Origin of the sequence: Allokutzneria multivorans, from assembly GCF_039537405.1 — a bacterium.
Lineage (GTDB): Bacteria > Actinomycetota > Actinomycetes > Mycobacteriales > Pseudonocardiaceae > Allokutzneria > Allokutzneria multivorans.
The window spans coordinates 1-56,573 of sequence record NZ_BAABAL010000007.1 but is presented as its reverse complement, the minus strand read 5'-3'; the positions used below and the strand labels follow the sequence as shown (position 1 = coordinate 56,573).

General features: G+C 69.4%; 52 protein-coding genes (1 of these 52 running past the window's edge). 22 read left to right on the top strand and 30 right to left on the bottom strand.

Annotation, left to right across the window (positions count from 1 at the left end; genetic code table 11):
* A protein-coding gene (locus tag ABD798_RS12715) for a MaoC/PaaZ C-terminal domain-containing protein (RefSeq protein WP_344874136.1) crosses the window boundary here: on the bottom strand, positions 1-256 show its beginning. The gene continues 653 nt to the left of window position 1, outside the view; the window shows 256 of its 909 coding nt (coding positions 1-256); it begins with the start codon at positions 254-256; the stop codon falls past the left edge of the window.
* Positions 257-457: 201 nt separating this feature from the next.
* Positions 458-871 carry a VOC family protein gene (locus ABD798_RS12710; protein WP_344874134.1) on the bottom strand — a complete coding sequence of 138 codons (414 nt, stop codon included), beginning with the start codon at positions 869-871 and terminating at the stop codon, positions 458-460.
* Positions 872-937: 66 nt separating this feature from the next.
* On the opposite strand from ABD798_RS12710, the gene ABD798_RS12705 reads away from it, so the two are divergent.
* Entirely contained in the window at positions 938-2,653 is a 1,716-nt protein-coding gene (locus ABD798_RS12705) for an MFS transporter (RefSeq protein ID WP_344874132.1), read from the top strand.
* Here the strand turns inward: ABD798_RS12705 and ABD798_RS12700 are convergent.
* Positions 2,638-3,276, bottom strand: coding sequence for an HSP18 transcriptional regulator (locus ABD798_RS12700; RefSeq protein WP_344874130.1), 639 nt, complete (start codon positions 3,274-3,276; stop codon positions 2,638-2,640). The two genes, ABD798_RS12705 and ABD798_RS12700, sit on opposite strands and share 16 nt — an antisense overlap.
* Before the next feature lie 105 nt (positions 3,277-3,381).
* Between ABD798_RS12700 and ABD798_RS12695 the strand changes: the two genes are divergently transcribed.
* On the top strand, positions 3,382-3,813 hold the full coding sequence (locus tag ABD798_RS12695; RefSeq protein WP_344874128.1) for an Hsp20/alpha crystallin family protein: 432 nt from the start codon (positions 3,382-3,384) through the stop codon (positions 3,811-3,813).
* A 302-nt stretch (positions 3,814-4,115) separates the two neighbouring features.
* Positions 4,116-6,470 (top strand): ATP-binding protein, encoded by a 2,355-nt coding sequence (locus tag ABD798_RS12690; protein WP_344874126.1) that lies wholly within the window; start codon positions 4,116-4,118, stop codon positions 6,468-6,470.
* Between the two features lie 140 nt (positions 6,471-6,610).
* Here the strand turns inward: ABD798_RS12690 and ABD798_RS12685 are convergent, their stop codons facing one another.
* From ABD798_RS12685 to ABD798_RS12660, 6 genes are all read right to left on the bottom strand, one after another.
* A complete protein-coding gene (locus tag ABD798_RS12685; RefSeq protein WP_344874124.1) occupies positions 6,611-8,050 on the bottom strand; it encodes an FAD-binding protein in 1,440 nt (479 codons plus the stop codon).
* A gap of 623 nt (positions 8,051-8,673) precedes the next feature.
* Entirely contained in the window at positions 8,674-9,681 is a 1,008-nt protein-coding gene (locus tag ABD798_RS12680) for a sugar phosphate isomerase/epimerase family protein (protein ID WP_344874122.1), read from the bottom strand.
* Complete coding sequence (locus ABD798_RS12675) at positions 9,681-10,844, bottom strand: Gfo/Idh/MocA family protein (protein WP_344874120.1); 1,164 nt, start codon at positions 10,842-10,844, stop codon at positions 9,681-9,683. Before ABD798_RS12675 ends, ABD798_RS12680 begins: the two co-directional genes overlap by 1 nt.
* Positions 10,844-11,878 carry a substrate-binding domain-containing protein gene (locus tag ABD798_RS12670; RefSeq protein ID WP_344874118.1) on the bottom strand — a complete coding sequence of 345 codons (1,035 nt, stop codon included), beginning with the start codon at positions 11,876-11,878 and terminating at the stop codon, positions 10,844-10,846. The genes ABD798_RS12675 and ABD798_RS12670 overlap by 1 nt, the downstream gene beginning before the upstream one ends.
* Complete coding sequence (locus ABD798_RS12665) at positions 11,868-12,836, bottom strand: ABC transporter permease (protein WP_344874116.1); 969 nt, start codon at positions 12,834-12,836, stop codon at positions 11,868-11,870. Before ABD798_RS12665 ends, ABD798_RS12670 begins: the two co-directional genes overlap by 11 nt.
* On the bottom strand, positions 12,833-14,365 hold the full coding sequence (locus ABD798_RS12660; protein WP_344874114.1) for a sugar ABC transporter ATP-binding protein: 1,533 nt from the start codon (positions 14,363-14,365) through the stop codon (positions 12,833-12,835). Before ABD798_RS12660 ends, ABD798_RS12665 begins: the two co-directional genes overlap by 4 nt.
* Positions 14,366-14,473: 108 nt before the next feature.
* Between ABD798_RS12660 and ABD798_RS12655 the strand changes: the two genes are divergently transcribed.
* On the top strand, positions 14,474-15,628 hold the full coding sequence (locus ABD798_RS12655; protein WP_344874112.1) for an ROK family protein: 1,155 nt from the start codon (positions 14,474-14,476) through the stop codon (positions 15,626-15,628).
* A 240-nt stretch (positions 15,629-15,868) separates the two neighbouring features.
* A complete protein-coding gene (locus ABD798_RS12650; protein WP_344874110.1) occupies positions 15,869-16,279 on the top strand; it encodes an Imm1 family immunity protein in 411 nt (136 codons plus the stop codon).
* Positions 16,280-16,357: 78 nt separating this feature from the next.
* Here ABD798_RS12650 and ABD798_RS12645 read toward each other — a convergent pair whose 3' ends face one another.
* The 3 genes from ABD798_RS12645 to ABD798_RS12635 are packed head-to-tail and all read right to left on the bottom strand — an operon-like array spanning position 16,358 to position 17,981.
* Complete coding sequence (locus ABD798_RS12645; protein ID WP_344874108.1) at positions 16,358-16,711, bottom strand: NUDIX hydrolase; 354 nt, start codon at positions 16,709-16,711, stop codon at positions 16,358-16,360.
* Positions 16,708-17,529 (bottom strand): hypothetical protein, encoded by an 822-nt coding sequence (locus ABD798_RS12640; RefSeq protein WP_344874106.1) that lies wholly within the window; start codon positions 17,527-17,529, stop codon positions 16,708-16,710. The genes ABD798_RS12645 and ABD798_RS12640 overlap by 4 nt, the downstream gene beginning before the upstream one ends.
* Before the next feature lie 11 nt (positions 17,530-17,540).
* The gene (locus tag ABD798_RS12635; protein ID WP_344874104.1) at positions 17,541-17,981 is read right to left on the bottom strand and encodes a glycine-rich domain-containing protein; all 441 of its coding nucleotides are present in this window, start codon (positions 17,979-17,981) and stop codon (positions 17,541-17,543) included.
* A gap of 157 nt (positions 17,982-18,138) precedes the next feature.
* Here ABD798_RS12635 and ABD798_RS12630 point away from each other — a divergent pair, with 157 nt between their 5' ends.
* Both ABD798_RS12630 and ABD798_RS12625 read left to right on the top strand, forming a co-directional pair.
* A complete protein-coding gene (locus tag ABD798_RS12630) occupies positions 18,139-19,374 on the top strand; it encodes an NsdA family TPR-like regulatory protein (protein WP_344874102.1) in 1,236 nt (411 codons plus the stop codon).
* Complete coding sequence (locus ABD798_RS12625; protein ID WP_344874100.1) at positions 19,371-19,742, top strand: hypothetical protein; 372 nt, start codon at positions 19,371-19,373, stop codon at positions 19,740-19,742. Before ABD798_RS12630 ends, ABD798_RS12625 begins: the two co-directional genes overlap by 4 nt.
* On the opposite strand, the gene ABD798_RS12620 is transcribed toward ABD798_RS12625, so the two are convergent.
* Together ABD798_RS12620 and ABD798_RS12615 are read right to left on the bottom strand one after the other, a co-directional pair.
* On the bottom strand, positions 19,724-21,175 hold the full coding sequence (locus ABD798_RS12620) for a family 43 glycosylhydrolase (RefSeq protein ID WP_344874098.1): 1,452 nt from the start codon (positions 21,173-21,175) through the stop codon (positions 19,724-19,726). The genes ABD798_RS12625 and ABD798_RS12620 overlap by 19 nt on opposite strands.
* Before the next feature lie 125 nt (positions 21,176-21,300).
* Entirely contained in the window at positions 21,301-21,831 is a 531-nt protein-coding gene (locus tag ABD798_RS12615; protein ID WP_344874096.1) for a CGNR zinc finger domain-containing protein, read from the bottom strand.
* An 85-nt stretch (positions 21,832-21,916) separates the two neighbouring features.
* Between ABD798_RS12615 and ABD798_RS12610 the strand changes: the two genes are divergently transcribed.
* Positions 21,917-22,729, top strand: a complete 813-nt coding sequence (locus tag ABD798_RS12610) for an alpha/beta fold hydrolase (protein WP_344874093.1) — start codon at positions 21,917-21,919, stop codon at positions 22,727-22,729.
* Here the strand turns inward: ABD798_RS12610 and ABD798_RS12605 are convergent.
* The gene (locus ABD798_RS12605; protein WP_344874091.1) at positions 22,713-24,056 is read right to left on the bottom strand and encodes a serine hydrolase domain-containing protein; all 1,344 of its coding nucleotides are present in this window, start codon (positions 24,054-24,056) and stop codon (positions 22,713-22,715) included. The two genes, ABD798_RS12610 and ABD798_RS12605, sit on opposite strands and share 17 nt — an antisense overlap.
* Positions 24,057-24,137: 81 nt before the next feature.
* On the opposite strand from ABD798_RS12605, the gene ABD798_RS12600 reads away from it, so the two are divergent.
* Positions 24,138-24,806 (top strand): TetR/AcrR family transcriptional regulator, encoded by a 669-nt coding sequence (locus ABD798_RS12600; RefSeq protein WP_344874089.1) that lies wholly within the window; start codon positions 24,138-24,140, stop codon positions 24,804-24,806.
* A 236-nt stretch (positions 24,807-25,042) separates the two neighbouring features.
* Complete coding sequence (locus tag ABD798_RS12595) at positions 25,043-25,882, top strand: glycoside hydrolase family 19 protein (protein WP_344874396.1); 840 nt, start codon at positions 25,043-25,045, stop codon at positions 25,880-25,882.
* 13 nt (positions 25,883-25,895) lie between these two features.
* Here ABD798_RS12595 and ABD798_RS12590 read toward each other — a convergent pair whose 3' ends face one another.
* Positions 25,896-26,504: a TetR/AcrR family transcriptional regulator gene (locus ABD798_RS12590; protein ID WP_344874087.1), complete on the bottom strand. Its 609-nt coding sequence runs from the start codon at positions 26,502-26,504 to the stop codon at positions 25,896-25,898.
* A gap of 106 nt (positions 26,505-26,610) precedes the next feature.
* On the opposite strand from ABD798_RS12590, the gene ABD798_RS12585 reads away from it, so the two are divergent.
* Entirely contained in the window at positions 26,611-27,345 is a 735-nt protein-coding gene (locus ABD798_RS12585) for an SDR family NAD(P)-dependent oxidoreductase (protein ID WP_344874085.1), read from the top strand.
* Here the strand turns inward: ABD798_RS12585 and ABD798_RS12580 are convergent.
* From ABD798_RS12580 to ABD798_RS12565, 4 genes are read right to left on the bottom strand one after another with little or no spacing between them, the layout of a single operon-like run.
* Positions 27,317-27,715 carry a hypothetical protein gene (locus ABD798_RS12580; protein ID WP_344874083.1) on the bottom strand — a complete coding sequence of 133 codons (399 nt, stop codon included), beginning with the start codon at positions 27,713-27,715 and terminating at the stop codon, positions 27,317-27,319. The two genes, ABD798_RS12585 and ABD798_RS12580, sit on opposite strands and share 29 nt — an antisense overlap.
* Entirely contained in the window at positions 27,712-28,428 is a 717-nt protein-coding gene (locus tag ABD798_RS12575; RefSeq protein WP_344874081.1) for an SDR family oxidoreductase, read from the bottom strand. The genes ABD798_RS12580 and ABD798_RS12575 overlap by 4 nt, the downstream gene beginning before the upstream one ends.
* Before the next feature lie 21 nt (positions 28,429-28,449).
* On the bottom strand, positions 28,450-29,340 hold the full coding sequence (locus ABD798_RS12570; RefSeq protein ID WP_344874079.1) for an RNA polymerase sigma-70 factor: 891 nt from the start codon (positions 29,338-29,340) through the stop codon (positions 28,450-28,452).
* 21 nt (positions 29,341-29,361) lie between these two features.
* Complete coding sequence (locus ABD798_RS12565; RefSeq protein WP_344874077.1) at positions 29,362-30,183, bottom strand: helix-turn-helix transcriptional regulator; 822 nt, start codon at positions 30,181-30,183, stop codon at positions 29,362-29,364.
* Positions 30,184-30,277: 94 nt separating this feature from the next.
* On the opposite strand from ABD798_RS12565, the gene ABD798_RS12560 reads away from it, so the two are divergent.
* The 3 genes from ABD798_RS12560 (at position 30,278) to ABD798_RS12550 (ending at position 39,047) form a co-directional block, all read left to right on the top strand.
* Positions 30,278-31,966 carry an AMP-binding protein gene (locus ABD798_RS12560; RefSeq protein WP_344874075.1) on the top strand — a complete coding sequence of 563 codons (1,689 nt, stop codon included), beginning with the start codon at positions 30,278-30,280 and terminating at the stop codon, positions 31,964-31,966.
* A 116-nt stretch (positions 31,967-32,082) separates the two neighbouring features.
* Positions 32,083-35,586, top strand: coding sequence for an ATP-binding protein (locus tag ABD798_RS12555; protein WP_344874394.1), 3,504 nt, complete (start codon positions 32,083-32,085; stop codon positions 35,584-35,586).
* 50 nt (positions 35,587-35,636) lie between these two features.
* Positions 35,637-39,047 (top strand): DNA topoisomerase (ATP-hydrolyzing), encoded by a 3,411-nt coding sequence (locus ABD798_RS12550; protein ID WP_344874073.1) that lies wholly within the window; start codon positions 35,637-35,639, stop codon positions 39,045-39,047.
* A 280-nt stretch (positions 39,048-39,327) separates the two neighbouring features.
* On the opposite strand, the gene ABD798_RS12545 is transcribed toward ABD798_RS12550, so the two are convergent.
* Entirely contained in the window at positions 39,328-40,248 is a 921-nt protein-coding gene (locus ABD798_RS12545) for a TIGR03620 family F420-dependent LLM class oxidoreductase (protein ID WP_344874071.1), read from the bottom strand.
* 97 nt (positions 40,249-40,345) lie between these two features.
* On the opposite strand from ABD798_RS12545, the gene ABD798_RS12540 reads away from it, so the two are divergent.
* On the top strand, positions 40,346-40,885 hold the full coding sequence (locus tag ABD798_RS12540; protein WP_344874069.1) for a TetR/AcrR family transcriptional regulator: 540 nt from the start codon (positions 40,346-40,348) through the stop codon (positions 40,883-40,885).
* A gap of 78 nt (positions 40,886-40,963) precedes the next feature.
* Complete coding sequence (locus ABD798_RS12535) at positions 40,964-41,704, top strand: VOC family protein (protein ID WP_344874067.1); 741 nt, start codon at positions 40,964-40,966, stop codon at positions 41,702-41,704.
* On the opposite strand, the gene ABD798_RS12530 is transcribed toward ABD798_RS12535, so the two are convergent.
* Entirely contained in the window at positions 41,664-42,872 is a 1,209-nt protein-coding gene (locus ABD798_RS12530; protein WP_425549210.1) for an RNA polymerase sigma factor, read from the bottom strand. The two genes, ABD798_RS12535 and ABD798_RS12530, sit on opposite strands and share 41 nt — an antisense overlap.
* 47 nt (positions 42,873-42,919) lie before the next feature.
* The gene (locus ABD798_RS12525) at positions 42,920-43,075 is read right to left on the bottom strand and encodes a DUF6131 family protein (RefSeq protein ID WP_086818513.1); all 156 of its coding nucleotides are present in this window, start codon (positions 43,073-43,075) and stop codon (positions 42,920-42,922) included.
* Between the two features lie 434 nt (positions 43,076-43,509).
* On the opposite strand from ABD798_RS12525, the gene ABD798_RS12520 reads away from it, so the two are divergent.
* Together ABD798_RS12520 and ABD798_RS12515 are read left to right on the top strand one after the other, a co-directional pair.
* Positions 43,510-44,388, top strand: coding sequence for a DUF5937 family protein (locus tag ABD798_RS12520; RefSeq protein ID WP_344874062.1), 879 nt, complete (start codon positions 43,510-43,512; stop codon positions 44,386-44,388).
* A 100-nt stretch (positions 44,389-44,488) separates the two neighbouring features.
* On the top strand, positions 44,489-45,457 hold the full coding sequence (locus ABD798_RS12515; protein WP_344874060.1) for a hypothetical protein: 969 nt from the start codon (positions 44,489-44,491) through the stop codon (positions 45,455-45,457).
* Here the strand turns inward: ABD798_RS12515 and ABD798_RS12510 are convergent.
* The 6 genes from ABD798_RS12510 to ABD798_RS12485 all read right to left on the bottom strand — a co-directional run bounded on the left by ABD798_RS12510 (position 45,450) and on the right by ABD798_RS12485 (position 49,813).
* Positions 45,450-46,256, bottom strand: coding sequence for an NAD(P)H-binding protein (locus tag ABD798_RS12510; RefSeq protein ID WP_344874058.1), 807 nt, complete (start codon positions 46,254-46,256; stop codon positions 45,450-45,452). The two genes, ABD798_RS12515 and ABD798_RS12510, sit on opposite strands and share 8 nt — an antisense overlap.
* Positions 46,257-46,306: 50 nt before the next feature.
* Positions 46,307-47,059: a class I SAM-dependent methyltransferase gene (locus ABD798_RS12505; RefSeq protein WP_344874056.1), complete on the bottom strand. Its 753-nt coding sequence runs from the start codon at positions 47,057-47,059 to the stop codon at positions 46,307-46,309.
* A 27-nt stretch (positions 47,060-47,086) separates the two neighbouring features.
* The gene (locus tag ABD798_RS12500) at positions 47,087-48,337 is read right to left on the bottom strand and encodes an FAD-binding oxidoreductase (protein WP_344874054.1); all 1,251 of its coding nucleotides are present in this window, start codon (positions 48,335-48,337) and stop codon (positions 47,087-47,089) included.
* 71 nt (positions 48,338-48,408) lie between these two features.
* Positions 48,409-48,792, bottom strand: coding sequence for a hypothetical protein (locus ABD798_RS12495; protein ID WP_344874052.1), 384 nt, complete (start codon positions 48,790-48,792; stop codon positions 48,409-48,411).
* A 60-nt stretch (positions 48,793-48,852) separates the two neighbouring features.
* Positions 48,853-49,239 (bottom strand): hypothetical protein, encoded by a 387-nt coding sequence (locus tag ABD798_RS12490; protein WP_344874050.1) that lies wholly within the window; start codon positions 49,237-49,239, stop codon positions 48,853-48,855.
* A gap of 223 nt (positions 49,240-49,462) precedes the next feature.
* Positions 49,463-49,813, bottom strand: coding sequence for a peptidase inhibitor family I36 protein (locus tag ABD798_RS12485; RefSeq protein ID WP_344874048.1), 351 nt, complete (start codon positions 49,811-49,813; stop codon positions 49,463-49,465).
* Positions 49,814-50,153: 340 nt separating this feature from the next.
* Between ABD798_RS12485 and ABD798_RS12480 the strand changes: the two genes are divergently transcribed.
* The 4 genes from ABD798_RS12480 to ABD798_RS12465 all read left to right on the top strand — a co-directional run bounded on the left by ABD798_RS12480 (position 50,154) and on the right by ABD798_RS12465 (position 52,517).
* The gene (locus ABD798_RS12480) at positions 50,154-50,411 is read left to right on the top strand and encodes a hypothetical protein (RefSeq protein ID WP_344874046.1); all 258 of its coding nucleotides are present in this window, start codon (positions 50,154-50,156) and stop codon (positions 50,409-50,411) included.
* A 310-nt stretch (positions 50,412-50,721) separates the two neighbouring features.
* A complete protein-coding gene (locus tag ABD798_RS12475; RefSeq protein WP_344874044.1) occupies positions 50,722-51,096 on the top strand; it encodes a hypothetical protein in 375 nt (124 codons plus the stop codon).
* 145 nt (positions 51,097-51,241) lie between these two features.
* Positions 51,242-51,610, top strand: a complete 369-nt coding sequence (locus ABD798_RS12470; protein WP_344874042.1) for a hypothetical protein — start codon at positions 51,242-51,244, stop codon at positions 51,608-51,610.
* Positions 51,611-51,644: 34 nt separating this feature from the next.
* On the top strand, positions 51,645-52,517 hold the full coding sequence (locus tag ABD798_RS12465; RefSeq protein WP_344874040.1) for a LysR family transcriptional regulator: 873 nt from the start codon (positions 51,645-51,647) through the stop codon (positions 52,515-52,517).
* Between the two features lie 88 nt (positions 52,518-52,605).
* Here ABD798_RS12465 and ABD798_RS12460 read toward each other — a convergent pair whose 3' ends face one another.
* On the bottom strand, positions 52,606-56,397 hold the full coding sequence (locus tag ABD798_RS12460) for a discoidin domain-containing protein (RefSeq protein ID WP_344874038.1): 3,792 nt from the start codon (positions 56,395-56,397) through the stop codon (positions 52,606-52,608).
* Positions 56,398-56,573: the final 176 nt, after the last annotated feature.

The following is a 56,573-nucleotide window of genomic DNA, read 5'->3' as shown; positions in this document are numbered from 1 at the left end:
GCTCCACACCGGGAAACCGAATCTCCGGCGGCTCCGCGTGGTAGTGCTGAGCAGCCGCTACTCCGAGCGCGGCGGGCACCGTCATCCCGAAGGTCGGCAGCACGTGCGGCGCGTCCAGCAGATAGCGCAACTCCGCCGGATCGGTGTGCTCGGCGCCCGCCCCGAGCGCGAGGTGGTAGCGCACCACATCGTCCTCGCTCCACGCGAACTCGTTGTCAGGCAGAGCGAAACCGATCGCCAACTCCGGGTCCAACACCCCCCAACCCTAACCCCGGGCGGGACGTGGTGGCCAAGATCGTCGAGGCAACCGCCGTCGCGTGACCGGTCCCCGTTCCTCGGATCAGCAGTACCGAGTTCGAAGACCGCTGGGTTTGCGGCGGTTAACGATGATCAACAGGCGGGTTTGCTGGTCTTGAAGACACCCCAACCCCCGGCGGCACCGTGACCGGGATGCGCCTCAGACGGCGGGGGTCACGAAGACGCAGAAGGGGTGTCCTGCGGGGTCGGCGTAGACGCGCAGCGGTTCCTCGGGGTCCTCGCTGCGGTCGAGGAGCAAGTGTCCGCCCAGGCGCAGGACGCGAGAGTGCTGGTCGTCCAGATCGGCGACGGTCTCCACGGTCATGTCGAGGTGAAACTGTTGTGGCACAGGCGAATTGTCCGGCCAGCTCGCCGAAGGCAGCACGTCGACCTGTTGGAACGCGAGCTGCACACCGCCGGGGTTCCGCAACACGAGCCAGTCCGCGTCGCCGTCCTCGTCGCCCGGCCGGTAGGCCAGCCCGAGCAGCCGGCGGTAGAACTCCGCGAGCGTTCTGATGTCGGTGCCGTCGAGCACCACCTGCCGGATGACGGGCACCTTCTCCCGATCGGTCATGCAGAGGGTGTGCCCACGATCGACGCGGGGTAGTCCACGACGCGTACCGGAGGACGGGAGCGGACCGTGGCCGAGGAGAGCGTGAAGACCGATGTCCCGGCGCGGATGGACCGCCTGCCGTGGGCGAAGTGGCACTGGACCGTGGTGCTCGGCCTGGGCACGGTGTGGATTCTCGACGGCTTGGAAGTCACCATCGTGGGCGCACTGGGCGAACGGCTGACCGACCCGGAGAGCGGCCTGCGCCTGACGGAGACCGAAGTCGGGCTCGCGGCGTCCTTCTACGTGCTCGGCGCCGTCCTGGGTTCGCTGTTCTTCGGCTACCTCACGGATCGACTGGGCCGGAAGAAGCTGTTCCTGCTGACCCTCGCCCTGTACCTGGTCGCGACGGTGCTCACCGCGTTCTCCTTCAGCGCCTGGTGGTTCTTCCTCATGCGCTTCCTCACCGGAGCCGGGGTCGGCGGCGAGTACGCGGCGATCAACTCCGCGATCGACGAACTGGTCCCCGCGCGCGTCAGGGGCCGCGTGGACCTCATCGTCAACGGTTCGTACTGGCTCGGCGCGGCGGTGGGAGCCGCGCTGACCCTGGTGCTGCTCGACCCGAGCCTGTTCGCGGTGGACCTCGGCTGGCGGATCGCCTTCGCACTCGGCGCGGTGCTCGGCGTGGGCATCCTGCTGGTGCGCCGCAACGTTCCGGAGAGCCCGCGCTGGCTGTTCACCCACGGTCGCGCCGACGAGGCCGACAAGCTCGTCGGGGAGATCGAGCGCCAGGTGGAGCAGCAGACCGGCACGAAGCTGGAGCCGGTGTCCGAGCGCATCGAGGTGAAGCAGCGCGGCACGGTCGGCTTCGGCACGGTGGCCAAGGTCCTCGTGAAGACCTACCCGAAGCGCACGCTGCTCGGGCTCGGCCTCTTCATCGGGCAGGCCTTCCTCTACAACGCCGTCTACTTCACCCAGGCCCTGGTGCTCGGGCGCTTCTTCGGCATCTCCGGCGCGACGGTCGGCGGCTACCTGATCCCGCTCGCCGTCGGCAGCCTGATCGGCCCGCTGGTGCTCGGCAAGCTCTTCGACACCGTCGGCCGCCGCACGATGATCTCTCTCTGCTACTTGGGTTCCGGTGCGCTGCTCGTCGGAACCGGCCTGCTCTTCCAGCAGGGCCTGCTCACCGAGACGACGCTGACGCTCGCGTGGACGGCGGTGTTCTTCCTCGCCTCGGCGGGCGCCAGCGCGGCCTACCTGACCGTCTCGGAGATCTTCCCGTTGGAGATCCGGGCGATGTCGATCGCGTTGTTCTACTCGGTCGGCACCGGGCTCGGCGGCATCATCGGGCCCGTCCTGTTCGGCGCGCTCGTCGAGACCGGTGAACTCTCCGCCGTCGCGATCGGCTACTACATCGGCGCGGGTGTGATGATCTTCGGCGGCGTCGTGGAGATCGTGCTCGGCGTGGAGGCGGCGGGTCGCTCGCTGGAGGACATCGCCAGCCCGCTGTCGGCGAGCCCGAGCGGAGCGGGGGACAAGCCGCGCGTGTCCAGCCGTGCTGCCACACGTTCCGGGTACGCGCCGCTGCCGGGCACCTCCGACTACCCCTCCTCGGGCCCCGACGACGAGCGCGAGGCGGAGGCGATCCTCACCGCGCTCCAGCACGAGTCGCTGACCAGGGCCGAGCTGCGGGCACGACTCGGAGCCGCCCAGTGGGGGCCGGGACGCTTCACCGCGGCGTTGCGCCGGACGATCGCGGAAGGGGACGTCGTCGAGGTCGGGCGGGGTCGCTACCGCGCTCGCTGAGCGTCGCGGAGTTCGCTCGTGCGCTCGGTGATCTCGTCGATCTCCTCGGCCAGTGCGGGGTGCGCGCCGTGCAGGTGCACCGACGCGGCGGCGAGCGGCCCCAGAAGCGCTGCGCTGTCATCGGAGCCCAGCGCTTCGCGCACGTCGTCGACGCTGGCCCTCGCCGCCCCGGTGAGTCCGCTCAGCCCGGTGATCCGGCCGCTCAAACCGCGCAACCGGCCCGCGTTCTCGTTGGCCCACTCGTTCACCGCGCGCTCGCCCGCCCGCCGGTCGCGCTCGGCGCGCACGCGTGCTTCACCGGTGTTCTCGGGGTGGTCGAGGCCCTCGGTGCGCAGTCGCAGGTAGCGGCGCTCGGCAGCCTGCCTGCTGGCGACGCCGAGCGCCGGGGCGAGGCGCACCCAACTCGTCCCGCCCTCGCGCGCGGCGGTGATCAATCGGGGTTCCCACGCCGCCAGCTCCTCGCGCAGCCCGCGCAGCAGGGTCAGGGCGGCCAGCACCTCCTCCGGCGTCGCCGCGCCGTCCCCGGTGACGGAGCGGACCAGCTCCAGGGCTTGGGCTACCGGATCGGGCGCCCCAGTCGCCCGGGCGGAGAGGGCCTTTCTCGCCGCGCTGTCGTCGTCCATCGCCATGTCATCCTTTCGTTGACGCTCGGACTTGTCATCGTTTCGACGACATGTTAGAACAGTGGTGCGCGTTGACACCAGACGAGAACAACAGGAGGTGGAGCGATGTTGATGCGCACCGACGCGTTCCGGGAGTTCGACCGGCTCGCCCAGCAGGTGATCACGGGAACGTGGTCGCGCCCGGCCACCATGCCGATGGACGCCTACCGCGAGGGCGAGGAGTTCGTGGTCGCCTTCGACCTGCCCGGGGTCAGCCCCGAGGCGATCGAGCTGAGCGTGGAGCGCAACGTGCTGACGGTCAAGGCGGAGCGTCGTCCCGCGACGGGCGGGGACAAGGTCGAGATGCAGGTGGCGGAGCGCCCGCTCGGCGTCTTCTCCCGCCAGCTCTTCCTCGGCGACGCCCTGGACGCCGACCGCATCGACGCCAGCTACGACGCGGGTGTGCTGACCCTGCGCATCCCCGTCGCGGAGAAGGCGAAGCCGCGCCGCATCGAGGTCGCCACCGGCGCCCGCGCGCCCCGGCAGATCAACGCCTGACCCCTCGCGTCCCTCCCCCGGCAGTGGTCCCGGCGGGCAGGCCCCCAGCCTGCCGGGACCGCTCTCCCGCGCACCGCGGAGGACTGGCGCGGGCGTCTAGAATTCGTCTGTGACCGCCCTGTGGGTCACCCGTCTGCGTGATCCGCCGCGCCACGCCCCGCCGGATGGCCCGGAGGGACCGGCAACCGCCGGACATGCTCTAGTTTGCTCGCGGGCGCGCACCGGCCCGAACACCACAGCCGTCACGACAGCGAGGAAGCGATGACCTGCTGGGCCATGGACGCCCCGGACGTGGTCGGCACGTGAGCCGCCTGCGCCAGCGCGGGGTACCGGCCGCGGTCAACAGCTTCGTGGGTCGCGCGGAGATCCTGTCCGAGGTCCGGGAGAAGCTCGCGGGCAGCGCCCGCCTGGTCACCATCGCCGGGACGGCCGGGGTCGGCAAGACGCGGCTGGCCGAGGAGGTCGCCCGCACCGAGGTCGACTCCGGCGCCTACCCCGACGGCGTGCACCTGCTGCGGCTGGGCGACCTCGCCGACCCGGACCTGCTCGCCCAGACCGTCGCCAGCGAGCTGGGTCTGCGCGACCAGTCCACGCGCTCCTCGCTGGACCTGCTGATCGAGCACCTGCAGACCCGGGACATGTTGCTGGTGCTGGACAACTGCGAGCACCTGGCCGACTCCGCCGCCGAACTGGTCGGCACCCTGCTGCTGTCCTCGCCGAAGCTGCGCGTGCTGGCCACCAGCAGGCAGTGGCTGGACCTGGCCGCCGAGCACGTGATCGCGCTCAAACCGCTGCCCTTCCCGGACATGCAGCTGGAGCACCCGGTGGACTCCCTCGCCGACTACGACGCGGTGCGGCTGCTCATCGACCGCGCCGACGCCGACGGGGTGGCCATCGACCGCGACACCATCGTCGACGCGGCCAAGCTCTGCCAGCGGCTGGACGGCATCCCGCTGGCCATCGAACTGGCCGCGCGCCTGCTCATCGCCCAGTCGCTGCCGGAGGTGCTCAACCGGCTGGAGGAGCTGACCCCGCGCGCGGCGGGCGGCACCCGGCTGGCCCGCAACCGGCGGCGCACCCTGGAGGACGCGCTCAGCCTGAGCTACAGCCTGTGCCAGCCGGACGAGAAGCGGCTGTGGGCGCGGATCTCGGTCTTCGCGGGTGGCTTCGACTGGCTGGCCGCCGAGGAGGTGTGCATCGGCGAGGGCATCCAGCGCGACGACATCCTGCCGCTGCTGGCCGACCTCATCCGCAAGTCGATCATCACCACCGAGATGCAGGACGGCAGGACCCGCTACCGGGTGCTCGACTCCGTCCGGCAGTTCGGCGCGCGGCGGCTGGCCGAGTCCAACGAGGAGGGCACGCTGCGCCAGCGCCACCTCGACCACTACCGGGGGCTGGCCGCCGAGCACGCCCGCGAGTGGTTCTGCGAGCGCGAGGTCGAGCTGCTCATCCGGTCCTGGCGCGAGCTGCCGAACCTGCGCGCCGCGATCGACTTCTGCCTGGAGACCCCGGACCAGGTCTACGTCTCCGCCGAGATCGCGATGAACCTGGCCCGGCTGCGCTCCTGGTACTTCACCGGCAGCCTGGGCGATGCCCGCAAGTGGCTGGACAACGCGCTGGTCCGGCAGACCGACGGCGAGGCCAGCACGCTCAGCGTCACCATGCTGTCCCTGGGCGCGTGGATGAGCGTCATCCAGGGCGACCGCACGCGCGCGGACATGCTGATGGGGCGCTGCGACGCGGAGATCGCGGCGCTGCTCGGCGACGACGTCACGCCGAGGCAGCTGGCCGAGCGAGCACCGCCGTCGGTGCTGTGGGCCAAGGGCAGCTACGGCTTCCTCCGCCGCGCGGACCCCCGGTCGCTGGAGGTGCTCATCGCCGCGCGCGACCGCTTCCAGGTGGAGGGCGACCCCGGTGACGCGCACATGGCCGCGCTGTTCCTGGCGATGGGCACGGCCTTCCTCGGCGAGTCCGCGCAGGCGCACGAGGCCAGCGCCGTCGTGCTCGCCGAGGCCGAGGCCGCGGGTGCGGAGTGGGCGATCTCCTGGGCGATGTGGGCGCAGGCGCTGACCGAGCTGATGCACGGTGAGCCGAGCAAGGCGGTGCCGATCTTCCGCGCCTCGCTGAAGCGGCAGTACGCCATCGGCGACCGCTGGGGACCGGTGTGGGGGGTGGAGGCGCTGGGCTGGACCGCGGGCGCGCTCGGCGACCACCGCAGGGCGGCCTGCCTGCTCGGCGCGGCGGCCCGGTTGCAGACCCAGACCGGTGTGACCATCGCCGGGCTCACCCCGTTCGAGGACCGCAGGGCGGTGACCGAGCGCGCGGCGCGCCTGGCGCTCACCCCCGAGGACTACGCGGCGGCCTACAACACGGGGCGGGACAAGGACTTCGACCAGATCGTGGCGATGGCGCTGAGCGAGGACGAGGTCGAGGAGGACACCGTCACGGGCTCGGCGGAGTCGGTGCTGAGCAAGAGCGTGCTGGCCACCGCGCGGCTGATCGCGCAGGGGCTGACCAACAGCGAGATCGCCGCCCGCCGCAACCTCTCGGTGCGCACCATCGAGGACCACGTGAACATCGCCAACGCCCGGCTCCGGGTGAACAACCGCGTCAAGATCGGCAACTGGGTCCGCGAGCACGACCGCCAGCGCTGAGCTGATCCCGGGCCAGCTGACTCCGGGCCAGCTGACTCCGGGCGAGCGGGCCGGGGAACATCGTCAACCACCCCCGACCTCCATCCCCGTGCCAGGTCGGAGGCGGTCGACGACAGCCTGTGCGTTTCGCAGGCGCGCGGCTAGCCGAAGATGCCGACCCCGGTGCCGAGGATGCCCTCGGGGTCGTAGCGCTTCTTCGCGGTGAGCACGTCCAGCCAGCTCACGCCGTAGTGCTCGCGCCAGTCGGCCTGGCCGAACTCCGTGGTGCCGAGCGGGTAGCGCACCCCGCCGAGCGCGCGGGCGTGCTCCCACAGGCGGCGGTTGCGGGTCAGCATCCGCTCGGTGAAGCCGCGTCCCGCCTGCGCGGGCGCCACGGTGAGCAGGTCGAAGAGCCACACCAGCTCGGTGTCCCCTGGCACGCGCAGCCGGGGGCAGCCGAAGGAGCGCGCCAGGTACGGCATGAGCACGACGAAGCCCTGCGGCCCCCACTCCTCGCGGGTCAGGGCGGGCACCACCGTGCCGATGTGCTCCTGCACGGTCTCATCCGGCAGCAGCACGTCGTGCCTGGGCTTGATCCGGTCGTCCCAGCCGCGCTCGCGGAAGTCGTCGATCAGCGTGTCGAACTCGGAGATGTGGTCGAGGTAGGTCTCGTCCACCTCCCTCGGCTCGGCGATCCCGGCCGGCAGCCCGCGCAGCGTGTGCGCGCGCTCCGGTGCGATGCCGTCGTGGAAGACCTGCACGCGCACCTGGTAGAGCGGGGGAGAGGCGGGGGTCGGCGGCACCACGACGGCGAACACGCCGTCGACCTCGTCACGCTCGATCAGCGTCCGCATCGCCGTCAGCGCCGGGCCGGGCTCGACGTAGTGCAGCAGGTAGGTCCGCGCGCGCTCGGGCGCGGGCAGCAGGCGCAGCCGGACCTTGGTGATGATCCCGCACTGGCCGAGCCCGCCGAGCACCGCGTCGAAGAGGTCGGGGCGCAGTCCGGCCGAGCACCACAGCCGCTCGCCGGTCCCGGTGACCACCTCGACGGCCAGCACCTGGTCGACGAGGCCGCCGGAGCGGAAGCCCGCCCCGAAGCCGCCGACGGAGAGCGTGCCGCCGAGGGTGAGCCGGAGGTAACCGGGCAGGGCCTCGGCGCGGCGCCCGCGCTGCGCGGCGAGGTAGGCGACCGAGCGCCAGGACGCGCCCGCGTCGGCCTCCACCCAGCCGGTGGTGATCTGGTGCACCTCGGTCAGCGCGGTCATGTCGATCACGAGTCCGCCCGCGACGAGCGACTGGCCGTTGGTGCTGTGCGCCTCCCCGCGCGCGGTGACCGCGATGTCCATCCGGTGGCAGTAGCGCACCATCGCCTGGACGTCCTCGACGGAGCCGGGGACGAGCACGGCCGAGGGGAGCGCGGTGACGATGTTGCCGGTGTCGCGGCCGTAGCGGGCCAGCGTCGCGGCGTCGGCCAGCAGCCGCCCGGTCAGCTCCGGGAGGGGGGCGAGGCCGGGGGCGTGCGAGTCGACCGTCCACTGCCGACCCGCGCGGTCGAAGCCGGCGATCGGGCGGGGGGTGGTGAGCGTCGTCGCGCGTGTCATGGCCGTTCCTTCCGAGCCTTTCCCCCGTGGTCGCGACCGCCCGCGCGCCGTTTCCGGCTCAGGGCAGGCCGGACCGGCCGAGGCGGTCCTGCAGAGGCGGCTCAGCTTCACAAACGGGCGGCACGGGACACCACCGTGCACACACGGGATCTGCGCACGGGCAGGTGACTTGCTGTACGGGAGAGTGTTCACGCGGTCGCTGCGAGTGACCGCAGTGGACGGTGGACGGCGCACGTGACCTGCCCGGATGAGCCGTCGATCGGGTAGCGCTCCCCGTCCGGACGACACAATGGACAGACACGGTCAGACCCCGCCGCCACACGCCCGGGTGACCCCGCGGCTCCGCCGCCCGAGGGGTTCCGCAGTCTTCAAGACCCACGAACCCCACCCGCACCGGTCGTCAACCGCCCCTAACCCCCGTGGCCGCGTCAGAGGTTAGCCACGGTTGGCCACCGCAGAAGCGGGGGTTGGCCGGTCTTCAAGACCCACGAACCCCCGCCCCAGCGGTCGTCAACGACGGCAAACCTCGTGGGGCCGGGTCGGGGGTGGTTAGCGATGATCGACAGGGGGGTTGGGTGGTCTTGAAGACTGCTCAACCCCCGCCGACGGAGGCGAGGACGGGGCTAGTGGTCGGTGGAGAAGGCGGCGTCGAAGGAGGCGGTGGGCGGGTCGAAGGTCAGTGAGCGGACGAAGCGGACGGCCTCGGCGGCGCCGACCAGGCGGTCCATGCCCGCGTCCTCCCACTCGACCGAGATGGGCCCCGCGTAGCCGATCGCGGTCAGCGTGCGGAAGCAGTCCTCCCACGGCACGTCGCCGTGGCCGGTGGACACGAAGTCCCACCCGCGCCTGGGATCGCTCCACGGCAAGTGCGAGGACAGCCGTCCGTTGCGGCCGTTGCCCACGCGCATCCGGGTGTCCTTGCAGTCCACGTGGTAGATCCGGTCGCGGAAGTCCCACAGGAAGCCGACGGGGTCGATGTCCTGCCACACCATGTGGCTGGGGTCCCAGTTGAGACCGAATGCCTCGCGGTGCTCGATCGCCTCCAGCGCCGCGACGGTCGACCAGTAGTCGTAGGCGATCTCGCCGGGGTGCACCTCGTGGGCGAAGCGCACTCCGACCTCGTCGAAGACGTCCAGGACCGGGTTCCACCGCCGCGCGAAGTCGGTGTAGCCCTCCTCGATCACCGACGCGGGAACCGGCGGGAACATCGCCAGGTACGGCCAGATCGACGAGCCGGTGAAGCCGACGACCGTGTCCACGCCGAGCGCTCGCGCCGCCCGCGCGGTGTCCTTCAGCTCAGCCGCCGCGCGCTGCCGGACCGCCTCGGCCTCGCCGTCGCCCCACACCCGCGCGGGCAGGATCGCCTTGTGCCGGAAGTCGATCGGGCTGTCGCAGACCGCCTGGCCGGTGAGGTGGTTGGAGATCGCGAAGACCTGGAGCCCGTGCCGGTCCAGGACCCGCCTTCGATCGTCCACATAGGACTTGTCGGCGACCGCGCGCTCGACGTCGAAGTGATCGCCGGAGCAGGCGATCTCCAGTCCGTCGTAGCCCCAGGAGGCCGCCAGCGCGCAGACCTCCTCGAAGGGCAGGTCCGCCCACTGGCCGGTGAACAGGGTGATCGCGCGGGGCATCAGCTCGCTCCTACTCGGCTGCCGGGGATGGGGGTCCAGCGGCTCTCGTCGGCCGCGCTCACCTGCACGGCGTCCAGAACCCGTTGTACCCCGAGCCCTTCGGTGAAGCTAGGAGCGGGTTGGCGCGCTTGGGCGATCGCGTCCAGCAGGTCGAGCGCCTGGTGGGTGAACGCGTGCTCGTAGCCGAGCCCGTGCCCCGGCGGCCACCACCCGGCCAGGTAGGGGTGCTCGGGCTCGGTCACCACGATCCTGCGGTACCCGGCCTCGGCGGGCTCGGCGGTGGCGTCGTGCCACCACAGCACGTTCATGTCCTCGAAGTCGAACGCCAGCCCGCCCTCGGTCCCGTTGATCTCCAGCCGGATCGCGTTCTTGCGGCCGGTGGCGAACCGCGTCGCCTCGAAGGTCGCCAGCGCGCCGCCGCTGAGCCTGCCGAGGAACACCGCAGCGTCGTCCACGGTCACCTCACCGAAGCCGTCGCCGGAGGCGAGCGGGCGCTGCCGCACGAAGGTCTCGGTCATCGCGCTCACGCCGGTCACCGACTCGCCGGTCAGGTGCTGGACCAGGTCGATGATGTGCGCGCCGATGTCGCCGAGCGCGCCGGAACCCGCCTTTTCCTTGCGCAGTCGCCACGACAGCGGCGCATCCGCATCGGTCAGCCAGTCCTGGAGGTACTGCGCCCGCACGTGCCGAACGCAGCCGACGCGCCCCTCCCACAGCCACTTCGCGGCCAGCGCGATCGCGGGCACCCTCCGATAAGTGAAGCCGACCGTCGCGTAGACGCCCCTGCTCAGCGCGCGCTCGGCGGCCTCGGCCATCGCCTCGGCCTCGGCGACGGTGTTGGCCAGCGGCTTCTCGCACAGCACGTGCTTGCCCGCATCCAACGCGGCGATCGCGATCTCCGCGTGCGTGTCGCCGGGCGTGCAGATGTCGATCAGGTCGATGTCCTCGCGCGCCACCAGCTCCCGCCAGTCACCGACGACCTCGCCCCAGCCGAAGCGCCTGGCCAGCTCGCCGGCCTTCGCCGTGTCCCGGCCGCACACCACGGCCAGCTCGGGCTCGATCAGCGGGTTGTGGAAGCTGCGGGCGTTGCGCCAGCCCTGCGAGTGCGCCACGCCCATGAAGGCGTAGCCCACCATGCCGACGCGCAGTGCCTTGCCCGGCATCAGGACTCGAATCCGAGCGGGAGGTACTTGTCCACATTGGACGAAGTGACCACCGGCGCGTTGAGCACGATGCGGCGCGGGACCTCGACCTGGAGCAGGTCCGACATCCCCTTCTGCTGCACCAGCAGCCGCGCCAGCCGGATGCCGTCGGCCGCCTGCGTCGGCGGGTAGATCACGGTCGCGGTCATCTGCCCGGCCTTGATCCAGCGCATCGCGTTCGCCGAGCCCGCGCCGCCGATGAAGGAGAACTCCGAGCGCTTGGCGTTGTCGAAGGCGGCCTTCACGCCCACGCCCTGGTCGTCGTCGTGGTTCCAGACGATGTCCAGCTTCGGCGCTGCCTGCAACAGGTTCGCCGCCGCGGCTTCGCCGGACTCCACGGTGAACTGGGCGGCGACCCTGCGGTCCACGGTCTGCTGGCAGCCCTTGAGCGCGTCGGCGAACCCGCGCGAGCGGTCCTGGGTCAGCGGCAGCGCGTCGATGCCCGCGATCTCGGCGATGACCGGGTCGGCGAGCTTCTTGTCCTTGACCAGCTGGCACGCGTAGGTGCCCGCCGAGACACCCATGCCGTAGTTGTCGCCGAGGATCGTGGTGCGCGCGGCGGAGGGGCTGGAGAACTCGCGGTCGACGTTGACCACGGTGATCCCCGCCTGCGTCGCCTTGGTCGCGACGCTGGTCAGCGCCGCGCCGTCGGTCGGGAGCAGCACGATCGCGTCGACCTTGTCGTTGATGAAGGTCTCGATGTGGCTGATCTGCATGCTGGCGTCGTTGGTGCCCTCGGCAACGCGCAGCGTCACGTCGGAGTGCTTCTTCGCCTCCGCCGTGGCGAAGCTGTTGATCGCCGCGAGCCAGCCGTGGTCGGCCGCCGGGCCGGAGAAGCCGATGGTCACCTTCTTGCCCGGTGCGTCGTTCGGGCTCGCGGCGTTGCCGCCACCGGCTCCGGGAGTCGGTGCGTCGGGGGTGTTGGAGGTGCACGCGGTGAGGGCGACACCCGCTACAGCGGCAGCCGTCGCTAACCGGAAAGCCTTACCTGGCATGGGATTCTCCAGCTCTGTTGGCCAGCCGCTGCTGGAGCAGGACCGCGATGACGATGATCACGCCCTTCGCGACTGCCTGCGTCGAGGTGTCGAGGTTGTTGAGGGTGAAGACGTTGGTCAGCGTCGTGAAGATCAGCACGCCGAGCACCGTGCCGACGACGGTGCCGCGACCGCCGCTGAGCAGCGTGCCGCCGATGACCACGGCGGCGATCGCGTCCAGCTCGTAGAGCCCGCCGTGGGTGGAGGTCCCGGTGGTGGTGCGCGCCATCAGCATCACGGCGGCGATCCCGCACGCGAGGCCGAGCAGCACGTACAGCAGCGTGGTGTGCCTGGCGACCTTGAGCCCGGCCAGCCGTGCGGCCTCCGGGTTGCCGCCGATCGCCAGCGTCCGCCTGCCGAAGGTGGTGCGGTTCAACAGCACCCAGCCGCCCGCCGCGACGAGCGCGAACACCAGCACCAGCACGGGAATCCCGAGCACCGAGCCGCCGAAGAACTCGATGAAGCCCTGGTCGCGCACGATCTGCGTGCGGCGGTTGGCGATGATCTCGGCGAGCCCGCGCGCGCCGGCCAGCATCGCCAGCGTCACGATGAACGGCGCGATCTTGCCGTAGGCCACGAGCAGCCCGTTGACCAGGCCGCACCCGGCTCCGACGAGCAGCGCGCAGCCCACCATGACGATCCAGTGGAAGTCCTCGGCCATGGACTGCGTCGCGATGGTCGTCGCCCACACCGAGGACAGCGCCACGATCGCGCCCACCGACAGGTCGATGCCGCCGCCGGTGATCACGAACGTCATGCCGACGCTGACCACGCCGATCACCGAGGCCAGGCGCAGCACGGTGAGCAGGTTGTCCAGGCTCGCGAAGCGCTCGCCCGCCGTCGCCGCGCCGACCACGCACAGCAGCCCGAGCGCGATCACCAGCCCGAGCGTCCGGTTCGACTTCGCCAAGGCGCTCACGCGGCGTCTCCTCGCAGCACGATTCCTCGCAGCACGATGTCCAGCACGTCGTGTTCGGTCAGTTCCGCCGCCGGGGCCGCGTGCAGCACGCGGCCCTCCGCGACCACCAGCACCCGGTCCGCGAGACCGAGCACCTCCTCGATCTCGCTGGACACCACGACCACGGCCACCCCTCGTCGGGCGAGGTCGCGCACCAGCGCGTAGATCTCCGAGCGGGCGCCCACGTCAACGCCTCGCGTCGGTTCGTCCAGCAGCAGTACCCGGCACTCGCGCAGCAACCACCGCGCCAGCACCACCTTCTGCTGGTTGCCGCCCGAGAGCGTGCGGACCTCACGGTCCACATCGGACGGACGAACGTCGAGCGCGCCGACCAGTTCCTCGGCCGCCGCGCGCTCGGCGGCGAAGTCGAGGAAGCCGCCCCGGTCCAGCATCGCCATGGTGATGTTGTGGCTCACCGGGTCGCCGAGCACGAGCGCCTGGCTCTTGCGCTCCTCCGGGCACAGGCCGATCCCCGCCGCGACGGCTGCGGGAACCGAGCCCGGTCGCAGCGGCTCGCCGTCCACGGACACCGTGCCACCGGTGGCTTTCCGGGCTCCGTAAACGGTTTCGACGATCTCCGAGCGGCCCGAGCCCACGAGCCCGGCCAGCCCGACGATCTCGCCCGGCTTCACGTCGAAGCTGACTCCGTTGAAGGCGCCCCTCAGCGCCAGCTCGCGGACTTCGAGCATCGGTTCTGCGTCATCGATTTTGTTGCTGCGCGGGGGAAAGACGTACTCGATGGCGCGTCCGGTCATCATGCGGATGATCTCCGGCGTCGGCGTGCTCTCCACGTCGAGTCCGCCCGCGACCGTGCGGCCGTCCTTGAGGACCGTGACGCGGTCGCCGATCTCGCGGATCTCTTCGAGGCGGTGGGAGATGTAGACGATCGCGACGCCCTGCGCCGTGAGCTCGCGGATGACCGTGAACAGCCGCTCGACCTCGCGTTGGTCGAGCACCGCCGACGGCTCGTCCAGCACCAGCAGGCTCGCGTCGTGGGAGAGAGCGCGGGCCATGCTGACGATCTGCCGCTGCGCCGCCGAGAGCGCGCCCACCTCCGCGCTCGGCGAGATCTCGGCGTGCCCGAGCCGCTCCAGCAGTTCCGTGGTGGCCCGCGCGGTTCGGCCCCGTCGGGTGAAGCCGAACCGCGCGTGCTCGTGACCCAGGTGGATGTTGTCCGCCACCGAGAGGCCGTCCACCAGGTCGAGTTCCTGGGGGAGCGTCGCCACGCCCAGCTCGGTCGCGGCCTGCGGGTCCGCCAGCGCGACGGCCTCGCCACGCCAGCGGATCTCGCCCGCGTCCGGCCGGTGCGCCCCGGCGATGACCTTGATCAGCGTGGACTTGCCCGCCCCGTTCTGGCCCAGCAGGCAGTGCACCTCGCCCGGACGAACCCCCAGATCGACCCCGTCCAGAGCCCGCACACCGGGGAACAGCTTGACGATCCCCCGCATCTCCAACAGCTCCCCGCCAAGGGCTGCTGTGTCCTGAGTCATAGGGCAAGACCGTAGGCAGACTTATGACGAGCGTCAAGCAAAAGTTCTGCATCTATCGTTCGTAAGTCTGACTCTGAGAAACCGAAGCGCCTGTGTTTCACTACGGCCATGGGCGAGTCGATGATCACCGGGGGAGCCGGGGTGCTGCTCCAGCTGATGCGGGACGGCAGGCCGCGCACGCGCGCCGAGCTGACCCAGCTCACCGGTTTGGCCCGGTCCACCGTCGGCGCACGGGTGGACCTGCTGCTGCACAACGGATTGCTCGCCCCGGCGGGGGAGGCGGTCTCCACCGGCGGGCGACCTCCGGCGACCTTCGCGTTCAACCCGTCCGCGGGCGTCGTGCTCGCCGCCGACATCGGCGCCACCCACGCCACCGTCGCCGTCACCGACCTCGCCGCGACCGTCCTGGCACAGCGCGAGGAGTCGATGTCGATCACCCTCGGCCCGCGCGCCGTGCTCGACCGGATGCTCCAGATCGGCGCCGAGCTGCTCGCCGAGACCGGCAACGCCACCGTCGTCGGCACCGGCATCGGCCTGCCCGGCCCCGTCGAGCACTCCACCGGCAAGCCCAACAACCCGCCGATCATGCCCGGCTGGGACGGCTACGACGTCCCCGGGCACGTCGCCGCAGCGCTGGCCGGTCCGGTGCTCGTCGACAACGACGTGAACCTGATGGCGCTCGGCGAGCACGCCGCCGTCTACCCCGACGTCGACCACCTGCTCTTCGTCAAGATCGCCACCGGCATCGGCTCCGGCATCATCACAGGCGGCTCGCTGCACCGCGGCGCTCAGGGCGTCGCGGGCGACCTCGGCCACGTCCAGGCCATGGGCTCCCACGCCGTCGCTTGCCGCTGCGGCAACCTCGGCTGCCTCGAAGCCGTCGCCGCGGGCCCCGCCATCGCCTCCCGCGTCCCCGCCGCCGACGGCTCCGTCGCCTCGTTGATCGCCCTCGTCCGCGCCGGGGATGTGGTGGCCGCCAACGAGGTCCGTGCCGCGGGCCGCAGCATCGGCGAGGTCCTCGCCGCGTGCGTCAGCCTGCTCAACCCCTCCGTCGTCGTCCTCGGCGGTCAACTCGTGAACGCCACCGACAGCCTCCTCGCCGGAGTGCGCGAGGTCGTATACGCCCGCTCACTGCCCCTGGCGACCGGCTCGCTCCAGATCGTCTCCGCCCGCACCGGCGCCCAGGCCGGAGTCCTCGGCGCCGCCACCATGGTGCTCCAGCACGTCCTCGCCCCGGCGCAGGTGGACGCCCGCTTGTCCTGAGCCGCCGGGTTTGTCGGTCTTCAAGACCACCTAACCCCCTCCCCGGCGGTCTTCAACGACAGCAAACCCTTGTCGCTGCTGGGGTTTGGTACGGTTAACGATGATCGAAACGGGGGTTTGGTGGTCTTGAAGACACCGCTACCTCCGGTGCCTTCGCCCGGAGTTCGCGGTGGTAGACCTTCGGACAACGCGTGCGCCGTCTGATGAATCGGGCTTGCTGGGGACGATGGGGAGTAAGCGTTGGAAGCTTGGTACGGCATCGAGGACGACGAGCCGACCGTGATCGAGAACGGTGCGGATCTCGACGCTCTGTTGGATCGCATGGTCGTCGACGGTCAGGGCTTCGACGTGCCCCCGCTGGCCGAGCTGTCCCACCAGGGGCCGGGCGGCTGGCTCGTTTCCTACGTCGGCATCGACCCTCGGCGTGGCAAGGGGTTCATGACCTACGCTGACCCTGCCGGATCGGTGGCCAGCTTCAACGGTTGCGCCGACATCAAGGCCGTGGACTACGACTACATGGGCCACCGACGCCAGATCCCTGCCAGCGCCGAACTTCTCTTGGGGGACGTCCGCAAGGCCGTGCATGAGCTTGTGGCGACAGGCGGACGGCCTGGCTGTGTCGCCTGGCAGGAACACGCCGAAGTGGAGTAGTGCCGTCACCGTCACGGCTCACTTGGCCGGGTCCGCGCGCAGTCGCTCGAACCACGTCGCGATGGAGCGCATGTAGCCCTAGGGCATGTTCAAGCCGCGTACTTCGTCCTCGGTGAACAGGCCGATTTCCTTGTGCTCATGGGAAAGCACGGGCTCGCCACCGTTGGCCGGATGACAGCCGTAGGTCGCGATGAACACGTTCTTCCCGGCAACGGCGATGTAGTACATCCACGTGTCGATGATCGGCCCGGTCGTCACCTTCCACTGCGTCTCTTCGGTGATCTCGCGGGCGACGCACTCCTCCGGGGTTTCACCGGGCTCGATCCGACCGCCCGGTAGCTCCCATTCCTCGCGCTCGTTCTTCAGCAGCAGCACCTTGCCGTCGCGGACCACCACGCCCTTGATCGAGACGGGGTAGGCGAGCTGGCTCATCGAAGTGCCTTCTGGGTCCACAGGCGTGCGCCACGGAGCAGCGCGTCCCAGTGCGGGGCGGGGGATCGTCGTGATCGGTACTCCCACAGGCCGCAGATGGCGACCGCGAACGCCGTGCGGTCGGGGTCGGGCGACGGCTCGTGCCCGGCGATGACGAGGCGGAGGGCGAACAGCTCGTGGTCGACCCACGGCGCGGCGCGGCATGCCCAAGCCCAGTCGATGATCCGAGCCTTCGAGCTGATGAGGATGTTCAGCGGGTGCAGGTCGCTGTGGATCAACGCGTCACCGTCCACCGCGTCGAACGCCACGCGCTCCAGTTCGACGAAGTGGTCGAGCCGTTCTCGTTGCCAGGAAAGGAGATCGTCCGGAGGAGCCGCTCGCAGCCTGGCCCAGGCGGAGACGGCGCGCAGTCGTTCGGAGAGGCTCTGAACGTCGCTCGGCGCTGGGCCGTGAAGCGTGGCCAGCGCATCGGTCACAAGCGGGAGATCGGAGGAGCCGGGGGAGAAGTCGGCGTGGCGCCCAGCGACGTGTTCGTAGCCGAGCAGCAACCAGTCGTCCTCCTCTACTGTCCACAGTAGACGCGGTGCGCAGCCGGGAAGGTGGGGGCTGACGATCACCTCGTTGCGGTGCATCCACGCGCCGCGGCTGCTCTGGCGGATTCCCTTGCAGAACACGAGCCCGGCCGAGGTGTGCAGTGTGGTCGAGAGGTCGGAGCTGCGGCCCGCGGCGGGGGAACGCGCTCCGAGCACCGAGCCGGTGTGCCGCTCAACGGCGTGCCGGACGGAGGCGGGAAGGTGTTCCCAGGCAACGCGGGCCACGGCCGTCCCTCCTACGCGATCTTGTCCGGCGGTGGATCGTCATGACAGCCACCGTGACAACCGGTGCACTGGGCGCTGGCGCTCGCCCACAGGGACGGTTCTACCGTGAAGCCCGCGTCCTGGATCGCTCGGACGGTGCGGTCCAACCCATCGTGAGCGTTGTCGTGCTGGTCGTCGGTGGGCACGTGGTGCAGGAACCGCCCGGCGAGCCGATCGCAGAACTGTTCGTAGTCCTGGGTATGCAGCAAGAACGTGTGCCAGCCGAGGTCGACGCGCGGGCTCGGGGACAGCGGGGTGCCGCTGTTGCGAGCGCAGGCGGCGAGGAACGCGAGGGCGTCGGACATGATCGCCTCGGCTTCGGACAGCGTCGTTCGGTGCTCGATGACGATCCGTCGCGCGAGCCTGTTGAACAGCGGCGGCGCGAGGAGAGAACTGCCTGGAACGGTGGTCATGGTCGACTCCTCCGGTCGTGGCGCGGATGCTGTGATCAGCGTGCGGCGTACCCGGTGACCAGGGAATGTCGTGGCGCTGCAGTTGTGCTGCAGCGATGCTGTAGTCGAGCGTTCACGATGTGCCACGATGGTCGTGGCGAACCGGGGGAGCGCGGGCATGACGATGGTGCGGACGTGGACGGGGCGTGAGGCGCGTGCCCTCCGAACCGCGTTGCGCCTGTCCGGGCGCGCGTTCGCCGAACACCTCGGGGTGAGCTACCGCGCGGTGGCGGAGTGGGATCGCCGAGGCGCGGAGATCACTCCGGGTGAGCAGGCGAAGCAGTTGCTGGACATCGCTTTGAGCCGGGCGAGCGAAGAACAGAAACAGCTGTTCGCGGCCTTGCTCCCGAAGCAGGAGGAGCCCGACGAGGACATGGATCGCCGTCAGCTGCTGCGGACGCTGACTCTCGCGGGAGCGGCCGTCTCCCTGTCCGCCCTGTCGGAGGGCCTCGACCGCGTCGCCCATCCCGGGCCGCTGGACGCGGCAGCGATGAGCAGCTTCGAGAGCATCACGGACGGACTTTGGCAGGTCTACCGGCACGCGGATGCCAAGGCGACGGTCTACCCCGCGGTCCGGTCTCACGTCGATGCCCTCACGGCGCAGCTCAGCCGCCCGCAGACCCTTGAAGTCAGACGACGGCTCTGCCTGGTCCTGGCCAACGCCCTGCAGTTGATCGGTGAAATCCAGTTCGACCGTGATCACTACGCCGACGCGGCGCGGTGCTACTCGGAGGCCGCCAACGCCGGGCGCGAAGCACGCGACGCCGATCTTTGGGCGTGCGCCATGGTCCGGCACGCCTTCATCAGCTTGTACGAACGCAGGTTCGCCGACGCGGTGCCGTTGCTGGAGATGGCCGGACGTGCGGCGGAGCGGGGGGATCGGACCCTGCCGACGCGCCACTGGGTCAGCGCCGTCACCGCGCAGGCGCTTGCCGGGATGAGAGACCTTGACGGCTGCCGTCAAGCTTGGGACAGGGCGGCGGAGGTCACGCGTCTGCCCATGACGGGTCCCCCGGCGACCGGATGGCTGCGATTCTCGGGGGACCGTCTTGCTGAGGAGCGCGGAACTTCCTATGTCGAGCTTGGTCGGCCAGACCTGGCAGAACCCGTCCTCGTCGCGGCTCTGGCGGCCTCGACATCAGCGCGACGACGCGGCGGTGTGCACGTGGATCTGTCGGCTGTCGGAGCGCAGCGCCGTGACAAGGACCAGTTCGCCGCTCATGTTCACGCGGCGGTGGAGATCGCACGGCAGACAGACAGCGGCTACCTGGCTCGGCGTGTGCGAGGACTCAGGTTGTGGACGGCCGGGAATGCCGAACTGAACGCTTTCCTCAACGAAAGGACGACTGCGTGAACGTCGAGCTGGGGCGCCTGTTCCGGGATGCGTGGATCGAGGGGGTGCGGCGGTACTTCCCGGGTGAGCCCAAGCCGGGGTACGTGGCGCCGTGGGAGCAGACTCCGAACTGGGAAAGGGAATCAGCTGCGGCCGTGTGCCAGCAGGTGCTGGATCTCCTGAGGCTCAGCGGCGGCAACGCGGCGAAGTTGACCGATGAGCAGAAGGGGCGGTTCGTCGCCACCTGCTGGATCGCGCAGATCTACAAGCACGTTCCGGATCCGAAGCCGGGTTACGTGGCGGACTGGGCCGCGCTGCCGGAGTGGCAGCGCGACACAGACATCGCGATCTTCGAGCGCGTGCGGGAGTACTACGAAGCGGGCAGGTAGCTGAGGCGCCACTTCTGCTCAGGCCCGTAAAGGTAGTGCGACGCAAGGATGTTCGCGCCATCGGTGAGCGAGCCACGGTCGACGGAGAGCGCGTGCCCGCCCGCCTTCACGGAGATGCGGTAGTCGCGGCCGACGGAGTCGATGTGCCAGCGTTGGTTGGCTGAGCCGACTGAACGTCGTTGTACGACACGGGTGTCAACGGTGAGAAGCTTGCCGCTGTGCTTGGCGCGGAGTTCGTAGGTGCCGTCGGGCAGGGAACGCAGGCGCCACACCTGGTTGGGGCCGCCGTGGGGTTCCCATTGGATGACGGCGGCGTTGTCCTGGGTGCTGGCGGAAGCGACGTCGAGGGCCTTGCCGCTGTGGGAAGCCTTGAGCACGTAGTCGCCGTCGCGGAGGCGCGCGGGGCCGGGGTCGCCTGCGGGCAGGCGTGAAGTCGTTGACGTGGCAAGAGGAATGCCGAAGTCGGGTGTGTCGTCGGCGCGCCACTCGACGCGTTGGATCCGGGTGGAGCGGTCACCGCCGCAGCTGCCGTTGGGGTTGGTGACGGCGTGGTAGGCGATCCACGTCTCGGAGCCGTCGGGAGAGGTGAAGAAGCTGTTGTGCGCTGTGCCGTAAGCGTTGTTGGCAGGGGAGGACTTGAACTGGGGCTGGGGTGACTTGGTCCACGCGGTCGGGTCCAGGACATCGCCGCCGTTGAAGGTGAGCAGGCCGATCGTGTAGTTGGGGCTCATGCACCCGCTGGCGGAGAAAGCCAGGAACAGCTTGCCGTTGCGCCACAACACGGCGGCGCCTTCGTTGACGGACAAGCTCTCCATTTCCCACGGGTGCACGGGGCTGGACAAGAGAACGCGGGGACCGCTTGTGGTCCAAGGGTTGCTCATCGGTGCGATGTAGAGGTTCTGCGGCTTCTCGGTGCCGGGATCCCAGCCGGACCAGATCGCGTACAGCCGTCCGTCGGGCATCGTCAGCACGGTGCCGTCCAAGGAGTACTGGTCTGCGGCTGCGGCGAGCGGCCCCTTGAACGTGTACGGGCCGAGCGGGTCGGTGCCGGCGCTCTCCAGGACGTACATGCGGTGGTCGGCGAGGACGTGCGCGCTGTTGGTCGCGGTGTAGTAGATGTACCACTTCCCTTGGAGGAAGTGCATTTCCGGCGCCCAGATGAAGCAGCAGCGCGACGGGGTGTCGTCCCGCCAGACGATCGTCTCGGGCGCGGAGGCGAGTTCGGTGACGGACCGCGCCTTGCTCACGGCGATGTGGTCGTTGCGCGTGTAGGTCAGGTAGTAGAAGCCGTCGTGGGTGACCATCTGCGGGTCGGCGCCGTTCTCCAGCACGGGGTTGCGGAAGCCGGACGTCGGCGCGGCCTCGGCGGCCGGAGCGGTCAACAGCGCGGCGATGAGCGCCAGCAGCAGACCGATTCCCTTGGCACGTAACACTCTTGCCCTCCTCGCGGGGTGGGGCGGCGGATGCCGGTCACAGCATCGGGCCGCCCCGCGGGGAGGTCAAGAAATTTCAACTGAGCATGCCATCGTGGTGGGGAATTCACCAGAATGGCCGAGCTTCACGGCTTGTGGCGTTGGTAGTAACGGGCCACTCGGACGCGGTTTCCGCAGATCTTCGGGGAGCACCAGCGGCGGCGCGGGTGCGCGGGCAGGAACAGCAGGAGGCACTCCGGGCCGTCGCAGTTGCGGACCTTGGTGATGTCCGGGCTGGTCAGCAGGTCCGCGGTGGCCTCGGCCAGTTCGGCGAGCAGCACTTCGGTCGCGGTGGCGCCGCGCCGGGGGGTGGCGCTCACGGCGGAGCCGGTCCACGACAGCTCGCGGTAGAGCGGCGCCGCGCGGTGTACGGAAGTCAAGGCGGCCAAGGACTCCGGCGGCGGTGCGAGGCCGACGCGCGCGGCACGCAGGGCCTGCGAGATGTGCTCCCGGAGCGCGAGCACGGGGGCCAGCTCGACGCGCGCCAGCGGCGGGAGCCGGTCGGCCTGCGAGTCGAGCCACGCGGAGAGCGCTTCCGGGCTGTCGAGCAGGTCGCCCTCGGACGTCCTGGTGTTCACCAGGTCGATGGGGAGCGGCTCGCCGATCAGGGGGACCATGCGACTAATGCTACAGCACAAGCTTGACCCATTAGAAACGCGTGAGCTATACCTAATGCATCCGAGTCGCTAGGAGGCATGTGACATGAGGTTCGTCGAGGTGGACGGCGTGCGGGTGCACTACCGGGAAGCCGGGCCCCGTGCAGCGCCGACGTTGTTGCTGCTGCACGGTTTTCCGTCGGCGTCGCACCAGTTCAAGGAGCTGATGGACCGCTTGGCCGACCGCTTCCACGTGATCGCGCCGGACTACCCGGGCTTCGGCCACACCGACACCCCGGACGTCGAGTACTCCTTCGAGTACCTGTCGCGGGTGGTGGAGGGCTTCGTGGAGGCGGTCGGCCTAGAGCGGTTCTTCGTGTACGTCTTCGACTACGGCGCGCCGGTCGGCTTCCGCATCGCCACGCGGCACCCGGAGTGGATCGCCGGGTTGGTGGTGCAGAACGGCAACGCCTACGAGGACGGGCTGGCCGAGGTCGCCAAGGAGTTCATCGAGAACGGCCCGCAGCCGGAGGCGTTCACGCTGCCGTTCACCCGCGCCCAGTACGAGGTCGGAGTGTCCGATGTGGACGCCATCGCACCGGATGGCTGGACGTTGGACCAGCACTTCATGGATCTGCCTGGCCGCAAGGAGATCCAGGACCAGATCGCGCGGGACTACCGCAGCAACGTCGAGCTGTACCCGCAGTGGCAGCAGTGGCTGCGCGTGCACCGGCCACCGACGCTGATCGTGTGGGGGACCGGCGACATGTTCTTCAGCGAGGCGGGCGCGCGGGCCTACCTCCGCGACGTGCCGGACGCCCAGTTGCACCTGTTCGAGACCGGGCACTTCGCGTTGGAGGACAAGGTCGACGAGATCGCGCCGCTCATCGCGGACTTCCTGGTCAGCAACTCCGGCTGAACAGCCGCCCGGCGAGGTCGACGCCCGTGACGGCGCCGTCCGCGTCACGGCTGAAGTACCCGCGCTGGCCCTGCATACCGCCTCCGAGCAGCACGTACTCGTCGTCGGGCAGCAGGCCGATCGGGGCGGGCGCGTAGTCCGGCGGCATCTCGGTCTCGGCGGCCGCGCGGATCTCGGGCCTGATCCCCACGCCGAGGGTCACCTCGGCGCCGTCGGCGGCGATGTCGATCCGCATCGCGTCGTTCTCGTAACGGCCTACGAACTCCCGAGCCCGCTCTTCGTTGTAGGGCAACGGCTCCGGCTCGCGCTCGACGAGCCCGAGGTGGTTCTCCAAGGCCCAGCGCACCACGGCCTGGTTGAAGTTGTAGCCATCGGGTCCGGCGTTGGCCAGTGCGACCACGGCGAAGTTCCGCTCCGGCGCGATCAGCAGCTCGGCGAACTGGCCGTTGCCGGAGCCGCCGTGGCCGATGGTGCGCACGCCGTCGATCTCGCGCAGGAACCAGCTGATCCCGAAGCCGTCGCCGAGCGTGCTCGCGCGCAGATCGACGGTCTTGTCCCGCATTCCGCGCAGCAGCTCGTCCTCGGTCTCGACGTGGAAGCGGGCCCACTTCAGCACATCGCTCACCGACGACACGATGCCGCCGCCCGGGTTGTTGCCGCGCGCACCGGCCCGCCACGCCTTCCACGGCTGGGCGGCGCGCATCGTGCCGTCCTCGTCGGCGTTGTGGCCCACGGCGAACTTCCGCACGATCACGTCGTCCAGGTCGAAGAACGTGTTCGTCAACCCCACCGGGTCGAGCACCAGTTCGGCGATCGCGCGCTCGAACGGCAGTCCCGTCACGTTCTCGATCATGCGCCCGAGCAGGTTGTAGCCGGACTGGCTGTAGGAGGCGCGGGTGCCGGGCGGCGCGATCATCGGCAGCTCGACCATGCGGGCGACGTGCGCACTGAGCCCGAGGTCGTCCTCGTCGCCGTCGAGCACGCCCCAGTCCAGTCCGGAGGTGTGGTTGAGCAGGTGCAGCACGGTGATCCGCTCGGCGGCCTCCTCGTCGGAGAGCGCGAGGTCCGGGACGTAGCGCCGCACGGGCGCGTCCAGCTCGACCTTGCCCTGTCCGACCAGGCGCATCACGGCGGTCCCGGTGAAGGACTTGGTCACCGATGCCAGGTGGAACAGCGTCTCGGCGTCGACCGGCGCGGGGTGAGCGGTGCTGGTCACGCCGTGCGCGGCGGTGATCATCTCGCCGTCGACCAGTAGCCCGACCGCGACGCCCGGGATGCCCAGCTCTTCGGCCTTGGATGCGACGAACTCGGCCAGTTTCTCCTGCATGACGTGCCCCTCCACTTGTTGAACTAAGTTCAAGTCGAACCGTAGCCGACGACTTGAACAAAGTGCAAGTAGGCTGTGGGCATGGCACGGAACACGCTCACCGCCGAGCAGATCGTCACGGCCGCGATCGAGCTGCTGGACTCCGACGGGCTGGACGGGCTCAACATGCGCAGCCTCGGCCAGCGGCTCGGCTCGGCCGCGACCGCGATCTACTGGCACATCAAGACCAAGGACGACCTGGTCAGGCTCGCCGCCGACGCCGTCTGGGACGAGGTCGAGCTGCCCGACGTGACGGCGGCCGACTGGCGGTCGAGCGCGTTCGCGCTGGCCACGGGTATGCGCGCGATGATGAACAGGCACCCGTGGCTCGGGCAGGCGTTCAGCAGCCACCTGCTCTACGGCGCGGGCAAGATGCGCTTCGACGAGCACAGCCTCGCCGTCTACGAGAAGGCCGGGTTCGCCCCCGCTGATGCCGACCGGGCCGCCGCGACGGTGTTCGTGTTCGTCGTCGGCAGCACGCTCGACGTGGCCGCCGAGGTCTCACTGACTCGGCGTCTCTCCGAGGAAGCCTTGCGGGAAGCCGTGTCCAGGGCGCACGAGATCGCGGAGGGCTTTCCGCTCGTGCGCGCGCGGCTGGGCGTCCCGGCCGCCGCCGACTACGCGGCGGCCCCCGGCGGCAGCTTCGAGTTCGGATTGCGCGCCGTGCTCGACGGCTTCGAAGCACGCCTCGGGGCGCGTCCAACCGGCTGAACATCCGGACAATGTTCACGTTCTGTCTTGACTGGTTTAGACCACTCGTCTTCAGTGGGCTGGGTCACAGACGTTCGTCAGCCGCCGACGAGCACTCCTGACACCTCTGCCGCCGAAAGCCGTGCTTTCCCTGTGCCGCACGGCTTCTCGCACCGCATGAAGGAGTGATCGAGTTGAGGCAGCGCATTCTCGCGTCGTTGACGGCACTGGCCGCGGCGGTCGCGCTCTCCGTCGGCGTGTCCACGACGTCCTCCGCCGCCCCCGTTGAACAGTCCGGTCCCAGCGCGGCGTGCAGCGCGCCGAACTGGGTGGCCGGGCAGTGGTACGACGCCGGCGCCATCGTCAGGTACACCAACGGTGGTTTCTACCGCGCCGAGCACGCCAACCCGGGCTACGACCCGGTGATCAGCCACTGGTACTGGAAGCCGCACAGCTGTGACGGCGGTGGGACGCCGAGCGGTTTCGTGGTCAGTGAAGCCCAGTTCAACCAGATGTTCCCTGGCAGGAACCCCTTCTACACCTACCAGGGGCTGACCGCCGCGCTGAGCGCCTACCCCGGTTTCGCCACCACCGGCGGCGACACCGTGAAGAAGCAGGAGGCGGCGGCGTTCCTGGCCAACGCCAACCACGAGACCGGCGGGCTGGTGCACATCGTCGAGCAGAACACGGCGAACTACCCGCACTACTGCGACCGCAACCAGCCCTACGGCTGTCCCGCCGGGCAGGCCGCGTACTACGGGCGCGGGCCGATCCAGCTGAGCTGGAACTTCAACTACAAGGCGGCCGGTGACGCGCTCGGCCTGAACCTGTTGGGCGACCCGTGGCAGGTGCAGAACAACGCCTCCGTCGCGTGGAAGACCGCGCTCTGGTACTGGAACACCCAGAGCGGCCCCGGCACGATGACCCCGCACAACGCGATGATCAACGGCCGCGGTTTCGGCGAGACGATCCGCAGCATCAACGGCAGTCTTGAGTGCGGCGGGAAGAACCCCGCCCAGGTCGAGAGCCGCGTCAACGCCTACCGGAACTTCACCAGGATCCTCGGCGTCGACCCGGGCGCAAACCTGTACTGCTGAGCCGTTTCCCTGCTCACGAAGCGGCCGTCACCGTGTCCCACGCGGCGACGGCCGCTTCGGCGACCGCGCTGAGCGCCGCCTCGTCCGCCCCGTCGCGCGACTGGATCGACATGCCTTGGAGTACCGCGTTATAGAACGCGCCGACCTTGGCCGCGTCAGCGCTTCCGGGCACATCGCCCTCGGCGATCCCGCGCTCGACGCGCTCGCGGAAGGACTGCTCGGTGGCGCGCCGCATCTCCGCCAAGTGGTCGCGAACGCCCTCGCTGCGGTCGGTGTAGGTCGTCGCGGCGAGCACGATCATGCAGCCCCTCGGCGTCGCCGGGTCGACATAGGCGCGAACGTTGGCGCGCAACACCTCCGCGAGCGCGGCGCGCGCGGTCGGCTGCTCCCGCAAGGCTTTCTCGGTGTGCCCGCCCTCGGTCTCGCCGTAGTGGGCGACGGCCTCGCGGAAGAGCTGTTCCTTGGAGCCGAACGCGGAGTACAGGCTGGGCGAGTTGATCCCCATCGCCGTCGTGAGGTCGGTCAGCGACGCGCCCTCGTAGCCGTGCTCCCAGAACACCACCATCGCGCGGGTCAGCGCGGTCTCGCGGTCGAACGCGCGGGGGCGGCCCCGTCCCGGCATGACCCACCTCCCATTTTTGTAGTGCTCGGTACGAATGTACTTGACGCGGCGCGCTCCGAGACGGAAACTATTTGTGTATCAAACACTACAAAAATGGGGAGCCGACATGCTCGCAGGCAAGACCGCGCTGGTCACCGGGGGTAGCAGGGGGATCGGTGCCGCCATCGCGCTGCGGCTGGCCGAGCTCGGCGCGGACGTCGCGATCACCTACGCCAGCGCCAAGGACCGGGCCGAGGAGGTCGTTGGGCAGATCACCGCGACCGGGCGCAGGGGCTTGGCGATCGCGGCCGACAACACCGACTCCGCCGCCCTGCTCGAAGCCGTCGACCGGACCGCCGCCGAGCTCGGTGGGCTGGACATCCTGGTCAACAACGCCGGGATCTTCCCGAGCGGAGTGATCGGCGAGGTCAGCGAGGAGGAGGTGGACCGCACCCTCGCCGTGCACGTCCGCGCGGTCTACTTGGCCAGCCAGGCCGCGCTCAAGCACATGCCCGAGGGCGGGCGGATCATCAGCATCGGCAGCAACCTCGCCGAGCGCGTGCCGTTCCCAGGCGTCGCGCTCTACGCGATGAGCAAGGCGGCTCTGCTCGGCTTCACCCGGGGCGCCGCACGAGACCTGGGCCCGCGCGGCATCACCGTGAACCTCGTGCAGCCTGGGCCCACCGACACCGACATGAACCCAGCCGGTGCCGACGGTGCCGACTACCAGCGCTCGATCACCGCGCTCGGGCACTTCGCCGATCCGCGCGAGATCGCCGAGACCGTGGCGCACCTGGCGAGCCCCGGCGCCCGCAACATCACCGGCTCCGTGATCACCGTGGATGGTGGGACGAACGCCTGAACACCACGGCGACCAGGAGTGCCACCGGGACCACCACGGCCAAGCCGAGGAGCGTCGTCTGGCCGAGCGCGGCGGAGAAGCTGTAGCCCTCCAGGTGGAACGCGTGGAACACGAAGTGCGGCAACGTGAACACGAGGTTCGCCACAAGCGCGGTGCACACGATCCGGCGCTCCATCGTCACGGCCGCGACACCGAGGACCAGCACGTACGCCAGCGTCAGCGCTCCGACGTCGCGCATCAGGTGCTCGTTGTACGGCGGCAGCATCGACACCCAGGGGCCGTGCTCGTAGAACACCTCGGGCAGGAACAGCTGTGTCAGCCCGGCCAGCCCCTGCGTGACGGCCAGGAAGATCACACCGGCGCGGATCATGCGTGCTCCTCGAAGGTGATCTTCCCGTCGGCGTGCTCGGGGGTGAGGTTGAAGCCCTCGCGGAGAGCGCGGAAAGCCTTGCCGGGCAAGCGAATCGGGACGATCCGGCGCTTGCCGCCGAAGTGCGAGCGGGCGAGGTCCACCGCATCGCGCACCTCCGGGCCGCCGAAGTCCGCGGCCCTGCCGAGCGGTGGACCCATCGCCAGCTCGACCAGCCGCACGGCGACATCGCGCACGTCGACCGGCTGGAAGCGCACGTCCGGCACGAACACCACGGGCAGCTTCGCGAGCACCGAGAAGATCTTCCTGAGCAGGTCGTGGAACTGCGTCGCGCGCAGGATCGTGTGCGGGACGGCGCGCACCAGCTCCTCGCTCGCGAGCTTCCCGTTGTAGTAGCCGAACCTGATGCGGTCGATGCCGACGATCGACACGTGCACCAGGTGACGGCAGCCCGCGCGCCGCACCGCATCGACCAGCGTTCGCGTCGCGATCACGTCCTTCTTCCCGCTCAACGTCGTCGCGCAGTTGATCACGACGTCCACGCCGTCGAGCGCCGCGTCAACACCGTCGCCGGTCAGCAGGTCGGCGACGACGTGATCAGGACCTGGACGGCGGCTCATGACGAGGGGCTGATGGCCGGTTTCGCGCAGGTGCGCCACCACGGCGCGGCCGAGGGTTCCCGTGCCGCCCGTGACGAGGATCGAAGTAGTCACACAGGTAGGACCGGCGAGCCCTCAGGTTTGTGACAACTGCTTCGCCAGGAAGGTCAGCTTCGCCGGGTTCGCCGGGATGCACAGGGTCACCACGCGATCGTCGACGACCTCCGGGACGACCACGCCCGCGACCACTCCGTCGAGTCGGAACACCGCCGCTGCGGCGCCGTTGACCTCGGCCAACTCCAAGGTGAGCGCGCCGGGCGGGAGCTTGGTGAAGCCGCCCGTGAGGTAGCGGGCGACGCGGTCCCGGCCGAGGATCGGGCGGCGCGCCATGCTCGCGTGACCACCGCCGTCGGCCCACGACGCCACGTCCTCGGCGAGCAAGCTCTCCAGCCCCTGGAGGTCGCCCTCCTGCGCGGCGGCCAGAAACCGTTGCACCAGCTCGAAACGCCGCGCCGGATCGGGCTCGAACCGCGGCTCGCGCGCACCGACGCGCTGGTGCGCCCGGCGGTGCAGCTGGCGGCAGTTCGCCTCCGAGAGGTCCAGGATCTCCGCGATCTCGCGGTGCCCGTAGGCGAAGGCCTCGCGCAGCACGAACACCGCGCGCTCCGTCGGAGTCAGCTGTTCGAGCAGCACGAGCAGCGCCAACGACACCGAATCCCGCTGCTCAGCGGTGTCCAACGGCCCGAGCGCCCCGTCCGCGGTCATGATCGGCTCTGGCAGCCACGGGCCGACGTAGCGCTCTCGCAGCACGCGCGCCGAGCTGAGCCGGTTCAAGCACAGGTTCGTGACGACCTTGGTCAACCACGCGGGCGGCGAAACCACGTCCGCGCGCAGCGCGCCGTCCCACCGCAGGAACGCGTCGTGCACCACGTCCTCGGCCTCGTGCGCCGAGCCGAGCATCCGGTACGCCAGGCCGAACAACCTGGACCGCTCCCGCTCGAACTCCTCGACCGCCTTCGTCTCCACGACGCCAAGCCTGCCAGCAGCTCAGGGCAACAAGCCCGCACGGCGCGCGGCCACCACCGCCTCACCACGACCGTGCGCGTCGAGCTTGCGCATCGCCTCGCGGAGGTAGCTCTTCACCGTCTCCGGGCGCAGACCGAGCCGCCGCCCGATCTCCACGTTCCCGCACCCCGCCGCCACCCACGTCAGCACGTCCAGCTCACGCGAGGTCAGCCGCACCGCCGACGCGGGCGGGGGAGCGGTGAGCTGCTCGCACACCCCGCGCAACTCCTCGCGCAGATCGTGATCGGGCGTGCGCTGCGCGATCAACCGCAGCTCCGCGTACGCCAAGCGCACCGACTCCCACTCCGCGCCCATCCGCCGACTCCGGTCAGACTCGGTCAGCCGACGCACGCGCTCCTCGACCTCGTCCTGCACGACGAGGTCCTGTTCGAGCGTGCGCGCGGCGTCCACGACCGAGCCCATCAGCCGATCACCCATCACCGTGCTGGTCCTGGCCGCCGCGTAGAGCACCGCGCGAACCTTGCGCCGCACCACCACGGGCGCCGCGACCACCGACCGGATGCCCTCCGCGCTCACGGCGGCGTCGTACTCGTGCGTGATCACCGACGCGGTGCTGTAGTCGCTGAGCGCGATCGGCCTGCCCAACGCCGCCACCCTGCCGCCGAGGCCGACCCCGGGCTCCAACGTCAACCCGCGCAACGCGCTCGTGGTCGTCCCGACCTGCTCCGACAGCCGCAACCGGCCCCGCGCCGCCAGCATCCCGCCGAGCGCGATCGGCAGACCCGTGTCCCGGCGCAGCTGTAAGAGCGCGCCCCGGACGGCTGCCCGGTGTTCCCCGGTCACGCGACCACCTCCTGCCCGCTTCACCCCCGAACGGGGGTGGCAAGGGTGTGCGGGCGATTCAAAGATCCTACGCATTCACCCGAAGGGAGTTCACATGGTCCGCACCGCCGCAGGCAGGGCTTTCCGCGAGGCGCGGGACTTCCTGCTCGCGCACGCGCGCGACCTCGACACCGCGCGCGCCGGCTTCCGCTGGCCGCAGCTCGACGAGTTCAACTGGGCGCTGGACTGGTTCGACGCCATCGCCGAGGCCAACCAGCGCACGGCGCTGTGGATCGTCGAAGAGGACGGCAGCGAGGGCCGCTGGTCCTTCGCCGAGCTCTCCCGCCGCTCCAACCAGGTCGCGAACTGGTTGCGGGACAACGGGATCGAGCGCGGCGACCGGATCGTGCTGATGCTCGGCAACCAGGTCGAGCTGTGGGAGTGCCTGCTCGCCGCGATGAAGCTCGGCGCCGTCGTCATCCCCGCCACCACCCTGCTCGCGGCGGCCGACCTGCGCGACCGCGTCGACCGAGGCGCCGCCCGCCACGTGATCGCCCGCGCCGAGGACGCCGACAAGTTCGTTGATGTGCCGGGGGACTACACCCGCATCGCGGTCGGCGACCAGCGCGAGGGCTGGCTGCACTACGGCGACTCGCACGGCTCGGACGTGGTCTTCTACCCCGACCGCGCGACCAGGGCCACCGACACGCTGCTGCTCTACTTCACCTCCGGCACCACCGCGCAGCCGAAGCTCGTCGAGCACACCCACGCCTCCTACCCGGTCGGCCACCTGTCCACCATGTACTGGATCGGCCTCGTCCCCGGCGACGTGCACCTCAACATCTCCTCACCCGGGTGGGCGAAACACGCGTGGAGCAACGTCTTCGCGCCCTGGAACGCCGAAGCGACGGTGTTCATCCACAACTACTCCCGCTTCGACGCCCCGCGGCTGCTCACCGAGATGCGCCGCTGCGGCGTCACCAGCTTCTGCGCCCCGCCGACCGTGTGGCGGATGCTCATCCAGTCCGACCTCGGCTCGCTGCGCACCCCGCCCACCAAGGTCGTCGGCGCGGGCGAACCCCTCAACCCCGAGGTCATCGACCGCGTCCGCGCCGCGTGGGGCGTGACCATCCGCGACGGCTTCGGCCAGACCGAGACCACCGTCCAGATCGCCAACACCCCCGGGCAACCGGTCAAACCCGGCTCCATGGGCCGACCCGTCCCCGGCTACGCGATCGAACTGCTCGACCCGATCACCGGAGAACCCGCCGACGAGGGTGAGATCTGCGTCGACCTGGCGCGGCGTCCGCTCGGGCTGATGGTCGGCTACCACGGAGACCCCGACCGCGACGCCGAGGTCATGCGCGAGGGCTACTACCGCACCGGCGACATCGGTTCCCGCGACGCGGACGGCTACATCACCTACGTCGGCCGCACCGACGACGTGTTCAAGGCATCGGACTACCGCATCTCACCCTTCGAACTGGAGAGCGTGCTGCTGGAGCACGAAGCCGTCGCCGAAGCCGCCGTCGTCCCCGCGCCCGACCCGGTCCGGCTCGCCGTGCCCAAGGCCTACGTGGTGCTCGCGGAAGGCTGGAGCCCCGACGCCACCACCGCCGAAGCCCTCCTGCGCCACGCCAGGGAGAACCTCGCGCCCTACAAACGCGTCCGCCGCCTGGAGTTCACCGACCTGCCCAAGACGATCTCCGGCAAGATCCGCCGCGTTCACCTCCGCGGCCAGGAGACCGGCCAACGCCGCGACGGAGAGTTCCGCGAGGAGGACTTCCCAGCTCTGCGAGGTTGACTGTCAGGGGTGCCGGGCATCATGCAGCCACAGGCGGCGGCTGAAGTATGTTAAGCCGCTGGTAAGCCTGCCCACCGCGCTGCATAGTCCACGCCATGACCCGGGAGAGCGACCCTGTGACTGCCGAGACCCTGTACGGGGCCGACGACCTGACGCACCTCGAAGGTCTCGAGGCGGTCCGCAAGCGACCCGGCATGTACATCGGCTCCACCGACAGCCGCGGCATCAACCACCTCTTCAACGAGATCGTCGACAACTCCACCGACGAGGGCATCGCGGGGGAGGCGACCAAGGTCGTTGTCACCCTGCACGCCGACGGCAGCGTCCAGGTCGACGACGACGGTCGAGGCATCCCCACGGGCACCCACGCCCGCTCCGGCCTCTCCGGCGTCGAACTGGTCATGACCAGGCTGCACGCGGGCGGCAAGTTCGGCGGCTCCGGCTACAAGACCTCCGGCGGCCTGCACGGCGTCGGCGCCTCCGCCGTCAACGCCCTCTCCCACCGCTTCGACATCACCGTCAAGCGCGACGGCAAGGTGCACCAGATCTCCTTCGCGCGCGGCGTCCCCGGTGTCTTCGACGGCCCCGGCCCCAAGGCCAAGTTCACCAAGCAGTCCGGACTCGTCGTCACCGGCAAGATGAAGCGCGGCGAGCGCACCGGCACCTCCAGCCGCTACTGGTACGACGCCCGCTACTTCGAGAACGGCGCCGCGCTCGACGTCGACGCCGTGCGGTCCAAGCTGCGCAACACCGCCTTCCTCGTGCCCGGCGTCACCTACGTGCTGCGCGATGCCACCGAGGGCGCCATCACCGAGGAGAAGTTCCACTTCCCCAACGGCCTCGCCGACATGGTCGACTTCCTCGCCCCCAGCGGCGACCGCTCCGTCTCCGGCACCCTCATCGTCAACGGCACCGGCACCTACTTCGAGAACGCCGCCGACGAGAACGGCGTGATGCGGTCCAAAGTGGAGCGTCACGCCGAGGTCGAGGTGGCCTTCCGCTGGGGCACCGGCTACGAGCGCACCGTGGAGTGCTTCACCAACACCATCCGCAACGTCCACGGCGGCACCCACCGCAAGGGCTTCGAGCGCGCCGCCGTGAAGTCGTTGCAGGAAGCCATCTCCAAGACCCGAGGGCTGCTCAAGGCCAAGGAGGACCCGCCCACCCTGGACGACGTCCTCGAAGGCATGACCGCCGTCATCCACGTCCGCCTTCCCGAACCGCAGTTCACCTCGCAGACCAAGGACGAGCTGTCCACCGCGGGCATCACCAAGGTCATCCAGGGCGTCGTCGAGCGCTACATCAAGGCGTGGACCGAGGACAAGAAGACCAAGACCGAGGCCAAGACGGTCCTGCAGAAGATCGTCGACGCCGCCCGCGTCCGCCTCACCCAGAAGCAGCAGAAGGATGCCGCGCGCCGCAAGACCGCACTCGAAGGCGCGGCGATGCCCCCGAAACTCGTCGACTGCCGCACCACGGGTGTTTCGCGAAGCGAGCTGTTCCTCGTGGAGGGCGACTCCGCCCTCGGCTGTTTTACCGGCGACACGATGGTCGCGCTCGCCTCTGGGCAGAGCCGCTCCTTCGCTGAGCTGGCCGACGACTGGGCGCGCGGCATCACGCATTTCGGTTACACCACCAACAAGGCCGGTCGTGTTGTGGTGGCCCCGCTCGTGGAACCGCGACTCACCAAGAGCGCGGCGCCGCTGGTCCGCGTCACGCTCGACAACGGCGAGTCGGTGCGGTGCACCCCGGACCACCTCTTCCGTCTGCGCGACGGCTCCTACCGCCGCGCCGATGCGCTTGCGCCCGCCGATTCGCTGATGCCCCTGTACCGCTCGCTCTCCTCGAAGGCGGCCAGCGACAAGCTCGACGGCTACGAGCGCGTCTGGATGAACGACCGCGAGGAGTGGGTGTACACGCACTACCTCGCCGACGCGTACAACCTGCGCCACGACCTGGACAGCGCGGCCAACGGCAACGTCCGCCACCACGTCGACATCAACAAGCGCAACAACGATCCGCGGAACCTGCGGCGGATGACGTGGGAGGACCACGCCGCCCTGCACGCCGCGATGATGGGCGAGCACGTGCACGCGGGCTACCGCGAGTGGCTGGCCAACGGTGGGCTGGAGTTCAAGTCCGCCATGCTGTCCAAGCAGTGGCAGGACCCCGACTTCCGGCAGGCTTGCCTCGCGCGCCTCGCCGCGCTCAACAGCGATCCGTCCTTCCGCCAGCGCATCGAGCAGGGCTTCCAGGACTGGTACGCGGCCCTGAGCGATTCCGAGCGCGTCGAGTACGCCGAGCGCATGCGCGAGCGGCAGGCGAGCTACTGGGCTCACCCGGAGCACCGCGCCGCCGCTGCCGAGCGCGTGCGCGCGTTCTTCGCCGACCCGGAGCGGCGAGCTGAGTGGAGCGCCCGCTCTCGCGAGCAGTGGAACGACCCGGAGCTGCGGGCTTGGCGATCCGCGACCACCATCGCCCAGTTCCAGGACCCGGCGGAGCGCGAGCGCCAGCGCAACGCGGTCACCGACTGGCACAAGAAGCACCCTGAGTTCGGCGTGCGGCACTCCGCGCTGATGAAGCAGCGCATGGCTGACCGGGGCACCGGCCACCTCGCGAAGGTCCAGGCAGGCCGAGCGCGGTACGTGGCGTCGGTGCCGCGCGAAGAGCGCGTCGCTCAGCAGGTCGACGGTCGTCGCCTCGCCGCTCTCCGTCGTCTCTCCGCCTTCGTCGGCCTGCCGGATGCGGACCTCGCCGCCGCCTACGACGCCGAGCGGGCGCGCACCGCGAAGACCGGCCTTCGGTTCGACCGGTTGCTGGCCCACTACGACGGTGACTACGCGCGTCTGCGCGAGGCGGTCTCCCTGACCAACCACCGCGTCGTCTCCGTCGAACCCCTTGCCGAGACGGCCGACGTCTACGACCTCACCGTCGACGGCTACCACAACTTCGCGCTCGAAGCCGGGGTGTTCGTCCACAACAGCGCGCGCATGGCCAGAGTCTCGGAGTACCAAGCACTTCTGCCCCTGCGCGGCAAGATCCTCAACGTGCAGAAGGCCAATCTTGGCGACACGCTGCGCAACGCGGAGATCTCCTCCATCGTGCAGGTGCTCGGCGCGGGCAGCGGGCGCACCTTCGACCTGGCGCAGATGCGCTACGGCAGGGTGATCCTGATGGCCGACGCCGACGTCGACGGCTCGCACATCCGGACCCTGCTGATCACGTTGTTCGCCAAGTACATGCGCCCGGTGATCGAGGACGGCAGGCTGTTCGCGGCCATGCCACCACTTCACAAGATCACCACGAAGGGCCGCAGTCCGCAGACCATCTTCACCTTCACCCAGCGGGAGATGGAGACCACCGTCGCCAAGCTGGAGAAGTCGGGCAAGCAGGTCGTCACGCCGGTGCCCCGGTTCAAGGGCCTCGGCGAGATGGACGCCGACGAGCTGTGGGACACCACGATGAACCCGGCGACCCGCTCGGTGCGGAGGATCACGCTGGACGACGTGGACGCCGCCGAGCAGGCGCTGGAGCTGCTGATGGGCGAGAAGGTCGAACCGCGACGCGCGTGGCTGGTCGAGTCCGCCGCCCGCGTCGACCGCGCGGCCATCGACGCCTGACCCGGCTGCACGGCCGACCCCAGAACCACGACCACGGAGAGCGCTGAGTCATGGCACGCCGCAAGGGCCCCACCACCAAGGTCGACCCCACCGCCTTCGACAGGGCGGGCGCGCAGGTCTTCGACAACCCGGTGAAGACCGAGATCGAGGACTCGTACCTGGAGTACGCCTACTCGGTCATCCACGCCCGCGCCCTGCCCGACGCGCGGGACGGCCTCAAGCCGGTGCACCGCCGCATCCTCTTCTCGATGAACGAGCAGGGATATCGCCCGACGCACGCTTATGTGAAGTCCTCGCGCGTGGTCGGTGACTGCTTCGTCCGTGGAGCCCTGGTGTCGACGCCGGAGGGGTTGCGGCCCATCGAGGACATCGAGGTCGGCGAGCACGTGCTCGACGGTCGCGGCGTCGCGGTCCCGGTCACGGAGGTCTACGAGAACCCGGTGTCGGAGCTGGTCCGCATCACCTGGTCCAACGGCCACACCATGCTCGTGACACCGGGACAGCGGTTCCGCACCGTCACTGATGACTCAGCGGTGGAGTGGACCGAGGCCCGCGACCTTGTTGGCCGTCGCACGGTCGGTTTCGGCGCGGCCAGGGCCAGCGAGCTGCTCAGCGACAACGGTGATTCCTCCGCCTACGTCCTCGGGCTGATCGTCGCGAAGGGTTTCGTCGCCGACGGTGCGGTTCGGATCGAGATGTGCGACACCGAGCCGATCGACGTGATGCACGGCTGGGCGATCGCCAACGACCTGACGGTGTGGCGAGACAAGCGCGAGGCCGAGACTCCCGAGCAGCGGGATCAGCACATCCTCACCTTCGATCGGCACGAGCGTCTTCTGGCGGCGGCTGCGGAGCGGGCTGTCCCGGCAGTGGTGCTCGGTGACCGATCTGCCTGGATTCCTTTCCTGGCAGGACTTTTCGACGGCTCGGGTCTCGTCTTCGCCGGGCTCGGCGAGCTGTTGCCGCGCCAGGTGTACGCGATGCTGGCTGACCTCGGCGTGCCCGTGCGTCGCAACGGTTCTGAACTCGCGGCGGGCGGGAGTTCTCTCGCCACCGCGCTCCTGCGCTGGGTGAGGGTCAACGACCTGGCCCAACTGTCCTCTGTGGACGGTGAAGCGCAGATGTCCTTCCGCACCGTGGAATCGGTGGAGGCGGTCGCGCCGGACGTCACCTACGACATCCAGGTGGGGACCGAGGAGCACGCCTTTGTTGTTGAGGGCCAAGTGGTTCACAACTGCATGGGCAAGTACCATCCTCATGGCGACACTGCGATTTATGACGCGATGGTGCGCCTTGCTCAGGACTTCTCCCTGAACACGCCGCTCATCGACGGGCATGGAAATTTTGGGTCCCCAGACGATGGACCGGCAGCATCGCGCTACACCGAAGCACGGATGTCGCAGGAAGCGATGCTGCTCGTCGGGGAGCTCGGCGAGGACACCGTTGACTTTCGGCCGAACTACGACGGGTCACTGAGCGAGCCGACGGTGCTGCCCGCGGCCTTCCCGAACCTGTTGGTCAACGGCACGTCGGGGATCGCGGTGGGCATGGCCACCAACATGATCCCGCACAACCTCGGCGAGGTGATCGCGGCGGCGCGGTGGTTGATCTCGAACCCGGACGCCTCGCTGGACAAGCTGATGGAGTTCATCCCGGGGCCGGACCTGCCGACGGGCGGGATGCTGCTCGGGCTGGACGAGGTGCGCAGGGCGTACGAGACCGGGCGCGGTGTGGTGCGGATGCGCGCGAAGGCGGAGACCGGGCCGCTGGAGGGCAGCCGGGGGCGGCAGGCGATCACGGTGACCGAGCTGCCCTACGGCGTCGGGCCGGAGAAGATCATCGAGAAGATCACCGACGAGGTGAACAAGTCCAAGCGGCTCACCGGGATCGCCGACGTCAAGGACCTGACCGACCGGGAGAACGGCACCCGGCTGGTGATCGAGTGCAAGGTCGGGGTGAACCCGCAGGCGCTGCTGACCGACCTGTACCGGCTGACGCCGCTGGAGCAGTCCTTCGGCATCAACAACCTGGTGCTGGTGGACGGGCAGCCGCAGACCTTGGGGCTCAAGGGGTTGCTGGAGGTCTTCCTCGGTCACCGCTACGAGGTGGTGCGGCGGCGGACCTCCTTCCGCAAGCGCAAGCGCGAGGAGCGGCTGCACCTGGTCGAGGGCCTGCTGGCGGCGCTGCTGGACATCGACAAGGTGATCAAGCTGATCCGCGGCAGCGAGAACGCGCAGGAGGCCAAGGACGGCCTGATGCGGCGCTTCAAGCTCTCCGAGATCCAGGCGAGCTACATCCTGGACACGCCGCTGCGCCGGTTGACCAAGTACGACAAGGTCGAGCTGGAGACCGAGCAGAACCGGCTGCGCGCCGACATCGCCGACCTCTCGCGCATCCTGGACAACGACGCGGTGCTGAAGAAGCTGGTGTCGGCGGAGCTGGCGAAGGTGGCGCGCGAGCTGGCGACCGAGCGGCACACCTCGCTGATCGACGGTGACCTCAAGGAGGTGCTGGCGGCCTCGCGGGAGTCGGGCCCGCTTGAGGTGGCCGACGATCCGTGCCAGGTGATCCTGTCGGCGACCGGCCTGGTGGCCAGGACGGCGGCGGAGTCGGAGGAGGCCTCGGAGGCGCGCAGGCGCAAGGGCCGGGTGAAGCACGACGCGGTCTCCTCGGTCGTGCACACCACGGCGCGCGGGCAGGTGTTGCTGGTGACGAACCGGGGCCGGGCCTACAAGATCGAAGTGTTGCCGTTGCCGGTGCTGCCGGAACAGGTCGGCACGGTCTCGCTCAGCGGCGGCATGGCGGCGCGGGAGCTGGTGCCGTTGGAGAAGGGCGAGAAGGTCATCGGGATCGCCCCGCTCGGCGAGCGCAGTGAGGGCTCACCGGGCCTGGCGATCGGGACCCGGCAGGGCGTGGTGAAGGTGTGCGCGCCGGACTGGCCCGTGCGTTCGGACGAGTTCGAGATCATCGCGTTGAAGGACGGCGACGAGGTGATCGGCGCGAGCTGGCTGGCCGACGGGGAGGAGACGTTGACCTTCGTGTCCTCGGACTCCTCGCTGTTGCGGTACTCGGCGTCGCTGGTGCGCCCGCAGGGCATCAAGGGCGGTGGCATGGCCGGGATCAACCTGGCCGAGGACGCGCACGCGGTGTTCTTCGGCGCGATCAGCACCAACGACGACGAGCACGGCGAGCCGATGGTGGTCACGGCGACCGGGCAGAGCGTGAAGGTGACGCCGTTCGCCGAGTACCCGCCGAAGGGGCGGGCGACGGGCGGGGTCCGCTCGCACCGCTTCCTCAAGGGGGAGAAGGCGTTGTTCCTGGCGTGGGTGGGTCCGCGCCCGGCGGCGGCCTCGGAGAACGGCTCGGCGGTCGACCTGCCCGAGCCGGACCCGCGCCGCGACGGTTCCGGGTCCCCGCACCCCGGCCCGGACGTGGTCGGCCACCTCATCGAACGAGGCTGACCCCGAACGTCACCGACCCGAACACCGCGAGCCCGAACACCGCTGACTCCAACCGCACCGACCCGAACACCGCTGACCCCGAACACCGCTGACCCCGAACATCACCGCCCCGAACGTCGCTGGCGGGGGTTCCCCGGTCTTCAAGACCACCGAACCCCCGCCCTGGACGTCTTTAACCGCCGCAAACCCCTGGGATGAGGCGGTTGGAGACCGTCGCGGGTGGGTTGGGGCGTCTTCAAGACCAGCAGACCCCCGGCGGGTTCGCTGGTCTTGAAGACCGTCACACCCGGGTGGGCAGGAGGAGCCCGGCGAGGTGGCGCCACTGGTCGACGGGCGCGGAGGTGAAGTCGCCGGGCAGGGCTTGCAGGCACACGTGGTCCGCGCCCGCCGCGTGGTGCGCGGCCACGCGCTCGGCGATCGCGTCATCGCCGAGCGCCACGAGCGCCTCGACCAGGCGGTCGCTGCCGCCGTCGGCGAAGTCGGAGTCGGTGAAGCCGAGGCGTTGCCAGCTCTCCCGGTATGGCCGCGCGGCGAGGTAGGACGCGATGTGCCCGCGAGCCCTGGCGCGCGCCTCGTCCGCGTCGACGCCGGCGACCACGGCCTGCTCGACGAGGAGCGTGCTGCCGGGGCCGAGGATCGCGCGCGCCTCGGCGGTGTGCTCGGGCGTGACGAGGTAGGAGAAGGCGCCGTCGGAGCGGTCGCGGGCGAGCGCGATCGCCTTGGGGCCCAACGCCGCCAGCACGCGTGGCGCTCTCCCGGCCGAAGGGTGCTGGAGTCCGACGAGGTCGATGAGCGGATCGGGTGCGTCGAGCCGGTCGAGGTGCGAGCGCATCTCGGCCAGCGGGCGCTCGTAGCGCAGGCCGAGCACGTCCTCGACCACGAGTCGGTGCGAGGTGCCCAGTCCGAGCACGAACCGGTTCGGGTGCGAGTCGGTGAGCGCGCGGGTCTGGGCGCGGACCGAGCGCGGGTGGCGGCCCCAGATCACCGCGATGCCGGTGCCGACGACGAGCGTGCTGGTGGCGTTGAGCAGGGTCGCGGCCTCCAGGAACGGGTCGCGGACGAGCCCTTCGCTCAACCAGAGCGCGCCGTAGCCGAGCGATTCGATCTCGGCGGCGAGCGCGGCGGACTCGGTGGGCGGACGCAGGTCGATGCCGGGCACCCACAGTCCCAGGGGACCGATGGGGGAGGAGATGGTGCTCATGGCGGCTCCCTCGTAGAATCGGAGTGGCACTCCGGATAATACGGAGCGCCACTCCGTTTTTGGCAAGAGGGTTTTTGGCAAGAGGAAGGAGCCGGACGTGACCGGACGCACCGACGCGCGTCGCAACCGGGCCCGGCTGGTCGAGGCGGCGCGCGAGCTGTTCGCCGAGGTCGGGGCCGACGCGGCGGCGATGAACGACGTGGCGCGGCGGGCCGGGGTCGGGCCTGGCACGCTCTGGCGGCACTTCCCGAACAAGGAGGCGTTGCTGGCCGAGGTCGTCGGGCAGAGCCTCGACGGCTTGGCGGAGCTGGCCGCCGAACTGCTGCGCACTGAGCCGGAAGGCTTCCTCAGGCGATGGGTCGACGCGCTCGTCGCGCACATCACGCGCAACCGTGGTCTGGCCGCGAGCTTCATGCGAGCCGCTGAGCACGGCGAAGGCCCGCTCGGCACTCGGTGCCACGCCGTCGAGCTCGCCGCGGCCGAACTCCTCGCGCGAGCCCAAGAGCTGGGCGAAGCGCGCGCGGACCTCACTGCTGCCGAGCTGATCCGCCTCGCGACGGCCGTGGCTTGGACGAGCGAGGCGACCGAGGGGGACCCCGTGCGGATGCTCGACGTCCTCTTCGAGGGCATCCTGTGACCCAGGTCACTTGGGGGTGGTGTCGAGGAGGCGGGAGCGGCTTCGACGTCCCGGGTGAACCGACCCCAGGAGGACGTGATGACCGCACTCGGCAGCATCCTGCTCGGCAGCGCTGACCCACAGCGCCTGCGCGATTGGTACCGCAAGGCGTTTCGCTGCGAGCCCCGCGACGACGGCTTCATCGACTACGGCGGCGTCTCGCTGCTCATCGACGGCCGGGACGACGTCGCACCCGGAGCCGCCGAGCCGGGCCGGGTGATCCTCAACTTCCACGTGGACGACGCGCGCGGGGTCGCGGCCCACCTCGACGAGCTGGGCGTGGAGTGGTTGGCGCGCCTGGAAGATCGCGGCCCCGGGCTGTTCGCCACGGTGGTCGACCCGGACGGCAACTACGTCCAGATCATCGAGATGGGCGAGGAGTACCTGGTCCACCTCGGCCTCAAGCAGCCGCGCAGTCTGCACAGCGCCGCCCCGTTCAGCGGGTTCTCCGTCGACGACATCCCGGCGGCGAAGGCGTTCTACTCCGAGGTGCTCGGCCTGAAGGTCACCGAGGAGAACGGCATGCTCCACCTGCACGTCGACGGCGCGCGGGTCTTGGTCTACCCCAAGGACAAGCACGTGCCGGCCGAGTTCACGGTGCTGAACTTCCCGGTCGCCGACATCGACGCTGCGGTGGACGAGCTGACCGCGCGCGGCGTGAGCTTCCTGCGCTACGAGGGCGCCCCGATGGACGCGAAGGGGATCGTGCGCGGCGGCGACGGGCCGCTGATCGCGTGGTTCACCGATCCGGCAGGGAACGTGCTGTCGGTGCTGCACTGATCCGAGCGATCCGGTCGTCGAGGTAGCGGCGTTCCGGCTCGCTCTCGGTGAGTTCGGCGGCCCTGCGGTAGCAGGCGAGCGCGGCCTCGTGCTCGCCCGCCTGCTCCAGCAGGTGCCCGCGCACCGCGCTGAGCCGGTGGTGCCGCGCGATCCGCTGGTCGGAGTCCAAGGGCGCCAACAGCTCCAGCCCGGCTCGTGGGCCGTCGACCATCGCGACGGCGACCGCGCGGTTGAGGGTGATCATCGGGTTGTCGGTGAGATCGCCCAGCAGCCCGTAGAGCACGGCGATCTGCGGCCAGTCGGTGTCCTCGGTGCCGGGGGCCTCCGCGTGCACGGCGGCGATAGCGGCCTGCACCTGGTAAGGGCCGATCACGTTGTCCTGCAAGGACTGTGTGATGAGCGCGGTGCCCTCGGCGATCAGCGAGCGGTCCCACAGCAGCCGGTTCTGCTCGGCCAGCGGCACCAGCGCGCCGTCCTCCCGCGTGCGCGCCACTCGCCGCGCCTCGGTGAGCAGCATCAGCGCCAGCAGGCCGGCCACCTCCCCGTCCTGCGGGAGTCGCCCGTGCAGCACGCGCGTCAGCCGGATCGCCTCAGCGGTGAGATCGCCGCGGCTGACGTGGTCGCCGCTCGACGCGGTGTGCCCCTCGGTGAAGATCAGGTAGAGCACGCCGAGCACCGGCCCGACGTCCTCCGGAGCCACGAACGCCGCGCCCCTGACCCGCTGCTTCGCGCGGCTGATCCGTTGCGCCATCGTGGCTTCCGGTACCAGGAACGCGCGTGCGATCTCCGCCGTGCTCAGGCCGCCGACCGCGCGCAGCGTCAGCGCCACCTGCGAGGCCTCCGTCAGTGACGGGTGGCAGCACAGCGCCAGCAGTTCCAGTGTGTCGTCCTCGTCCGGGATCGCTTCCGGCACAAGGGGTTCTTCGAGAGCGGCCACGGTGGCCTCGCGCCGCTTGCGCGCCTCTTCCCGCCGCAGCAGGTCGGTCAGGCGCCGCGAGGCCACCGTGATCAGCCAGGCCCGGGGGTTGTCCGGGACGCCCTCGCCGGGCCACTGGGTGGCCGCGGCGAGCAGAGCCTCCTGCACCGCGTCCTCGGCCAGGTCGAAGTGCCCGTACCGGCGCACCAGGGCCCCGAGGACCAGAGGGGTGAGTTCACGCAGCCCGTCCACTCGGTGGATGGTGCCACGCACCCCCGTCAACCAGTCGCTTCAGCCAGTCAGAACCAGTGCGCTCGGCCGCCGACACGCCGCCCGGCCCCGCCGAGCACGGCCAGCACCAGTCCAACCACCAGCAGCGCGATCCCGATCTGCCACAGGATCGGGATGCTCGCCAGGAAGCCGACCAATAAGAGGATGACTCCGAGAGTAATCACGCTTCGCCCTCCTTGAGGTTCTGTCGTGTTCTCGGGGGTGACCCCGGCCGTGATCACCCAAACCTGGCGTCACTACCCGCTACGGCAAACGGGTGATACTTCGGCCACAACAGGCGACCTCGTTTAGGAAAGCGCTTACCGGGAAAACGGGCGCCGCGCCGTGCCGTGACGGCTGAAAAACACTTCACGTTCCCATTGTTTTCATTGTATTTGTTCTGTATGTCACCCTGATTCACTGTCGTTGCCGACCATTCTTCTAGCTTGAGGTGGACCTGATGCTTCGACTTCGACTGAGCGCGCGGACGCTGCAGTCGGTCAGCTTTTCTGCTGGCCCGCTGCCCATGGTCGAGGTTATTGGCGCTCTTCACCGTCTTCGTAGAATTGCCAGAAATTCTGACAAGGCGCTCTACGAGTGGAGTTTGCCCGCTGTAGCCATGCCCCTTTTCGACCTTTTCGCGGCGCGCGGTGAAGTTCCCGGCTTCCTGCTGTCCGCGCGCCAGGACATCAGTGCCGCGCTGGCGGAGATCGGATCCTGCCCGCCGTCCAGGATCCGAGCCGATCTGCTCGCGGTGTTCGCGGGTGAGCCCGCCGCGCCGTGGGTGCGCGAACTGGCCGCCGGTTGCCCGCGCGCCAGGGCCGCGCTGCTCGCCGCGCTCAACGCCGCCCACCGCACGCTGGTCGACGCCCGCTGGCGGGAGATCGAGTCCGCGGTGCAGTCCGACCTCGCGCAGCGCGGGCACGTGCTGCTGCGGATGGGACTGGCCGAGGTGCTCTCCACGCTGCCGGGCACGGTGCGCCACCGCGACCAGATCCTGGAGGTGGACTCGCCGGTCGAACGGCTGCTCACCGTCGAGGGCGGGCTGCGCTTCGCGCCGTCGCTGCTGATGACCCACCCCGTCGTGCTGCCGGCCGCCCCCGGCGACACGCCGACCGTGGTCTACCCGGCCGCGCCCGCGCCCGTGCGCTCCAGCAAGACCAGCCAGGACGTGCTGTCCGTGGTGCTCGGCGCCAGCCGCGCGGAGGTGCTGCGCGCCTCGGTGCAGCCGCGCGGCACCACCGAGCTGGCCCAGTACGCGGGCGTCAGCCTGTCCTCGGCCTCCGAGCACGCCACCGCGCTGCGCAACGCCGGGCTGATCATGACCGCGCGTGCCGGTCGCAAGGTCCGGCACACCGCGACCGCGCTGGGAATGTCGCTGGTGGCGGCGTGCGAGCCCGGGACGAGCAGGCCCGCAGCGGCCTCCTCCGGCTCGGTCGAACTGGTCTCCACCCTCCCCGACCCGATCCGCCGCGCGGTCGTGGGAAGGGCGAGGTGAGGGGCGGTTGGTGAAACCGTCCATTGTGGAGCATCGAAGGACTGTTTCGGCGAGCGTCGAAACGGTGGACAGCGGTTGCCCGCGTGGATCTACTGGCCGAATGACCGCCGTCGAGCCCTGCGCTGATCTCACCGCGTCACTGCTGACCGCGGCGTTCCCGGTCGACGGGCTCGATGCCTTCGCCAGTCCTGAGCAGGCGCTCGTGGTCGACGGCCACCTCGCCGGGCAGGTCAGCGAGGAGCTGGCCGGGGCCGCGTACGAGGAAGCCGCGCTGACGTCTTCGGTGGCCGTGCACCAGGTCGCGGTGGACGCCGGGTTCCGCGACGCCGTCGGTGGTGGCGACGCGATGCTGGACCGCGCGCTCGGCAACCTCGTGGAGACCGGGGCGGACGGTCCGCGCAACCGCGCCTTCCGCAGGGACGCGGAGCTGGTCGCGAAGTACTGGCAGCGCTACTGCGCGAAGATCGAGTTCGGCGACGTCACGCGCTCCGTGGAGTTCCGGCAGGGGGCAGAGCGCGTGCTGGCCTCCGAGGACGGCGCCCTCGTCTTCGGCACCGCGTTCCTGGAGGAACTGGAGCCCGTCTTCGAGGCTGTCGGTCGCCGCGACGGCATCGGCCTGCACCTCTGCGCCGCGAGCTTGGACGAGCTGAACGGGGGCGAGTACCTGGCGGTACTGAACGAACCCGTACCCCCGGCCGCCAGCGGTTCGCACGCGCCGCGCGCAGCGGTGGGTCGCGTGGTCACGCGCCGCGCGGCCTGGCACACCACCATCGCGGAGAGCGGGCTCGCCGACGTCGTCGGCCCGAAGGAGCGGTACTTCGCCGCGCGGCGGTGGCGGGCCGAGCTGGGCTTGCCGGAGCGGGTCTTCGTCGCGCTCGCCGACGACTCGAAGCCGCTGTACGTGGACTTCACCAGCCCGATCTTCACCGCCGTCCTGTGCACGGCGCTGCGGGCGTGCTCGGACCATGGCATCGCGGTGACGATCACCGAGGCGCTGCCGGGGCCCGAGCACGCGTGGGCGCGGGACGCGCAGGGCCGCCGCTACGTGTCGGAGCTGCGCATCACCTGAAGGCTCCGGCGTTCTCCGCCGCCCACTGCGCGAAGGTGCGCGCGGGGCGGCCGGTGACCTCCTCGATCACGGGTGTGACGGTGTAGGCCTCCTTCGGCGGGTTGGCGTGCCAGCCCAGCACGAAGTCGATGTCCTCCTCCGTAACTCCTCTGGCGCGCAGGCGGTCCCTGGCTTCGGACTCGGTGCGCTCGACGAAGCGGATCTCCCTGCCGAGCGCGGCGCTGAGCACGGCCACCTTCTCCGGCACGGTCAGCACGTCAGGCCCGGTGAGGTCGTAGGACTTGCCCGCGTGGCCGTCCTCGGTCAGCGCCCGCGCGGTGACGGCCGCGATGTCCGCCGGGTGCACGGAGGCGTTGCGCGCCTGCGGGTAGACCTCGCGCGCGACGCCCTCCGAGCGCACGGATTCCGTCCACTCCAACATGTTCGACATGAACTCCATCGGTTGGATGAAGGTCCAGTCCAAGCCGCTGGAGCGGACTGCCTCCTCCGTGGGCCCGGAGAAGCCCGCCCACATCACTGTGACTCGTCGCACGCCAGCGCGGATGATCACGTCCACGAGGGCGGAAGCGTTGCCCTCGAAGGGAGTCAGGTGCACCGCGGTCACGCCGTCCAGTGCTTCGGCCAAGCCCGCCGGGTCGGCGAGATCGCCCGCGAACACCTTCGCCTCCGGTGGCAGGACCGCGCCGGCATTGGCTGGATTCCTTGTCAGCGCACGGACATCGTGCCCTGCGTCGATGAGCTGGCGGACGAGGTGGCGTCCCACCGTCCCCGTCGCGCCGGTCACCAGAACTGCTGTCATGTAGTCCTCCTCGGTCGAGGACGACGCTAGGAACTCAACTCAGGTTGAGGTCAAGCCTCACGGCGGGCCTCGATGAGGAATCGCTGCGAGTGGGCCAGGAACGAGCCGTGCTCGGTGATGTGCTCGTGCATCGCCACGAGCCGGTCGCGGTAGCCGTCGACGGTGAACCCGGGCACCGTCCAGAGCACCTTGCGCAGGAAGTGCACCACCGCTGCGACGTCGAAGAACTCCACGCGCAGCGACTCGTGCCGCAGGTCGGTCACGACGAGCCCGGCAGCTTCGGCCTCCGCCTCGGCGCGCTCGGTGCTCCGGATCGGGTTGACCGGCTGCGGCCCCATCATGAAGTCGGTCAGCTCGCGATTGGAGCCCGCGCCGACCTGCTGGGAGAGGTAGCTGCCGCCGGGGCGCAGCACGCGGGCGATCTCCGGCCAGACGGTGACCGTGGGCAGCCTGCTGACGACCAGTTCGAACGAGGCGTCGGGGAACGGCAGCGGCCCCTCGTCCGGTGCTTCGACAACCTTGCCGCCCAAGGGCTCCAGCGTGCGGCGGGCGACGTCGATGTTCGGCGGCCACGACTCGGTCGCGGCCAGCACGGCAGGCGCGCGGGGGATGGTCGCCAGCACCTCGCCGCCGCCGGTCTGCACGTCCAGCATCGAGTCCACAGTGGACGAACGCTGGCCGATCAGCCCGGCGTAGCCCCAGGACGGCCGCTCCTCGGTCGCCCTGCCCTCGAACCAGGAGAAGTCCCAGCCGTCGAGTGCGACCGCGTCGCCCTCCGCCACCAGCTCGTCGAATGTCGCCATGCCCGCAGGCTCCCCGAGGGCGAACGGTCACGCAACCGGATTGCGCAGCTCTCGCAGGCGGAGCAGATCGCCCGGCTCGAACGAGCCCTCCTCGGCGTCGGTGCTGCCGTACACGAAGTTCAACGAGCGCCCGATCGTCCACTTGCGCACAGCGTCGAAGACCTTGCGCTGTCCTGAGTGGACGGTCGTGGGATCGCCACCGTCGAACGGCGAGATCACCCGCAGGACATACTGCGCGGCACGGTGTCCGACCGCGTTCGGCACCTCTGGCTCACGGGAGAGCGCCCCGCCGAGATGGCGAATGTCCACAATGTACTGATCGGCGAGTGCGAGCACGTCGCGCAGCGCGTCCTCGCCCAGCTCCGTCAGCAGCGCGTTGTCGCCGAGGTAGCCGTGCGGGTGCGTCGGGTCGTTGTAGATCGACCCCGCGTCCGCGAACGGCATCTCGCCGAGCTCGTCGATCACCCGAGGCCCGAGCGCGCGCAGCGGTGCCACCAGCTGGTCGCCGTCCTCGCCGGTGTGGGCGATCCGGACGTGCGCGATGTACCGCCCTCGCAGCGGCTCGGGGAACATCGGCAGGTCCGGTGCGAAGTACACGCCCACCGAGGACGTCAGCTGCTCCGGAACCGTTGCGCTCCAAGCGAGGTAGCCGCTCACCGCGTCCGGAACACGTTCGAGGTCGAAGTACAGCCCGCCGCCGTAGACGGTGCTCACCGGCATCAAGTCGATCTCGATGGCGGTCACCACGCCGAACCCGTCCCGCCCACCGCGCAACGCCCAGAACAGGTCCGGGTCGCTGTCGGCGGTGACCCGCACCGACCGCGCGTCCGGTGTGACGAGATCAACTGCTCGCACATGATCCGCTGCGAAGCCGAACTCCCTTGCCAGCAAACCGATTCCGCCGCCGAGCGTGTAGCCGACCACGCCGACCTCCGGCGCGCTGCCGCTGAGCGGGGCCAGCCCGTGCGGCGCCGCCGCCTCGATCACGTGCTTCCACTGCGCGCCCGCCTCAACCCACGCGGTTCGCCGTTCGGCGTCGACCCGCACTCCGGCCATCCGGCTCGTGGAGATCAGCAGGTGGCCCTCCGCGCTGCCCTCACGCCCGTGCCCGGTGCACTTGACGGCAACCGCCAAGTGCTTCTCCGCTGCCAGTTCGACCGCCGCACGCACGTCCTCGGCGGTCGTCGCGGCGATGATCACGGCTGGCCGGTGCTCGAAGGCGGTCTGGAAGCCCGCGCGCTCGGCGTCGTAGGCGGGGTGGTCCGGGGTGATCTCCATGCACCCAGCCTGCGAGCCGCGCGATCAGAAGTCCAAGATCTAGTTTGTCTAACTGCGAGAAGCGTTGCTTATTACTTGTGGCACTGAATGCTGTCGGCCTTGTTCGGGGCGGGCGCGTTGATGTACTGGCCGCGCGCGGCCTCGAGCACCACTTCCTTCTTTCCGCCACCGTTCGGGTAGTAGGAGAAGAGGATGATCCTCGCGGCCTTCATGACGCGGGCGGAGTCGACCCGGTCCCACCACCCGGACGGCAAGTCCGAGTGCTGCCCGCACGAGGTGATCTCGAGTGTGGCGCCGGTGCCCTCAGGGCCTTCGAAAAGGCAGGCGTACGCGGTGGCGGGGCAGTCCCAGCCGCCAGGTGTGGCGCTGGCGCTCGGCGCGACGCCGAGGAGCGCGCACGCGAGGGCGGCCGGGAGCAGTCGCGTCCCGGCGGAACGTGCGGAGAGCTTGAGCATCGCGTTCGCCTTTCGTGGCTTCAGAAGTCGACGGTGACCGGGAACAGGGAGTTCAGGTCACTACCACCAGCAGTCGATGATGTCGGCGACGTTGGGTGTCGTTGCTTTGACGTTTTGCCCTCTACCGCCACGGAGCACTCCCGGACGTTCGTAGTCCCCGCTGCCGTCGTTCTTGAAGGAGTAGAGGATGATCGTGTACACCTGCACACGAGCTGATTCGGTCTTGTCCCACCAGTACCTGGGCAACGGCTTGATGGTGCCGCATTCCCTGACCACGTAGCGGTCACCGGTGCCGTTCGGGCCGTCGAAGAGGCAGCCGTAGGCGTCAGCGGGGCAGTCGTAGGACGCGGGCGCGGCACTGGCCACTGGTGCGGCACCGAGGAGTGCGACCGCTAATGCGATCGGGACCAGCCGCTTTCTCGCGGGGCGTGCGGAGAGCTTGAACATTGTCTTCACCTTCAGGGGATTAGAGGTAGCAGCCGAGAGTGTCAGCCGTGTTCGGTCCCGTGGTGCCCTCGAGCGAGAGGTCATAGGGGGCCGTCAAAGAGGCACCCGTAGGCATCGGCAGGGCATTCGAAGTCCGGCGGCGCGGCACTGGCTGTCGGTGTCGCGCCGGGGAGGGCGCACGCGAGAACGATCGGGAAGAGTGGCGCGGTCGCCTTGCGCAGTATTACGGGTGGCACCAGATCCGGTCCGCCACGCCTCGCACCCACGTGTTGCCCCTCGTGCCGGGTTGGAGGCTGAGCACGACGTCGCTGTGTGTGCCAGAAACGTAGTTCTCGAGGTGGAAGGCGTTGGCCTTCATGTTGCGGGCGGACTCGACCCTGTCCCACCAGTTCCGGGGGAAGTCCCGGTAACCGCCGGGGCAGTCGGTGATCACGTATCTAGGCCCGATGCCGTTGGAGCCGTCGTAGACGCAGCCGAACGCCTCGGCGGGGCAGTCGTAGGGGGCGGGTGCGGCGCTCGCCGTCGGTGCGATGCTGAGAAGCGCGCACGCCAGAACAACCGGAAACAGTCGCATCCGCGCAGAATGCGGATAAGGGCGGAGTGCTGTCGTCGCGTTTCAAGCAGGCTTGAATGAGGTGTTTGTCGTACCTCTCTCGCGTCACCCCTCCGGGTGCTCTGGCCTGCGCGATCTTGCTTTTTCTGAAGAAAGGCTCGCGTTTTCTTGAGTTTGTTTTAAGTTGCGGTCAGCTCCCTGATCAGTCCACTGTCGTCGCCGTCACATTGTTTCTTCTGAGGAGATGCAAACGATGTCATTACGCCTCAACGCCGTTCTGACCGCAGTTGGCGCCCTTGCTGCCTCCGCTGCTCTCGTTCTTCCTGCTCAGGCGGCTGCCTCGACCGGAGAAGTCGGGCAGATGCGTCAGAACCTCGAGTGCGGGTTCAACCCGTCCTACGTCGCGAGGGACAGGGGCTGGCCCAACGCCGCTCACTACAGGCACTGTTCGCACGACGGCAACTCTGTCTACTTGAAGTTGCACAACACCATCGAGGACGGCTACTTCTGCTCCCGGGCGCACCAGCCCCACGAGGCATCGCAGCTGCCGCTGATCGGTGGCTTCTACGAGCCCATGCACGCCTCGGTTGAATGGTTCGGGTGCTCTCCCGCTTCATGAGGCCTTCCAGTCTTCGGTCGATGAGCTTCCTGCGATAGAGCTCCCGGCTGGTCACTTCGCCGCGGTCGCCGAGGGGTGAGCTCCCCCGAGGTGGCCGCGGCGAAGCACTGTCTCGACGTTTCACGCAGGCATGAAAGAGATATTCAATACGCCCCTCGGGCAAAGGTGCTCCACCTGGGCTTACCTGCGTGATCGCGAAGTTTCTGAAAACTCTTTCGGGGTTTCTTGAGTTTTCGTTGAGTTGCGGTCACTTCCCGGACCGGTCCACTGTCGTCGGCATCGCATTGCTTCAACTGGGGAGATGCAAACGATGTCGGTACGTATCACCGCCATTTCCGCCGCTGTCGCTGCCCTGGCCGCTTCTGCCGCTCTCGTCCTGCCCGGCGACGCCGTTGCCGCCGCGACGGGAGAGCTGTTGCAGCCGAAGGAAAACCTTGAGTGCGGGTTCACGCGGTCCTACGTCGCGGATTCCAAGGGCTGGGGCCCTTACCCGCACTACAGGCACTGTTCGCAGGACGGTAAGCCCGTCATGCTGTTGACGCACACCAATGGGCCGGACGGCAACTTCTGCTCTCCCGCTCATGCGGAGCACGAGGCTTCGGCGGTGCCCAACGTCAAGACTGAAAAGGGCGAGTACGAGGTCATGTGGGTCGAGGTCGTTGGCCCGTGCGGTGGGGCTGGCTGAGCCATCACCGTCCAGCCACGGTTCCCTTACCTGCGGGATCGTTTCGAGCGTGAAGCGCTTTCGTGATTTCTTGGGTTTGCAACCGACTCGGTGGCCGGTCCACCGTCGTCGGTATCACATTGTTTCAACTGGGGAGATGCAAACGATGTCGGTACGTATCACCGCCATTTCCGCCGCTGTCGCGGCCCTGGCCGCTTCCGCCGCTCTCGTCCTGCCCGGCGACGCCGTTGCCGCGACGGGAGAGCTGCTGCGGCCGAAGGAAAACCTTGAGTGCGGGTTCACGCGGTCCTTCGTCGCGGATTCCAAGGGCTGGGGTCCGAACGCGTACTACAGGCACTGTTCGACTGACGGCAGGACCGTCCTGCTGGAGACCCGCAACCTCCTCAAGTTCGGCAGAGCCTGCGCGCCTCCGCACCTTCCGCACCAGGCCACGCAGTTGCCGCTGATCGACGGAATCTACGAGCCCATGCAGGCCGTGGTCATCGGTACGGGCTGTACCCCCGCGTCCGGCTGAACGACGTCCGTGAGCCCTGGCCGATAATCGGCTCATGGAGCTGCGTCAGTTGGAGTACTTCGTCGCGGTCGCCGAGGAAGCGAACTTCACCAGAGCGGCCGCGAGGGAGCACGTCGCCCAGCCGGGTGTGAGCGCGCAGATCCGAAAACTGGAACGGGAGCTGGGCGAACAGCTGCTGGACCGGTCGGGGCGAACGGTTCGGCTGACCGAGGTCGGAGAAGCGGTGCTGCCCCACGCCAGGGCAGCGCTCGCCGCCGTGGCAGGGGCGAAGCTCGCGGTGGCGGAACTGGCAGGTCTGCTGTGCGGCAGGGTCGACGTCGGCGTGGTGACGGCCTGCGGTGCGGTGGACCTGCCTTCGGCCATGGCGGACTTCCACCATGCGCACCCGGGCGTCGAGGTCACGCTCTCCGAGGGCAACTCGGCGGAGCTGCTCAACGCGGTCCGCGCGGGCGATCTCGACCTCGCCCTGGTCGGTCTCGCCGGTCCGCCGCCGGAAGGCATCAGCACGCACGTGGTCGTCGACGAGCGGCTGATCGCGGCGGTCGCGCCGCAGGACCCGCTCGCCGAGCACGCGGAGATCGCCCTGCACGAACTCCGCGACCGCGCTCTGATCTGCCTGCCAAGGGGAACGGGCGTGCGCACGTGCCTCGACGAGGCGTGTGCGGCGGCGGGCCTCGTCCCGCGCATCGCCTTCGAGGCCAGCGGCCCGATGATGCTGGAGAAGCTGGCGGTGCGCGGGATGGGTGTGGCGATCCTGCCGGGCTCGGCCGGGCCCGGGTTGCGCGCGATCCCGATCGAGCCGGAGCTGCGCAGCACCCTGGAGTTCGCCTGGCGCGCGAACGGACCGGCCGCTCCGGCGGCGCGCGCGTTCGTCGAGCACGTCAGGCAGGCTTTCGTACCACTGTGAACTGTGAACCACCCCGCCCGGACCTCTGACCTGCGCGGGGCGGACAAGGGGAACCCCGTTCCGGGCGGAACGGGGTTCCCCACCCGACTCAGCGGATGTCGAGGGTGAACGTCGACGTCGTGTTCTTGACGTCCTGGTGGTTACCGCTCATCCGCAGGTTCGTGAAGCTCGCCGAGCCCACCGCGGGGCCCTGACCGGGCTCGGGCAGCTCGTTGACCCAGATGCCGAAACCGGACTTGGCGTCGAAGGCGTCACCGCTCTTGCGCGCCCCCGTGATGGAGACGTTGGTGAACACCGTGTCCGTCACCGGGTTCTCCGGCTGCGAACCGTTGTACTTGGTCTGGAACATGATCCCGCTGTAGGTCGGGTCGACGATGTCCACGTCGCTGACCCTGATGTTGCGGAAGACCTTCGACGCCGAGAACACCCAGATCGCCGGGAAGGTCTGCGCGCCCCAGAAGTGCCCTCCGGTGCGCACCAGTGAGATGTTCTCGAACTTCGTCGGCCCGGGGCCGAAGCCGTTCATCGGATAGCCGAAGTCCAGCGAGCTGATCGTGATCCCCGAGTACACCAACGTGTCCGCGACGTAGATGTTGCGGAAGGTGTTGTCGTAGCCGCCGTAGACCGCGATGCCCGCCGCGCGCCAGGTCAGCGTCGAGGACAGGTTCTCGTAGACGTTGTTCTTCATGTCGGAGCCGCCCGCGTCGATCGCGGAGAACAGCGCGAAGCTGTCGTCGCCGGTCGCCCGCGCGTCGTTGTTGCTGACGAGGTTGTCCGTGCTGCCGTTGGTCATGTTCACCCCGTCGGCGAACATGTTGCGGATGCGGGAGTTCTTGATGGTGACGCGGTCGGTGTTGGCGCCCCAGTAGAGGCACACCATGTGCTCGTTCCAGATGTTGTCGATCACCACGTCGCTGACGTTGGCGAGGTCGAACACCTTGCCGGGCCCGTCGATCCGCGAGGTGTAGTTGCCGAAGTAGGCGAAGTTCGCGAACGCCGAGCCCGCCGCGCTCACGTGGAAGCCGACATCGGTGTTGTCCTGTGTGGACGGTGCGTGGAACCGGGTGAACCACGGTCCCGCGCCGACCACCTTGATCGGCTTGCCGTAGACCTGGAACTTGCTCGCCGTCTGGTACTCACCGGCGGGCAGGTACACGCCGACGAGGTTCCCTGTGGTGTCCATGCGGAACTTGTCGAGCGCGTTCTGCACGTCCTGGTGCCCGAAACCGGTTGGCACCACGTACCTCGCGGGATCGGGGTTGGCGACCGGGCTGACCTGCTCGGTGTTGACGAAGTCGATCGCGTAGTCGGTGGCGTTGGCCGCGTCCTTCTGCAGGCGGATCTTGCTGCCCGCCGCCACGGTGCCGTCGAGCATCACGTTGGCCTCGTCGTAGATGTGCCTCGGCCCGCCCGCTCCGGGGGAGTTGCCGGGGCTGGCCTCGGCGCCGTAGAGCCACGCGTACTTCGACGTCAGGTTGATCGCCTTGCGGAAGACGCCGTTCACGTAGAGGTTGAGCGTGGAGTCGATCCCTCCGCCACCCGCCGCGTCCGGGATGGAGAAGCGGGTCACCAGCGTGTTGGTGCTGGCCTTGGTGGTCCACTCGACGTAGCTGCCGGTGGACTTCAGCGTCACCGCCCTGCGCCCGGACGCCTCGCCCGCGATGTCCCCGATCGTCCTGTTGGGACCGACGATCGCGGCGCCTCCGCCGACCACGCCGTCCTCGGCCTCGTACATGTCGTAGGGCATGTTCGCGCCACGTCCGACGAAGAACGGTTGCGAGCTGGTGTTGTTGCCGCGCTTGACCGGCAGCTCGTTCGCGTCGTCGGCGACAACGATCTTCACGGTGTACTTGCCGTTGCCCGCCGTCCACGTGCCGAGGTTCAGCGGTGGAGTGCTCGCGCCCGCCGCGATCGCGCCGTTGTGCGATCCGGTGAGCGTGCGCACGACAGCTCCGGTGCTCGCGTCGGAGATCGTCAGCGTGACGCCGTGCGCGCCCGCCGCTGATGCCACCGTGCCCTGGTTGCGAATCACCGTGGAGAAGGTGATCTGGTTGCCCGCGGCGGGGTTGTTCGGCGTCCAGCTCACGGCTCCGATGAGGTCGGAGCTGGCCACCGGGGTCACGACGAGCTTGGCGGGGTTGACGAAGCCGTTGTTCGCCTCGTTCTGCTCGATGACCTTGTTGTCCTCGTCGACCTTCGCGCTGAGCTGGTACTCCGCCGCGTCGCGCTGACCGATGTCGGCGGTCACCGTGGCGCTCGCCCCGGGCGCGAGTCCGTTGAAGGTCGCAGTTCCGGATTTGGTGTCACCGAGGTAGAAGTTCACGCTGCTCGCGCCAGAGGCCGCTGTGCCCGCGTTGCGCACGGTCGCGGTCAGCTTCACGGCGTCGGTCTCCACGGGGGAGCTCGGCGTCCACGACAGGCCCGAGATGATCAGGTCCGGGTTGGGCGCGGGCGCCCCGAACACCTGGAACTCGGCGACCTGTCCGCCGGTGGCCCCGGAGTTCGCGGTGATCCGCAGCTGCACGTCCGCGACTCGGCCGGTGACCGGGATCGTGACGGCGTTCCCGGTGGCCGGGTCGAAGGTGTGGGTGGTTGCGGGGGAGAGGCTGGTGAACGCGGTCCCGGCCTGCTCGCGCCCGAGAACCTGGACGATCTGCGTGCGGCGGGACCACGCGGCGTCCGGGTTGAGCCGCAGTACCACCGAAGTGACGTCCGCGTTCGCGCCGAGAGCCGCCGTCAGGGTGCTGGGATAGCTGTTGGCGTTGCCCTCCCAGTACGTCGCGACGTTGTCGTCGTTGGCGTTGGCCGCGACGAACGTGTGGATGGTGGAGGAAGCCGTGATCGGCTTGCCCAGCGCGAGGTTCGCGCCGCCGCTTCCGTTGCGCTGCACAGTGTTGCTGTTCGGCGACTGGTTCCCTGCGGCGTCGCGCGCACGGACGAAGTAGGAGACCGTCGCGCTGTCCGGTTGCGTGTCGGTGTAGGTCAGCGTGGTGACGCTCGTGCGCAGGATGTTGTCGGCGTAGACGTCATACCCGGTCACGCCGACGTTGTCCGTGGAAGCGTTCCAGGACAAGCGAATCTGGCCCGGCGCGGGTTGAGTGTGCGTGAGATTGCTCGGCGCCGTCGGAGCTTGCGTGTCACCGGTCGCGGGCCCGTGCAGCTCGAACTCGCCCAGCTGTGCGGCGGGCCAACCGGTGTTCGCGGTGAATTCCAAGCGCACGTACCGGAGCGTCGCCGCACTGAAACTGATCTCGACAGCGTCTCCGCCGAAGACGTAGTCCTTTTCGGCAGCGAGGTCGGTGAAGGCAGTGCCGTTGGTGCTCCCGCGCACGCGCAAGGTCTGCGTCCGCTGCTCCCAGCCCGCGGGGAGTTTCAGCGCGAGCCGGTTCACTGCCACCGAAGCGCCGAGATCGGCCTGAACCCATTGCGGGAAGGCGTTGTTGGCGCTCTCCCAGTACGTCGCGGCGTCCCCGTCACCGACGTTGCCCGCCGTGTAGGTCTGCGTGGTGCTGCTCGCGGTGAAGGTCGCTGTCAGGGCTTTCGTCTGAGCTTCTTGTACTTCGAGGTCGCTGGGCTTGGCGTCCTTGACGTTCACGCGCACGAAGCGCGCTGGCGTCGCGGGCAAGTCGATCGTGACGGTGTTGTTCTTGGTCGGGTGCGCGGCTTCCTTCGCCGCGACGGCGAAACCTGAACCGTCCTGGCTGGTCTCGACGGAGAGCGTGCTCGTCGGCTTGGCGTTGGGCAGCTTGAGGATGAGCTTGCCGACGGAGATCGTCCGTCCGAGGTCGCGTTGGATGGATCGTTCTTGGGCCGCGTCGGCCGGTGGGGTGAGGGCTGTGAGGGTCGCCAGCAGTGCTGCGAGCACGGGTAACGCACGCATGTCGCGTTCCTTCCCACTCTGGGGTGGTCACAGATGGCGGCGAAGGACTGCTAGGAATTGCCGGGAAGTTGTCGAGTTTTTGCGGGGTGTGGGGGAAGAGTTGCAGACGGGGGTGGGGTGCGTCAACGTGCGTTTGGTGGGGGTTGGGGGCTTTCTGGTGGGGGATGGGGTTCCAG

Excerpts from the sequence above, each read along its gene's own strand:
- ABD798_RS12680 (WP_344874122.1), bottom strand. The coding sequence starts at position 9,681 with ATGCCCCGCGCGATCACCCTGTTCACCGGCCAGTGGGCGGACCTGCCC.
- ABD798_RS12700 (WP_344874130.1), bottom strand. The coding sequence starts at position 3,276 with ATGGACGACGACAGCGCGGCGAGAAAGGCCCTCTCCGCCCGGGCGACT.
- ABD798_RS12610 (WP_344874093.1), top strand. The coding sequence starts at position 21,917 with ATGAGGTTCGTCGAGGTGGACGGCGTGCGGGTGCACTACCGGGAAGCC.
- ABD798_RS12470 (WP_344874042.1), top strand. The coding sequence starts at position 51,242 with ATGTCGGTACGTATCACCGCCATTTCCGCCGCTGTCGCGGCCCTGGCC.
- ABD798_RS12545 (WP_344874071.1), bottom strand. The coding sequence starts at position 40,248 with ATGAGCACCATCTCCTCCCCCATCGGTCCCCTGGGACTGTGGGTGCCC.
- ABD798_RS12460 (WP_344874038.1), bottom strand. The coding sequence starts at position 56,397 with ATGCGTGCGTTACCCGTGCTCGCAGCACTGCTGGCGACCCTCACAGCC.
- ABD798_RS12655 (WP_344874112.1), top strand. The coding sequence starts at position 14,474 with ATGGGCGAGTCGATGATCACCGGGGGAGCCGGGGTGCTGCTCCAGCTG.
- ABD798_RS12695 (WP_344874128.1), top strand. The coding sequence starts at position 3,382 with ATGTTGATGCGCACCGACGCGTTCCGGGAGTTCGACCGGCTCGCCCAG.
- ABD798_RS12635 (WP_344874104.1), bottom strand. The coding sequence starts at position 17,981 with ATGACCACCGTTCCAGGCAGTTCTCTCCTCGCGCCGCCGCTGTTCAAC.
- ABD798_RS12585 (WP_344874085.1), top strand. The coding sequence starts at position 26,611 with ATGCTCGCAGGCAAGACCGCGCTGGTCACCGGGGGTAGCAGGGGGATC.
- ABD798_RS12660 (WP_344874114.1), bottom strand. The coding sequence starts at position 14,365 with ATGACTCAGGACACAGCAGCCCTTGGCGGGGAGCTGTTGGAGATGCGG.
- ABD798_RS12560 (WP_344874075.1), top strand. The coding sequence starts at position 30,278 with ATGGTCCGCACCGCCGCAGGCAGGGCTTTCCGCGAGGCGCGGGACTTC.
- ABD798_RS12510 (WP_344874058.1), bottom strand. The coding sequence starts at position 46,256 with ATGACAGCAGTTCTGGTGACCGGCGCGACGGGGACGGTGGGACGCCAC.
- ABD798_RS12685 (WP_344874124.1), bottom strand. The coding sequence starts at position 8,050 with ATGACACGCGCGACGACGCTCACCACCCCCCGCCCGATCGCCGGCTTC.
- ABD798_RS12480 (WP_344874046.1), top strand. The coding sequence starts at position 50,154 with ATGCGTCAGAACCTCGAGTGCGGGTTCAACCCGTCCTACGTCGCGAGG.
- ABD798_RS12550 (WP_344874073.1), top strand. The coding sequence starts at position 35,637 with ATGGCACGCCGCAAGGGCCCCACCACCAAGGTCGACCCCACCGCCTTC.
- ABD798_RS12605 (WP_344874091.1), bottom strand. The coding sequence starts at position 24,056 with ATGCAGGAGAAACTGGCCGAGTTCGTCGCATCCAAGGCCGAAGAGCTG.
- ABD798_RS12630 (WP_344874102.1), top strand. The coding sequence starts at position 18,139 with ATGACGATGGTGCGGACGTGGACGGGGCGTGAGGCGCGTGCCCTCCGA.
- ABD798_RS12675 (WP_344874120.1), bottom strand. The coding sequence starts at position 10,844 with ATGCCGGGCAAGGCACTGCGCGTCGGCATGGTGGGCTACGCCTTCATG.
- ABD798_RS12710 (WP_344874134.1), bottom strand. The coding sequence starts at position 871 with ATGACCGATCGGGAGAAGGTGCCCGTCATCCGGCAGGTGGTGCTCGAC.
- ABD798_RS12495 (WP_344874052.1), bottom strand. The coding sequence starts at position 48,792 with ATGCTCAAGCTCTCCGCACGTTCCGCCGGGACGCGACTGCTCCCGGCC.
- ABD798_RS12535 (WP_344874067.1), top strand. The coding sequence starts at position 40,964 with ATGACCGCACTCGGCAGCATCCTGCTCGGCAGCGCTGACCCACAGCGC.
- ABD798_RS12590 (WP_344874087.1), bottom strand. The coding sequence starts at position 26,504 with ATGCCGGGACGGGGCCGCCCCCGCGCGTTCGACCGCGAGACCGCGCTG.
- ABD798_RS12465 (WP_344874040.1), top strand. The coding sequence starts at position 51,645 with ATGGAGCTGCGTCAGTTGGAGTACTTCGTCGCGGTCGCCGAGGAAGCG.
- ABD798_RS12670 (WP_344874118.1), bottom strand. The coding sequence starts at position 11,878 with ATGCCAGGTAAGGCTTTCCGGTTAGCGACGGCTGCCGCTGTAGCGGGT.
- ABD798_RS12475 (WP_344874044.1), top strand. The coding sequence starts at position 50,722 with ATGTCGGTACGTATCACCGCCATTTCCGCCGCTGTCGCTGCCCTGGCC.
- ABD798_RS12515 (WP_344874060.1), top strand. The coding sequence starts at position 44,489 with ATGACCGCCGTCGAGCCCTGCGCTGATCTCACCGCGTCACTGCTGACC.
- ABD798_RS12505 (WP_344874056.1), bottom strand. The coding sequence starts at position 47,059 with ATGGCGACATTCGACGAGCTGGTGGCGGAGGGCGACGCGGTCGCACTC.
- ABD798_RS12615 (WP_344874096.1), bottom strand. The coding sequence starts at position 21,831 with ATGGTCCCCCTGATCGGCGAGCCGCTCCCCATCGACCTGGTGAACACC.
- ABD798_RS12580 (WP_344874083.1), bottom strand. The coding sequence starts at position 27,715 with ATGATCCGCGCCGGTGTGATCTTCCTGGCCGTCACGCAGGGGCTGGCC.
- ABD798_RS12645 (WP_344874108.1), bottom strand. The coding sequence starts at position 16,711 with ATGAGCCAGCTCGCCTACCCCGTCTCGATCAAGGGCGTGGTGGTCCGC.
- ABD798_RS12490 (WP_344874050.1), bottom strand. The coding sequence starts at position 49,239 with ATGTTCAAGCTCTCCGCACGCCCCGCGAGAAAGCGGCTGGTCCCGATC.
- ABD798_RS12520 (WP_344874062.1), top strand. The coding sequence starts at position 43,510 with ATGCCCCTTTTCGACCTTTTCGCGGCGCGCGGTGAAGTTCCCGGCTTC.
- ABD798_RS12500 (WP_344874054.1), bottom strand. The coding sequence starts at position 48,337 with ATGGAGATCACCCCGGACCACCCCGCCTACGACGCCGAGCGCGCGGGC.
- ABD798_RS12600 (WP_344874089.1), top strand. The coding sequence starts at position 24,138 with ATGGCACGGAACACGCTCACCGCCGAGCAGATCGTCACGGCCGCGATC.
- ABD798_RS12485 (WP_344874048.1), bottom strand. The coding sequence starts at position 49,813 with ATGCGACTGTTTCCGGTTGTTCTGGCGTGCGCGCTTCTCAGCATCGCA.